General features: G+C 72.1%; 57 protein-coding genes (2 of these 57 only partly in view). 21 read left to right on the top strand and 36 right to left on the bottom strand.

Annotated elements, in window-relative coordinates; all coding sequences use genetic code 11:
- From JOD65_RS08675 to ligD (JOD65_RS08660), 4 genes are all read right to left on the bottom strand, one after another.
- Positions 1–665: the 5' portion of a response regulator transcription factor gene (locus JOD65_RS08675; protein ID WP_191196348.1), read on the bottom strand. Its footprint begins 28 nt before the window's first position; 665 of the gene's 693 nt are visible here — the first part of the coding sequence; it begins with the start codon at positions 663–665; the stop codon falls past the left edge of the window.
- An 80-nt stretch (positions 666–745) separates the two neighbouring features.
- The gene (gene ligD, locus JOD65_RS08670) at positions 746–1,648 is read right to left on the bottom strand and encodes a non-homologous end-joining DNA ligase (protein ID WP_191196347.1); all 903 of its coding nucleotides are present in this window, start codon (positions 1,646–1,648) and stop codon (positions 746–748) included.
- Positions 1,645–2,358: a L,D-transpeptidase family protein gene (locus JOD65_RS08665; protein WP_191196346.1), complete on the bottom strand. Its 714-nt coding sequence runs from the start codon at positions 2,356–2,358 to the stop codon at positions 1,645–1,647. Before JOD65_RS08665 ends, ligD (JOD65_RS08670) begins: the two co-directional genes overlap by 4 nt.
- The gene (ligD, locus tag JOD65_RS08660; protein ID WP_191196704.1) at positions 2,355–3,269 is read right to left on the bottom strand and encodes a non-homologous end-joining DNA ligase; all 915 of its coding nucleotides are present in this window, start codon (positions 3,267–3,269) and stop codon (positions 2,355–2,357) included. Before ligD (JOD65_RS08660) ends, JOD65_RS08665 begins: the two co-directional genes overlap by 4 nt.
- A gap of 83 nt (positions 3,270–3,352) precedes the next feature.
- On the opposite strand from ligD (JOD65_RS08660), the gene ku reads away from it, so the two are divergent.
- Complete coding sequence (ku, locus tag JOD65_RS08655; protein WP_191196345.1) at positions 3,353–4,297, top strand: non-homologous end joining protein Ku; 945 nt, start codon at positions 3,353–3,355, stop codon at positions 4,295–4,297.
- 241 nt (positions 4,298–4,538) lie between these two features.
- On the opposite strand, the gene JOD65_RS08650 is transcribed toward ku, so the two are convergent.
- From JOD65_RS08650 to JOD65_RS08640, 3 genes are read right to left on the bottom strand one after another with little or no spacing between them, the layout of a single operon-like run.
- A complete protein-coding gene (locus JOD65_RS08650) occupies positions 4,539–5,987 on the bottom strand; it encodes a carboxyl transferase domain-containing protein (protein WP_191196344.1) in 1,449 nt (482 codons plus the stop codon).
- On the bottom strand, positions 5,984–7,183 hold the full coding sequence (locus JOD65_RS08645; RefSeq protein ID WP_191196343.1) for a CaiB/BaiF CoA transferase family protein: 1,200 nt from the start codon (positions 7,181–7,183) through the stop codon (positions 5,984–5,986). Before JOD65_RS08645 ends, JOD65_RS08650 begins: the two co-directional genes overlap by 4 nt.
- A gap of 8 nt (positions 7,184–7,191) precedes the next feature.
- Complete coding sequence (locus JOD65_RS08640) at positions 7,192–8,511, bottom strand: SLC13 family permease (protein ID WP_191196342.1); 1,320 nt, start codon at positions 8,509–8,511, stop codon at positions 7,192–7,194.
- 121 nt (positions 8,512–8,632) lie between these two features.
- Here JOD65_RS08640 and JOD65_RS08635 point away from each other — a divergent pair, with 121 nt between their 5' ends.
- Both JOD65_RS08635 and JOD65_RS08630 read left to right on the top strand, forming a co-directional pair.
- Positions 8,633–9,340, top strand: a complete 708-nt coding sequence (locus JOD65_RS08635; RefSeq protein WP_191196341.1) for a FadR/GntR family transcriptional regulator — start codon at positions 8,633–8,635, stop codon at positions 9,338–9,340.
- Complete coding sequence (locus JOD65_RS08630) at positions 9,337–10,107, top strand: sulfite exporter TauE/SafE family protein (RefSeq protein WP_191196340.1); 771 nt, start codon at positions 9,337–9,339, stop codon at positions 10,105–10,107. Before JOD65_RS08635 ends, JOD65_RS08630 begins: the two co-directional genes overlap by 4 nt.
- On the opposite strand, the gene JOD65_RS08625 is transcribed toward JOD65_RS08630, so the two are convergent.
- Positions 10,093–10,755, bottom strand: coding sequence for a TetR/AcrR family transcriptional regulator (locus JOD65_RS08625; RefSeq protein ID WP_191196339.1), 663 nt, complete (start codon positions 10,753–10,755; stop codon positions 10,093–10,095). The two genes, JOD65_RS08630 and JOD65_RS08625, sit on opposite strands and share 15 nt — an antisense overlap.
- A 62-nt stretch (positions 10,756–10,817) precedes the next feature.
- On the opposite strand from JOD65_RS08625, the gene JOD65_RS08620 reads away from it, so the two are divergent.
- Positions 10,818–11,321, top strand: a complete 504-nt coding sequence (locus JOD65_RS08620) for a cupin domain-containing protein (protein ID WP_191196338.1) — start codon at positions 10,818–10,820, stop codon at positions 11,319–11,321.
- 16 nt (positions 11,322–11,337) lie between these two features.
- On the opposite strand, the gene JOD65_RS08615 is transcribed toward JOD65_RS08620, so the two are convergent.
- Complete coding sequence (locus JOD65_RS08615) at positions 11,338–16,227, bottom strand: NAD-glutamate dehydrogenase (RefSeq protein ID WP_191196337.1); 4,890 nt, start codon at positions 16,225–16,227, stop codon at positions 11,338–11,340.
- A 78-nt stretch (positions 16,228–16,305) separates the two neighbouring features.
- Between JOD65_RS08615 and JOD65_RS08610 the strand changes: the two genes are divergently transcribed.
- Positions 16,306–16,884, top strand: coding sequence for a DUF2505 domain-containing protein (locus JOD65_RS08610; RefSeq protein ID WP_204811044.1), 579 nt, complete (start codon positions 16,306–16,308; stop codon positions 16,882–16,884).
- Here JOD65_RS08610 and JOD65_RS08605 read toward each other — a convergent pair.
- The 4 genes from JOD65_RS08605 to JOD65_RS08590 are packed head-to-tail and all read right to left on the bottom strand — an operon-like array spanning position 16,881 to position 20,607.
- Positions 16,881–17,090, bottom strand: a complete 210-nt coding sequence (locus tag JOD65_RS08605) for a hypothetical protein (RefSeq protein ID WP_191196335.1) — start codon at positions 17,088–17,090, stop codon at positions 16,881–16,883. The genes JOD65_RS08610 and JOD65_RS08605 overlap by 4 nt on opposite strands.
- Positions 17,091–17,127: 37 nt before the next feature.
- The gene (pruA, locus tag JOD65_RS08600) at positions 17,128–18,756 is read right to left on the bottom strand and encodes an L-glutamate gamma-semialdehyde dehydrogenase (RefSeq protein ID WP_191196334.1); all 1,629 of its coding nucleotides are present in this window, start codon (positions 18,754–18,756) and stop codon (positions 17,128–17,130) included.
- 58 nt (positions 18,757–18,814) lie between these two features.
- Positions 18,815–19,159 (bottom strand): DUF6912 family protein, encoded by a 345-nt coding sequence (locus tag JOD65_RS08595; RefSeq protein ID WP_191196333.1) that lies wholly within the window; start codon positions 19,157–19,159, stop codon positions 18,815–18,817.
- Complete coding sequence (locus JOD65_RS08590) at positions 19,156–20,607, bottom strand: WS/DGAT/MGAT family O-acyltransferase (protein WP_191196332.1); 1,452 nt, start codon at positions 20,605–20,607, stop codon at positions 19,156–19,158. The genes JOD65_RS08595 and JOD65_RS08590 overlap by 4 nt, the downstream gene beginning before the upstream one ends.
- A gap of 109 nt (positions 20,608–20,716) precedes the next feature.
- Here JOD65_RS08590 and JOD65_RS08585 point away from each other — a divergent pair, with 109 nt between their 5' ends.
- Both JOD65_RS08585 and JOD65_RS08580 read left to right on the top strand, forming a co-directional pair.
- Positions 20,717–21,133, top strand: a complete 417-nt coding sequence (locus JOD65_RS08585; protein ID WP_191196331.1) for a hypothetical protein — start codon at positions 20,717–20,719, stop codon at positions 21,131–21,133.
- Positions 21,130–22,467: a hypothetical protein gene (locus tag JOD65_RS08580; RefSeq protein WP_191196330.1), complete on the top strand. Its 1,338-nt coding sequence runs from the start codon at positions 21,130–21,132 to the stop codon at positions 22,465–22,467. The genes JOD65_RS08585 and JOD65_RS08580 overlap by 4 nt, the downstream gene beginning before the upstream one ends.
- 1 nt (position 22,468) lies before the next feature.
- On the opposite strand, the gene JOD65_RS08575 is transcribed toward JOD65_RS08580, so the two are convergent.
- The 3 genes from JOD65_RS08575 to JOD65_RS08565 all read right to left on the bottom strand — a co-directional run bounded on the left by JOD65_RS08575 (position 22,469) and on the right by JOD65_RS08565 (position 25,436).
- Complete coding sequence (locus JOD65_RS08575) at positions 22,469–23,320, bottom strand: calcium-binding protein (RefSeq protein ID WP_191196329.1); 852 nt, start codon at positions 23,318–23,320, stop codon at positions 22,469–22,471.
- Between the two features lie 78 nt (positions 23,321–23,398).
- Entirely contained in the window at positions 23,399–24,694 is a 1,296-nt protein-coding gene (locus JOD65_RS08570; protein WP_204811042.1) for a CpaE/TadZ family protein, read from the bottom strand.
- Positions 24,695–24,707: 13 nt separating this feature from the next.
- The gene (locus tag JOD65_RS08565; RefSeq protein WP_191196327.1) at positions 24,708–25,436 is read right to left on the bottom strand and encodes a CpaB family protein; all 729 of its coding nucleotides are present in this window, start codon (positions 25,434–25,436) and stop codon (positions 24,708–24,710) included.
- A 99-nt stretch (positions 25,437–25,535) separates the two neighbouring features.
- On the opposite strand from JOD65_RS08565, the gene JOD65_RS08560 reads away from it, so the two are divergent.
- Complete coding sequence (locus JOD65_RS08560; protein ID WP_191196326.1) at positions 25,536–25,781, top strand: helix-turn-helix domain-containing protein; 246 nt, start codon at positions 25,536–25,538, stop codon at positions 25,779–25,781.
- A gap of 12 nt (positions 25,782–25,793) precedes the next feature.
- Here JOD65_RS08560 and JOD65_RS08555 read toward each other — a convergent pair whose 3' ends face one another.
- Genes JOD65_RS08555 through sigE form a run of 3 tightly spaced genes read right to left on the bottom strand, consistent with a single transcriptional unit; the run spans position 25,794 to position 28,467 of the window.
- Positions 25,794–27,353 (bottom strand): S1C family serine protease, encoded by a 1,560-nt coding sequence (locus JOD65_RS08555; protein ID WP_191196325.1) that lies wholly within the window; start codon positions 27,351–27,353, stop codon positions 25,794–25,796.
- Positions 27,350–27,868, bottom strand: coding sequence for an anti-sigma factor (locus JOD65_RS08550; RefSeq protein ID WP_191196324.1), 519 nt, complete (start codon positions 27,866–27,868; stop codon positions 27,350–27,352). The genes JOD65_RS08555 and JOD65_RS08550 overlap by 4 nt, the downstream gene beginning before the upstream one ends.
- The gene (sigE, locus tag JOD65_RS08545) at positions 27,868–28,467 is read right to left on the bottom strand and encodes an RNA polymerase sigma factor SigE (RefSeq protein WP_204811040.1); all 600 of its coding nucleotides are present in this window, start codon (positions 28,465–28,467) and stop codon (positions 27,868–27,870) included. The genes JOD65_RS08550 and sigE overlap by 1 nt, the downstream gene beginning before the upstream one ends.
- Positions 28,468–28,670: 203 nt before the next feature.
- Here sigE and JOD65_RS08540 point away from each other — a divergent pair, with 203 nt between their 5' ends.
- Positions 28,671–29,330 (top strand): O-methyltransferase, encoded by a 660-nt coding sequence (locus tag JOD65_RS08540; protein WP_191196322.1) that lies wholly within the window; start codon positions 28,671–28,673, stop codon positions 29,328–29,330.
- Positions 29,331–29,349: 19 nt separating this feature from the next.
- Here the strand turns inward: JOD65_RS08540 and JOD65_RS08535 are convergent, their stop codons facing one another.
- From JOD65_RS08535 to JOD65_RS08525, 3 genes are read right to left on the bottom strand one after another with little or no spacing between them, the layout of a single operon-like run.
- The gene (locus tag JOD65_RS08535) at positions 29,350–29,688 is read right to left on the bottom strand and encodes a hypothetical protein (RefSeq protein WP_191196321.1); all 339 of its coding nucleotides are present in this window, start codon (positions 29,686–29,688) and stop codon (positions 29,350–29,352) included.
- Positions 29,688–31,241 carry a leucyl aminopeptidase family protein gene (locus tag JOD65_RS08530; RefSeq protein ID WP_191196320.1) on the bottom strand — a complete coding sequence of 518 codons (1,554 nt, stop codon included), beginning with the start codon at positions 31,239–31,241 and terminating at the stop codon, positions 29,688–29,690. Before JOD65_RS08530 ends, JOD65_RS08535 begins: the two co-directional genes overlap by 1 nt.
- 2 nt (positions 31,242–31,243) lie before the next feature.
- A complete protein-coding gene (locus JOD65_RS08525; RefSeq protein ID WP_191196319.1) occupies positions 31,244–31,411 on the bottom strand; it encodes a DUF3117 domain-containing protein in 168 nt (55 codons plus the stop codon).
- 175 nt (positions 31,412–31,586) lie between these two features.
- Between JOD65_RS08525 and JOD65_RS08520 the strand changes: the two genes are divergently transcribed.
- Positions 31,587–32,432, top strand: coding sequence for an enoyl-CoA hydratase/isomerase family protein (locus tag JOD65_RS08520; RefSeq protein WP_204811038.1), 846 nt, complete (start codon positions 31,587–31,589; stop codon positions 32,430–32,432).
- 28 nt (positions 32,433–32,460) lie between these two features.
- Here the strand turns inward: JOD65_RS08520 and JOD65_RS08515 are convergent, their stop codons facing one another.
- The 6 genes from JOD65_RS08515 to ileS are packed head-to-tail and all read right to left on the bottom strand — an operon-like array spanning position 32,461 to position 39,057.
- Entirely contained in the window at positions 32,461–33,246 is a 786-nt protein-coding gene (locus JOD65_RS08515; protein WP_191196317.1) for a M14 family zinc carboxypeptidase, read from the bottom strand.
- The gene (locus JOD65_RS08510; RefSeq protein WP_191196316.1) at positions 33,246–33,668 is read right to left on the bottom strand and encodes a hypothetical protein; all 423 of its coding nucleotides are present in this window, start codon (positions 33,666–33,668) and stop codon (positions 33,246–33,248) included. The genes JOD65_RS08515 and JOD65_RS08510 overlap by 1 nt, the downstream gene beginning before the upstream one ends.
- Positions 33,669–33,684: 16 nt before the next feature.
- Positions 33,685–33,984, bottom strand: coding sequence for a DivIVA domain-containing protein (locus tag JOD65_RS08505; RefSeq protein ID WP_224747945.1), 300 nt, complete (start codon positions 33,982–33,984; stop codon positions 33,685–33,687).
- Complete coding sequence (locus JOD65_RS08500) at positions 33,981–34,763, bottom strand: LOG family protein (RefSeq protein WP_191196315.1); 783 nt, start codon at positions 34,761–34,763, stop codon at positions 33,981–33,983. Before JOD65_RS08500 ends, JOD65_RS08505 begins: the two co-directional genes overlap by 4 nt.
- Positions 34,760–35,818 (bottom strand): succinyl-diaminopimelate desuccinylase, encoded by a 1,059-nt coding sequence (gene dapE, locus JOD65_RS08495; protein WP_191196314.1) that lies wholly within the window; start codon positions 35,816–35,818, stop codon positions 34,760–34,762. The genes JOD65_RS08500 and dapE overlap by 4 nt, the downstream gene beginning before the upstream one ends.
- A gap of 35 nt (positions 35,819–35,853) precedes the next feature.
- The gene (ileS, locus tag JOD65_RS08490; RefSeq protein WP_191196313.1) at positions 35,854–39,057 is read right to left on the bottom strand and encodes an isoleucine--tRNA ligase; all 3,204 of its coding nucleotides are present in this window, start codon (positions 39,055–39,057) and stop codon (positions 35,854–35,856) included.
- A 396-nt stretch (positions 39,058–39,453) separates the two neighbouring features.
- Between ileS and JOD65_RS08485 the strand changes: the two genes are divergently transcribed.
- The 7 genes from JOD65_RS08485 to JOD65_RS08455 all read left to right on the top strand — a co-directional run bounded on the left by JOD65_RS08485 (position 39,454) and on the right by JOD65_RS08455 (position 44,319).
- On the top strand, positions 39,454–39,783 hold the full coding sequence (locus JOD65_RS08485) for a PadR family transcriptional regulator (protein ID WP_191196312.1): 330 nt from the start codon (positions 39,454–39,456) through the stop codon (positions 39,781–39,783).
- Between the two features lies 1 nt (position 39,784).
- On the top strand, positions 39,785–40,153 hold the full coding sequence (locus JOD65_RS08480; RefSeq protein ID WP_191196311.1) for a DUF1048 domain-containing protein: 369 nt from the start codon (positions 39,785–39,787) through the stop codon (positions 40,151–40,153).
- The gene (locus tag JOD65_RS08475) at positions 40,150–40,941 is read left to right on the top strand and encodes an ABC transporter ATP-binding protein (protein WP_191196310.1); all 792 of its coding nucleotides are present in this window, start codon (positions 40,150–40,152) and stop codon (positions 40,939–40,941) included. The genes JOD65_RS08480 and JOD65_RS08475 overlap by 4 nt, the downstream gene beginning before the upstream one ends.
- Positions 40,941–41,708, top strand: a complete 768-nt coding sequence (locus JOD65_RS08470) for an ABC transporter permease (RefSeq protein WP_191196309.1) — start codon at positions 40,941–40,943, stop codon at positions 41,706–41,708. The genes JOD65_RS08475 and JOD65_RS08470 overlap by 1 nt, the downstream gene beginning before the upstream one ends.
- Before the next feature lie 107 nt (positions 41,709–41,815).
- Positions 41,816–42,361 carry a DinB family protein gene (locus tag JOD65_RS08465; RefSeq protein ID WP_191196308.1) on the top strand — a complete coding sequence of 182 codons (546 nt, stop codon included), beginning with the start codon at positions 41,816–41,818 and terminating at the stop codon, positions 42,359–42,361.
- A gap of 43 nt (positions 42,362–42,404) precedes the next feature.
- Entirely contained in the window at positions 42,405–43,343 is a 939-nt protein-coding gene (dapD, locus tag JOD65_RS08460; protein ID WP_191196307.1) for a 2,3,4,5-tetrahydropyridine-2,6-dicarboxylate N-succinyltransferase, read from the top strand.
- 7 nt (positions 43,344–43,350) lie between these two features.
- A complete protein-coding gene (locus tag JOD65_RS08455) occupies positions 43,351–44,319 on the top strand; it encodes a VldE C-terminal domain-containing protein (protein ID WP_191196306.1) in 969 nt (322 codons plus the stop codon).
- Positions 44,320–44,420: 101 nt separating this feature from the next.
- Here the strand turns inward: JOD65_RS08455 and dapC are convergent, their stop codons facing one another.
- Both dapC and fdxA read right to left on the bottom strand, forming a co-directional pair.
- On the bottom strand, positions 44,421–45,581 hold the full coding sequence (gene dapC / locus JOD65_RS08450; RefSeq protein ID WP_307821034.1) for a succinyldiaminopimelate transaminase: 1,161 nt from the start codon (positions 45,579–45,581) through the stop codon (positions 44,421–44,423).
- Positions 45,578–45,904, bottom strand: a complete 327-nt coding sequence (fdxA, locus tag JOD65_RS08445) for a ferredoxin (protein ID WP_056604759.1) — start codon at positions 45,902–45,904, stop codon at positions 45,578–45,580. The genes dapC and fdxA overlap by 4 nt, the downstream gene beginning before the upstream one ends.
- A gap of 78 nt (positions 45,905–45,982) precedes the next feature.
- Between fdxA and JOD65_RS23965 the strand changes: the two genes are divergently transcribed.
- The 3 genes from JOD65_RS23965 (at position 45,983) to aspS (ending at position 49,250) form a co-directional block, all read left to right on the top strand.
- The gene (locus tag JOD65_RS23965; protein ID WP_191196305.1) at positions 45,983–46,909 is read left to right on the top strand and encodes a GNAT family N-acetyltransferase; all 927 of its coding nucleotides are present in this window, start codon (positions 45,983–45,985) and stop codon (positions 46,907–46,909) included.
- Between the two features lie 39 nt (positions 46,910–46,948).
- Positions 46,949–47,788 carry a TspO-related membrane protein gene (locus JOD65_RS08435; protein ID WP_191196304.1) on the top strand — a complete coding sequence of 280 codons (840 nt, stop codon included), beginning with the start codon at positions 46,949–46,951 and terminating at the stop codon, positions 47,786–47,788.
- 181 nt (positions 47,789–47,969) lie between these two features.
- Positions 47,970–49,250 (top strand): aspartate--tRNA(Asn) ligase, encoded by a 1,281-nt coding sequence (gene aspS / locus JOD65_RS08430; protein ID WP_191196303.1) that lies wholly within the window; start codon positions 47,970–47,972, stop codon positions 49,248–49,250.
- 2 nt (positions 49,251–49,252) lie between these two features.
- On the opposite strand, the gene JOD65_RS08425 is transcribed toward aspS, so the two are convergent.
- Genes JOD65_RS08425 through JOD65_RS08410 form a run of 4 tightly spaced genes read right to left on the bottom strand, consistent with a single transcriptional unit; the run spans position 49,253 to position 52,586 of the window.
- Positions 49,253–51,004 carry a VanW family protein gene (locus JOD65_RS08425; protein ID WP_191196302.1) on the bottom strand — a complete coding sequence of 584 codons (1,752 nt, stop codon included), beginning with the start codon at positions 51,002–51,004 and terminating at the stop codon, positions 49,253–49,255.
- Positions 51,005–51,013: 9 nt separating this feature from the next.
- Entirely contained in the window at positions 51,014–51,388 is a 375-nt protein-coding gene (locus JOD65_RS08420; RefSeq protein ID WP_191196301.1) for a hypothetical protein, read from the bottom strand.
- Entirely contained in the window at positions 51,385–52,287 is a 903-nt protein-coding gene (gene mshB, locus JOD65_RS08415) for an N-acetyl-1-D-myo-inositol-2-amino-2-deoxy-alpha-D-glucopyranoside deacetylase (protein WP_191196300.1), read from the bottom strand. The genes JOD65_RS08420 and mshB overlap by 4 nt, the downstream gene beginning before the upstream one ends.
- Positions 52,288–52,292: 5 nt before the next feature.
- Complete coding sequence (locus JOD65_RS08410; protein WP_224747944.1) at positions 52,293–52,586, bottom strand: hypothetical protein; 294 nt, start codon at positions 52,584–52,586, stop codon at positions 52,293–52,295.
- Between the two features lie 41 nt (positions 52,587–52,627).
- Between JOD65_RS08410 and JOD65_RS08405 the strand changes: the two genes are divergently transcribed.
- Positions 52,628–53,734: a hypothetical protein gene (locus tag JOD65_RS08405; RefSeq protein ID WP_191196298.1), complete on the top strand. Its 1,107-nt coding sequence runs from the start codon at positions 52,628–52,630 to the stop codon at positions 53,732–53,734.
- 60 nt (positions 53,735–53,794) lie between these two features.
- Here the strand turns inward: JOD65_RS08405 and JOD65_RS08400 are convergent, their stop codons facing one another.
- Together JOD65_RS08400 and JOD65_RS08395 are read right to left on the bottom strand one after the other, a co-directional pair.
- Positions 53,795–54,601 carry a thioesterase family protein gene (locus JOD65_RS08400; RefSeq protein WP_191196297.1) on the bottom strand — a complete coding sequence of 269 codons (807 nt, stop codon included), beginning with the start codon at positions 54,599–54,601 and terminating at the stop codon, positions 53,795–53,797.
- A 25-nt stretch (positions 54,602–54,626) separates the two neighbouring features.
- Positions 54,627–55,129 carry the 3' portion of a family 43 glycosylhydrolase gene (locus JOD65_RS08395; RefSeq protein ID WP_191196296.1) on the bottom strand. It continues 547 nt past the right edge of the window, so only the last 503 of its 1,050 coding nucleotides appear in the window; its start codon lies beyond the right edge, outside the window; its stop codon occupies positions 54,627–54,629.

Raw genomic sequence — 55,129 nt, 5'->3', positions numbered from 1 at the left:
ACGCCGCGGATGGCGACGACCTTCTCGCCCGCCGCGGCGGCCTCGAGCTTGCTGCGGAGGCGGCCGATGGTGACGTCGAGGGTCTTGGTCGAGCCGTACCAGTTCTGGTCCCAGACCTCGTTCATCAGCGTCTCGCGCGGCACGACCTTGTCGTGGCTGTTGGCGAGGACGGCCAGGACGTCGAACTCCTTGGCGGTCAGCGCGATCTCCCGGTCGCCGAGGTGCACGCGGCGCGAGGCGGCGTCGATCTTCAGGCCCGACGAGGTGGTGACCGTCGTGTCGTCCGGGGCCGGGGTGCTGCCGCTGCGCCGCAGGAGGGCGCGCACGCGGGCGAGGAGCTCGGCGAGGCCGAACGGCTTGGCGAGGTAGTCGTCGGCGCCGACGTCGAGGCCGACCACGCGGTCGAGCTCGCCGGCGCGGGCGGTCACCATGATGATGCCGCCGAGGTAACCCCCGGAGCGCATCTGGCGGCACACGTCGATGCCGTCCATGTCGGGCAGGCCGAGGTCGAGGATCACGACCGCCGGCCCCTCGCCCACGGCGAAGGCGACGGCGTCAGCGCCGACGGACACGCGGTTGACCTCGTAGCCCTCGCGCTCGAGCGTGCGCATGAGGGGGACGGCGATGTCTTCCTCGTCCTCAACCACCAGCACGTCATGGGCCATGGCGAGAGCATAGATGCAGGTCCCGAGCCTCATGGGGTGAATCCACGGGACATCTGCGCGGCACACCCGGTCGGAGGGTGTCAGGCCTCGAAGACGTCACCCAGCCGGGCCACCCGCTCCAGCACCTGGTCCATCGTGAGCTGCTCGAGCGCCAGGTCGTCCTCGGCGCCCTCCTCGACCTCCTCCCATGTCAGCGGGGCGGCGGCGGTCGGACGCTCGCGGCCGCGCAGGGAGTAGGGCGAGATCGTGGTCTTGGAGCCGGAGTTCTGCGACCAGTCGAGGAACACCTTGCCGGGCCGCCTGGCCTTGGTCATCACGCTCGTCACCAGGTCGGGGTGCTCCTTCATGAGCTCCTCGGCGACCTCCTTCGCGAGCGCCGTCGTGCCGTCGCTGTCCAGGCTGCCGCGCCCGTCCGGCAGCGGGGCGTACAGGTGCAGGCCCTTGCTCCCGCTCAGGACCGGGGTGCAGCCGAGGTCGCGCTCGGCCAGCGCGTCGCGCACCATCAGCGCCACCCGGGCGCACTCGTGCAGCCCGGCCGGCTCACCGGGGTCGAGGTCGATGACGAGGCGGTTGGGGTGGCGGGGCCGGCCCTTGGCGTCGACGGTCCACTGGTGCACGTGCAGCTCGAGCGCGGCGAGGTTGGCCAGCCAGGTCAGGGTGGCGAGGTCGTCGCAGATCGGGAAGCGGATCGTGCCGTCCCCCTTGCCGGAGCGCGAGCCCGTGGTCGACACCTCGTGCGTACGCACCCACGACGGCGTGCCGCCCGGCGCGTTCTTCTCGAAGAAGCTCGACCCCTCGACCCCGTGCGGCCAGCGGATCCGGGTGACCGCCCGGTCCTTCAGGTGCGGGAGGAGCACCGGCGAGACCTGCGCGTAGTAGTTGAGCACCTCGCCCTTGGTCGTGCCCGTGCGCGGGTAGAGCACCTTGTCGAGGTTGCTGATGGTCAGGGTGCGGCCGTCGACGTCGACCTGCAGCTCGCTCATCGGCCGACCGCGATCACCGGCACGCGGGCGGGGTCCAGGAGCCGCACCAGCGAGCGGATGAACCGCCGGGGAGCGCTCACGCACCCGGCGGTCGCGCCGCGCCCGTTGACGTGGAGGAAGATCCCCGAGCCGCGGTGGCGCACCTGCTCGACGTTGAAGTCGGTGACGATCGACCACTCGTACTGCCGGTGGTAGTCGGTCAGCCGCTCCGAGGAGTTGGGGTCCGACGCCGGCAGCCACCAGCGGAAGCCGCCGTCACGCTGGTTGCGCAGCTGGTTGTAGAAGTCGGAGGCGTTGTCCTGCACCCAGTGGTCCCCCTTGCGGATCCGGTGGTGTGGCAGCAACGCGCGCCGGTCGGCGGCGTGGGTGCCGAAGGTCGAGATCAGTCCGTAGGTGCCCAGCGGCGTCGTCCCCGATCCCTGGCGCCGGCGGTCGCCGTCGACGAAGCCGCCGTAGCCGGTGCGGCCGTCGGTCGTCGTCAGCTGCCGCTCCCACCCGTCGGCGGCCAGCCGCCACAGCGAGACCCGGGCGCGCACGCCACGCGTGTGGTCGACCGTGACGACCTGCGTGGTGCCCGCGCGGAGCTCGACGCGTACGCCGTCGAGGCGGACGACGTCGGCCCGCCGGGCCTCGGCTCCTGCGCCGGTCGGCGTGAGCAGCCCCGCCGCCCCGAGCGTCGCCACCACCATCGCCACCAGGAGCCGCCTCATGCGAGGTCCTCGGGCGAGAGGTCGTCGCGGACGCCTTGGAACGACGGCTGGCGCAGGCGCTCGTAGCCCAGGCCGTGGGTGTCGATGTCGACCACCACCCGCGGCTCGACCCAGAAGGTGCCGGCAGCGTCGATGCGGGGGACCTCGTCCGCGAACGGCGACGCCCCGGCCGCCAGCGGAGCCATCAGGGCGCCGAGCCGGGTGCTGGTCGCCCCGGCGATGCCGCTGCCCACGCGGCCGCGGTAGAGCAGTCCGTCGGGGGTCTGCTCGCCGACGAGCAGCGAGGCCAGCCGGTCCGTCGTACCCGTCTGCGGGCGCCAGCCGCCGACGACGAACGACCCGCGGTGTCGGTGGGCGAGCTTGCGCCAGTCCTCACTGCGGGCGTCGAAGCGGTAGCGCGAGCCGCGACGCTTGCTCACCACGCCCTCGAGCCCCTGCTGCAGGGTGGCGTCGAACAGCATGTCGCCGTCGTCGTACGCCGCCGGGACCTGCCACTTCGAGTCGCCCAGTGGAAGCCCCTCGAGCAGCGCGCGCCGCTCCTCCAGCGGGCGGGCGGTGAGGTCCTCGCCGTCGAGGCGGAGCAGGTCGAAGACCATGAGGGTCGCGGGCACGGACGTCACCAGGCGCGCGACCTCCCGGGCGTTGCGGACGTGCATCCGGTGCTGCAGCACGCGGAAGTCGGGGACGCCCCGCTCGTTGAGGGCGATCACCTCGCCGTCGACCATCAGGTCGCGGTCGCCGAGCGGCGGCGCAGCGAGGTCTGGCCAGGCGGGGGTGACGTCGTTGTCGTTGCGGCTGGTCATGCGTACGACGCCGTCACGAGCGTCGACGAGCACGCGCACCCCGTCCCACTTGACCTCGTGCAGCCACTGCGCGCCGGTCGGGACGCGGTCGGTCTTGCTGGCGAGCATCGGGCGCACGCGTGCAGTCTGGCATCCCCGCGTCCCCCATCTGGAGGGAGACGTGTGTCTGATGTGACGGCTATCGTCATCGCATGCGTGCGATCTGGAAGGGTGCCGTCTCCTTCGGCCTGGTCAGTGTCCCGGTCAAGCTCTATGCCGCCACCGAGAGCCACGACGTGTCGTTCCGTCAGGTGCACGCCAAGGACGGCGGCCGCATCAAGTACCAGCGCGTCTGCTCGCTCGACGGCGAGGAGGTGGCCTACGCCGACATCGCGAAGGGCTACGAGACGGAGGACGGCGAGATGGTCATCCTCACCGACGACGACATGTCGCAGCTGCCGTCGACGTCGTCGCGGGAGATCGCGGTGGAGAAGTTCGTGCCCCGCGAGCAGATCGACCCGCTGCTCTTCGAGAAGTCCTACTACCTCGAGCCCGAGGGCGCCGGCGCCAAGCCCTACGCGCTCCTGCGCCAGGCCCTGAAGGACGCCGACCGGATGGCCGTGGTGACCGTCGCGCTGCGCCAGCGCACGACGATCGCGGTGCTGCGCGTCCGCGAGACCGAGGCCGGCGAGGTCATCGTGCTCCAGACGATGATGTGGCCCGACGAGGTGCGCGTGCCCGACTTCAAGGTCGAGGTCGACGACGCCAAGCCGCAAGAGGTCAAGATGGCCCACATGCTCGTCGAGACGCTGGCCGGCGACTTCGACGCGAGCGAGTTCGAGGACGACTACGCCGGGGCCGTCGACGCGCTCGTGAAGTCCAAGATCGAGGGCGGCGAGATCAAGCGCACCGAGACCTCGACCAAGACCTCCGGCGAGGTCGTCGACCTGCTCGCCGCGCTCCAGAAGTCGGTGGCCGCCGCGAAGTCCGCCCGGGGCGAGGCCGACGCGGACGACGGCTCCGACGACGAGAAGCCGGCGAAGAAGACGACCGCCAAGAAGTCTGCTGCGAAGAAGGCCCCGGCCAAGAAGACGGCTGCCAAGAAGACCGCCACCAAGAAGACCGTTGCGAAGAAGCAGTCCAAGAAGGCCAGCTGAGCCCTCGTCCGTCGCTCGGTCGAGCGGTGGCTGACCCACCTTCTCGTCGTACGGAACGTGGCTGGGGCACCGCCGCGGCGGGTGTCGGCGTCCGACGCGCCCGTGAGCGGTGCGCCACCCACCTCTCCGTCGTACGGAATGTGGCTGGGACACCGCCCAGCGGTGAGTGAGACACGTTCCGGGCGCCCAGAACCTGCGTCACTCACCGCCCTTCGGGCGGCGACCTGAGCAAGCCCGCCCGTCAGGAGGCGTGGGCGACCGGCCTACGACCCGTGAGCTCGCGCAGCTGAGCGCCGACCTCGGCGGCGACGGCGACCGCGAGGTCGCGCCGCGACTCGTCGTCGACCTCGGGCACCACGTGCTGGACCACGCCGTCGGCGAGGAGGTCCGCGGCCCGCACCCGCTGGCGCGCGGCCATCTCGGCTGCGTGCGCGGTGTCGCCGTGCACGATCAGGCTCGCGCCCTCCGGCGGGAGCGGTGAGAGCCAGGCGTGCTCGGTCGCGATGACCGTCTGCGCCGGCAGGAACGCCAGCGCCCCTCCCCCGCATCCCTGGCCGAGGATCACCGAGACCGTCGGCACCGTCATGGTGGTGAGGGTCGCGATGCAGCGGGCGATCTCGCCGGCGATGGCGCGCTCCTCCGCCTCGGGCGACAGCTCGGCGCCGGGGGTGTCGATGACGCTGACCAGCGGCAGCCCGAGCTCCTGGGCGAGCCGCATCCCGCGCCGCGCCTCCCGCAGCGCGCCGGGTCCCATGGCGTGCCCGGGCACCTGCCGGGAGCGGTCCTGGCCGATGACCACGCACGGCTGGTCGTCGAGCCGGGTCAGCGCGACGAGGACGGTCGAGTCGCGCTCGCCCTCGTCGGTGCCGCGCAGCTGCAACGTGCCGGTGGCGCCGTGGGCGAGGAGGTCGCGCACGCCCACCCGGTCCGAACGACGGGTCCGCTCGACGGAGTCCCAGGCGGCGTGGTCGCCGATCGGGCGCGAGGCGCGCAGCGGCAACCGGCCCGCGCCGGGCCCGTCGACCAGCACCGCGAGGGCGCTGTCGACCATGGCGGGCAGGTCCTCGGCGGCCACGACCCCGTCGATGACACCGGCGGCGGCGAGGTTCTCCGCGACCTGGACGCCCGGCCGGAACGGCCGACCGTTGAGGCCGGCGTAGACCTTGGGGCCGAGGAAGCCCACCAGCGCGCCGGGCTCCGCGACGGTCACGTGTCCGAGCGAGCCCCACGACGCGTACACGCCGCCGGTCGTGGGGTGGCGCAGGTGGACGAGGTAGGGCAGGCCCGCGGCGCGGTGGTCCATCAGCGCGCGGGAGATCTCGACCATCCGCACGAAGGCGGGCGTGCCCTCCTGCATGCGGGTGCCGCCCGACGCCGTGCTGGCCAGCAGGGGTAGCCCCTCGGCGGTCGCCCGGCGCACGGCTGCGGTGATGCGGTCCGCGGCGGCCCGGCCGATCGAGCCGGCGAGGAAGCGGAACTCGTTGACGACGACCGCGACCGGCCGGCCGCGGACCTGGCCGCGCCCGGTCAGCACCGACTCGTCGGTGCCGGCCTTAGTCGCGGCGGCCTCGAGCTCGGCGCGGTAGCCCGCGTCGGCGTAGGACAGGTCGACTGGCTCGTCCCACGAGGCGAAGGTGCCCTCGTCGAGCACCAGGTCGAGCAGCTCGTGCGCGGTCCAGCGCCGGGTCATGACCCACCCCCGCCGACCCAGGCGCGGATCGCGTCGGCGTGCTGGTCGAGCAGCGGCGGCGCGACGTGGTCGCGGCGGGTGACCTCGGTGCCCTCGGCGTCGAAGAACCGCAGCGGCGGGCCGGGGAGCGTGAGGCCGCCGAGCGTCGGGTGCTCGACGTCGACCAGCAGGCCCTGGCTGGCGACCTGGTCCCACTCGTAGACCTCGTCGAGGGTGCGCACCTTGCCCGCCGGCACGCCCACCTCGGCGAGCCGGGCCAGCAGCGGCTCGGCGTCCCAGTCGGCGAACGCCTGCTCGACGACCTCGATGACCTGCTCGCGACGGCCGACCCGCTCGCCGTTGGTGGCCATGCCCTCGGCGTCCGGGTCGAGCCCGAAGCCGGCGCAGAACTTCTTCCACAGCCCCTCGCTGCCGAGGGCGATCTGCACCGCTCCGTCGCGGCAGTGGAAGAGCCCGTAGGGCGCGATCGACGGGTGGTGGTTGCCCTGAGCGCGCCCGACCTCGCCGGCCACGGTCCACCGGGTGCCCTGGAAGGCGTGCACGCCGACGACCGACGCCAGCAGCGACGTACGCACGACCGTGCCCGTGCCGGTGCGCTCCCGCTCGTGGAGCGCGGCGAGGACGCCGTAGGCGCCGTACATGCCGGACAGCAGGTCCGCGATGGGTACGCCGACCCGCTGCGGGTCGTCGGGTCCGGATCCCGTCAGCGACATCAGGCCGGCCTCGCCCTGCGCGATCTGGTCGTAGCCGGCGCGGCCACCCTCGGGACCGTCGTGGCCGAACCCGGTGATCGAGAGGACGACGAGGCGCGGGTTGCGGCGCATCAGCTCCTCGATGCCGAGGCCGAGCCGCTCGAGGACGCCGGTGCGGAAGTTCTCGACGAGCACGTCGGCGCGCTCGACCAGCCCGACCAGCACGTCCTTGTCGGCCTCGTCCTTGAGGTCGAGGGCGATCGACTCCTTGTTGCGGTTCGTGCACAGGAAGTACGTCGACTGGCGGGCGTCGGGCTCGCCGACGAACGGCGGGCCCCAGCCGCGGGTGTCGTCGCCGCTGCCCGGTGCCTCCACCTTGATCACGCGGGCGCCGAGGTCGCCCAGCATCTGGGTGGCGTGCGGGCCCGCGAGCGCGCGGGTCAGGTCGACGACGAGGAGGTCGGCGAGGGGTCCGGTGGCGGACCCGGTCGTGGATTCGGTCATGTCGGTGTTCACCATCCGGGGAGAACGAGGGCGGCCCAGACGAGCAGCGGCCCGGCCAGGGTGACGATCACGGCGTAGGTCAGGATCTGCTTGTAGTAGACCGGCTCCTCGATCGTGTCGGGCTTGTTGGCGAGCATCAGCGCACCGTTGGTGGAGAAGGGGCTGACGTCGACGATCGTCGAGGAGACCGCGAGGGCCGCGACGAACATCGCCGCGTTGATGCCGCCGTCGGCGATGAGCGGCACGGCGATCGGGATGATCACCGGCAGCAGCGCGGTCGAGGACGCGAACGCCGACACGATGCCGCCGACGTAGCAGAGGACGAGCGCGCCGATCGCCGCCGCACCGAGGCCGGCGGCCCAGTTGCCGACGAACTCGGGCGAGCCCGCGGTGGTGAGGATGGTCGCGTAGGTGCTGACGCCGGCGACCAGCAGCACGGTGGGCCAGGCGATCTGCTTGACGGCGTCCTTGTGCTCGTTGGGCGCGAGCATCGCGAGGATGACCGCGGCGGTGATGGCGACGAAGCCGATGTTCTTGTCGAAGACCAGGGCGACGAGGGCCACGCCGACGAAGGCGATGAGGGTGAGCACCTGGTCGCGGCGCACGCCCTGGGCCTGGGTGCCGGTGGGGGCGCTGGTGCCCATGCCGCGGGCGGGCACGGTCGCGCCGCCGCGGTGCAGGTCCTCGTCGAGCGTGTCCTCCTCGTCGGGATCGATCCGCATCGCCATCAGCTTGCGGCCACCGAGAGCCACGAAGAGGATCGCGGCCATCACGGTGTTGACGATCAGACTGGCCAGGAAGACGGTGATCTCGCTCGAGGGCAGGCCGGCGTCCTGCATCACCGAGTTGGTGATGACGCCGTAGATGCTGATCGGCGAGAAGCCGCCGGCCTGGGCGCCATGGACGACGAACATGCCCATCATCAGCGGGCTGATGCCGTAGCGGCCGGCGAAGCCGAGCGCGATGGGCCCGATGATGGCGCAGGCCGCGGGACTGACCGCGCCGATGCCGGTGAGGACGGCGGTGACGGCGAACATCACCCACGGGATGAGGGCCACGCGGCCGCCCACGGCGCGCACCGCCGTGCGCACGATGAGGTCGACCGTGCCGTTGTTCCGCGCGATCGCGAACAGGTAGGTGACACCGATCAGCGTGAGGATCAGGTCGCCGCTGACGCCGGCCAGGATCTCCTTCTCGTCGAGGTCGAGGGCGTACATGCCCACGAACCATGCGGCCACGTAGGCCAGTGCTCCCATGTTGATCGGCAGTACGGTGCCGACAACGAACAGCGCGACGAGCGCGATGATCGCAATCCATTCCGGACCCATAACGGTCACCTTCCGAGTGAAGTGCCAGCACGGCGGGGTCGCGGGGGGTGGCCCTCGTCACAATGCTGGCTCAGTGGCCTAGCCAATAGGACAATGAGCCGATCGTCAATAGGCTGGTGCCATGTCCGAGTCTTCCTCTTTCCCGCCGCGGCTGCTCCGCACTCGTCTCTACGAGCAGGTGGCCGGGCAGATCTCGTCGTGGATCGATGACAACGGATTGCAGGCCGGCGACAAGCTCCCGCCCGAGCGCGAGCTCGCCCAGCGCCTCGGCGTCAGCCGCGCCACCCTGAGCCAGGCGCTCGTGGCGCTCGAGGTGGTCGGCGTGGTCGAGGTACGCCACGGCGACGGCACCGTCGTGACCGCGCGCCACCAGAAGTCGAGTCGCATCGTCGAGGCGATCCGCAGCCACGCCGACCGGCTGCCCGAGGTCATCGAGACCCGCGACGCGCTCGAGACCAAGATCGCCTCGCTCGCCGCCGTACGACGCACCGACGACGACCTCGCCCGGATCGATGACGCGCTCGCCTTCATGGCCGCCGACATCGAGGCCGGCGGCCGTGGCGTGGAGGGCGACGAGCGCTTCCACGGCGCCGTCACCGCCGCCTCCCACTCCCTCCTCCTCGCCCGACTGATGGACGAGATCGGCGACCTGATCAAGGAGACCCGGCTCGAGTCGCTCGGCCAGCCCGGCCGACCGCAGGACTCCCTGGCCGGGCACCGCGCGATCGCCGAGGCGATCCGCGCCGGCGACCCGGCCGCGGCGGCAGAGGCGATGCACGCCCACGTCGCGATGGTCAGCGATGTCGCCATCATCCGCGAGGCGCAGTGACCTCACTCGAGGCGCTCCTGGTGCTCGCCACCGGGTTCGGCGCCGGCGTGCTCTCGTCCACGGTCGGGGTGGCGTCCCTGCTGAGCTTCCCCGTGCTGGTCGCCCTCGGCCTCCCGCCGGTCGTGGCCAACGTGTCCAACACCCTGGGCCTGATCCCGGGCGGCCTGGGCGGCGTCCTCGGCTACCGCGCCGAGGTCCGCGAGGCCGGCCCGATCGCCCGGACGATCATCCTCGTCTGCGCCCTCGGGGCCGTCGTCGGCGCGGCCCTGCTGCTCGGGCTGCCGCCGGGCGTCTTCGAGGCGATCGTCCCCTACCTCATCCTCTTCACCTGCCTGCTCGTCGGCGTGCAGCCCCGCATCGCGAGGTGGCTGCGGGAGCGCCACGAGTCGCGGCACGGCGTCGCGCTGGCCGAGCGTCGGCACATGTCCCCCGCGACGACGGCGTTCGCCACGATCACGGGGGTCTACGGCGGCTACTTTGGCGCGGGCGCGGGCGTGATGATGGTGGCCGTCCTCGGCATCGGCACCGACCTCGAGCTGCGCATCGTCAACGGCCTCAAGACCCTGTCGCTGATGGTCGGCAACGTCGTCGCCGGCCTGATCTTCATCGTGGTGGCCGACCCGCGGTGGGACGTCGTGGTGCTGCTCGCGGCCGGCTCGCTGGTGGGTGGCTACGTCGGCGCCCGCATCGGCCGCAAGCTCCCGGACGCGGTCTTCCGGTGGGCGGTCGTCGCCGCCGGCGTCGTCGCCGCGCTACTGCTGTTCTGACCCGTCCCGCACCAGGAGCGTCCTGGCCCACAGGTCGGCGAGCGTGGCGGCGTAGTCGTCGCTCGATCGCCCCCGCGACGTGTAGGCGGCGAACCACTCCGGGCTGTTCGTCGACCAGATGAGGTCGGCCACCTGCTGGTCGTCGAGGTCCGCACGCACCGACCCGGCCGCGCGGAGCTCGCCGGCCAGCACGAGCATGTTGGTGGCCCGCCGGTCGACCACGTGCTGCCAGCTGGCAGCGCACTCCGGGTCGGTCAGCCCCGCGTCGCGCAGGGCCAGCAGGAGGGGCGAGAGCGTCGGCATCAGCCGGGCCAGCGCGGCGGCGTAGGTCGTCAGCTTGGCGACGGCGGACCCGGCCTCGCGCACGGCCCGGACGTAGTCGCGCTCGTCGGCAGGCAGGGGGCGCGCCGAGGAGGCGAGGACCATGTCCACGACGGTCAGCAGGATCTGCGGCTTCCGGCCGACGGCCGCGTAGACGGTGTCCACGGACACCTCGGCCGTCCGGGCGATGTCGCCGACCGAGGTGGCCGCATAGCCGCGCTCGACGAACAGCTCGCGGGCGGCCGCCAGCACCCGGTCGCGGGTCTGCTCCGCCGCCGCGCGGCGGGCCGACCCGTCGTAGGTGCGGGTCTTGCGCTCCGTCGACACGAGGTCTACATTAGCGAACATTCATCCGAAGTCACTTCGGATCAAAGCCCGAGGAGGGGTCCATGGCCGAGGAGGCGAAGGTCGTGGTGCGCGGGCCGGGGGACGCCAGCCACGCGACGTGGGCGATGGGTTCGCTCTTCGAGCACCTGCTGCTGCCGGAGGAGTCGGGGGGACGGTTGGCGGTGGCGACCGTGAGCCAGCCGCCCGGGATCGCGACTCCTCTGCACCGGCACACCCGGGAGGCCGAGGCGTTCTTCCTGCTGGAGGGCGAGATGACCTACCGCGCCGGCGACGAGACGTACGACCTGACGCCGGGGTCCTTCATCTACCTGCCCCAGGGCATCCCCCACGCGTTCCGCACCCGCGGCGAAGGTCCCGTCCGCTACCTCGCGCTCACCGAGCCGGGGCACCTGCTCGCGCTGTACGACGAGGTGGGCGTGCCCGCCAGCGCCCTGCGCATCCCGGCCGAGGGCGAGGGTCGCGCGATGGCCGAGGAGATCGAGCGCTGGAACGCCGTCGGCCCGCGCTACGGCCTCGAGGTCGTGGGTCCCCCGATCCCGGCGTGACGGGGACCCATCCGGCTCAGGACAGCAGGCCGCGCACCACCCGGAGGCCGACCGACAGGCGGGCCAGCTCGGCGGTCTCCTCGCGGCAGATCTCCTCCAGCGTCGACGCCGCGCGGCCCACCAGCTCCTCGTCGGCGTCCTCCCAGGCGGCCACCCGAGCGGGCGCCGAGTCGGCGGCGTCGGTGGACCCGAGGACCTGGGCGGTCAGCTGCTGGTGGACGCCGTAGAGGTCGTCGCGCACCGCGGCCCGCGCCATCGTCTGCCACCGGTCGTCGCGGGGCAGGGCGAAGATCCGCTCCACGAGCGCCGGCAGGCCGAGCCGCTCCCCCAGCGCGAAGTGGACCCGGGCCACCTCGACCGGGTCGAGGTCGAGCCGGTCGGCGGTCTCGACGATGCCGAGCAGGGCGTAGGCGGACGCCAGGACCGCGACACGGGAGGCGAGGTCGCCGGGCACACCCTGGTCGGTGAGCCGCTTCTCGCGGCCGCGGTAGTCATCGAGCTCGTGCCCGCTCATGATGCCGGGCAGCTCGGCCATGACCCGCTGGACGGGGCCGCGGAAGAACTCGACCGTGGCGCCGGAGTCGAGCGGCGGTCGCCGGGTGGTGACCAGCCAGCGCGACGCGCGCTCCACCAGCGTGCGCATCTCGATCCGCATCCGGGTCTGGCGCTCGGCCGGCACCTGGTTGTCGAGCGCGGCGATCTCGTGGCGCAGGGGAAGGGAGCCGAAGATCTCGCGGGCGACGAAGTTGGCCCTCGTCAGGTCGGCGGGGGTGGCCCCGGTCTCGCCCTGCAGGCGGGGCCAGAAGGTCATGCCGGCGCCGTTGACGAGGTCGTTGACCACCTGCGTCACGATGATCTCGCGCCGCAGCGGGTGGTCCTCGATGGCCGCCTCGAGGTCGGGCTTCATGCGGCTCGGGAAGTAGGCGAGCAGGTCCTCGCGCAGGTAGGGGTCGTCGGGCAGGTCGGAGTCGACGAGCTCCTCGGCCAGCACGATCTTGGTCCAGGCGAGCAGCACCGACAGCTCGGGCGCTGACAGCGCCTGCTTGCGGTCGAGGCGGCGCCGGACCTGGCGGGTGCTGGGCAGTCCCTCCAGCTCGCGGTTGAGCACGCCGCGCTTCTCCAGCGCGCGCATCCAGTCCTCGTGCACGTGCAGCAGCGACGGCGCGTGGGCCTGGGCGTTGGCGAGCGCGAGGTTCTGCTCGTAGTTGTCGCGCAGGACGAGCAGGCCGACCTCCTCGGTCATCTCGGCGAGGAGCTCGTTGCGGGCGTCCTCGCCCATCGCCCCCGACCGCACGACGCGGTCGAGCAGGATCTTGATGTTGACCTCGTGGTCGGAGGTGTCGACGCCGGCGGAGTTGTCGATGAAGTCGGTGTTGATCCGACCGCCGTCGCCGCCGGCTCCGAACCGGGCGTACTCCACCCGCCCGAGCTGGGTGAAGCCGAGGTTGCCGCCCTCGCCCACGCACCGGGCGCGCAGGTCCTCGCCGTTGACGCGGATCGCGTCGTTGGCCTTGTCGCCGGCGTCGGCGTTGGTCTCCTCCGACGACTTCACGTAGGTGCCGATGCCGCCGTTCCACAGCAGGTCGACCGGCGCGACCAGGATCGCCTTCATCAGCTCGGCGGGCGTCAGCGAGGTGACGCCGTCGGCGAGCCCGAGGGCCTCGCGCACCTGGGCTGACACCGGGATCGACTTGGCCGAGCGCGGCCACACCCCGCCGCCCTCGGAGATGAGGGAGGCGTCATAGTCCTTCCAGCTCGACCTCGGCAGGTCGAAGAGGCGGCGCCGCTCGGCGTACGACGGCGCGGCGTCGGGCGAGGGGTCGATGAAGATGTCGCGGTGGTCGAAGGCGGCCACCAGCCGGGTGTGCTCGGAGCAGAGCAGGCCGTTGCCGAAGACGTCGCCGGACATGTCGCCGATGCCGACCGCGGTGAAGTCCTCGGCCTGGCAGTCGACGCCCATCTCGCGGAAGTGCCGCTGCACGGACACCCAGGCGCCCTTGGCGGTGATGCCCATCGCCTTGTGGTCGTAGCCGACCGAGCCACCCGAGGCGAACGCGTCGCCCAGCCAGAAGCCGTAGTCCTTGGCCACACCGTTGGCGATGTCGGAGAACGTCGCGGTGCCCTTGTCGGCGGCGACGACGAGGTAGGAGTCGTCACCGTCGTGCCGCACGACCTCGCGGGCCGGCACCGTGACGCCGTCGACGAGGTTGTCGGTGATGTCGAGCAGGCCGGAGATGAAGGTCTTGTAGCAGGCCACGCCCTCGGCCAGCCACGCGTCACGGTCGGAGGCGTCGGGGAGCTGCTTGCAGAAGAACGCGCCCTTCGCCCCGACCGGCACGATGACGGTGTTCTTCACCATCTGCGCCTTGACCAGTCCGAGCACCTCGGTGCGGAAGTCGTCGCGACGGTCCGACCAGCGCAGGCCGCCGCGGGCCACCGCGCCGAAGCGCAGGTGAGAGCCCTCGACGCGGGGGCTGTAGACGAAGATCTCGAAGCGCGGGCGCGGCTCGGGCAGGTCGGGGATGGCCGACGGCTCGAGCTTGAAGGAGATGTAGGGGTGCACCTCGCCGTCGGCTGAGCGCTGGAAGAAGTTGGTGCGCAGCGTCGCCCGGACCAGCGTGCGGTAGGACCGCAGGATGCGGTCGTGGTCGAGGCTGACGACGTCGTCGAGGGCCTTGGCGAGCCGCTCCTCGACGGCCTCCACCTTGGCCACCCGCGCCTCGGCGTCGTGCTCCAGCCCGCGGTCGCCGCGACCGGGGTCGAAGCGCGACTCGAAGAGCTCCACGAGCAGCCGGGTGATGTCGACGTTGCTGCGCAGCGCCTCTTCGATGTAGTCGAGGGCGAAGGGCGAGTTGCCCTGCTTGAGGTACTTGGCGTACGCCCGCAGCACGGTCGCCTGGCGCCACGTCAGCCCGGCGGCGAGGACGAGCTGGTTGAAGCCGTCGATCTCGTTGTAGCCGTCCCACACCGCGCGCAACGCCTCGGCGAACAGGGTGCGCTCGCGGGGAGCGAGCGTCCGGCCGTGACGCAGGCCGAACTCGTAGATGAAGGACGGCCGGGCGAGCCCGGTGAGCTCGTAGGGACGCTCGTCGACGACCTCGACGCCCATCGACGTGAGCATCGGCAGCATCGCGCTCAGCGACAGCGGCTCGCCGACCCGGAAGACCTTGAGCCGCGACTCGCCGCGGCGGTAGTGGCCGCCGCGCTCGTCCTGGTCGAACAGCGCGAGGTCGATGCCCACCTCGCCCGGGATGGCCTCGATCCGGCCGAGGTCGGCCGATCCGCGCTGCGCCTGGTAGTCCTCCTTGTACGCCTCGGGGAAGGCATTGGCCCAGGCCCTCGCCAGCCTCGAACCCTCGTCGACGCCGTGCTCGCTCACGACGGCGGCCACGAAGTCGTCGCGCCACGACCGCGACGCCTCCGTGAGCCGGCGCTCGAGGTCGGCGACGTCGATCTCGGGGATCTGGCCGCCCTTGGGCGGGTGGACCACGAAGTGCACGTGGGCGGTCGTGGACTCGTTGACCCGCGCGGTGAACTCGACGTGCTCGCCGCCGAGCTCCTCGGTGAGGATGGCGGCGAACCGCTCGCGCACCGCGGTGCTGTAGCGGTCGCGGGGCAGGTAGACGAGGACCGAGACGTAGCGGCCGTAGGTGTCGCGGCGCACGAACGCACGCAGCTGGCGGCGCTCACGGGCGCTCATCACGTCCTGCGCGACGGGCGCCAGCTCGTCGGGCGAGGTGTGGAACAGCTCGTCGCGCGGGTAGTTCTCCAGCGTGTCCATCAGCGCCTTGCCGGCGTGGCTGCGGGGGTCGAAGCCCGCGTGGCGCATGACCTCGGTGACCTTCTCGCGCAGGACCGGGATGCGGGTGACCGACTCGGTGTAGGCGGCGCTGGAGAACAGGCCGAGGAAGCGGCGCTCGCCGACGACCTCGCCGTCGGGGCCGAACGTCTTGACGCCGACGTAGTCGAGGTAGGCGGGGCGGTGCACGGTGGAACGGGAGTTGGCCTTCGCCAGCACGAGCAGCTTCTTCTCGCGGGCCTTGGCCTTCACCAGCGGGGGCAGCTTGGCGAAGGAGGCGGACAGGTCCTGGTCGTGGCGCAGGATGCCGAGGCCGGACCCGGGGAGGGCGCGCAGGCCGCACTCCTCGGGCGCTCCCTCCTCCGCCTCGAGCTGGTACTCGCGGTAGCCGAGGAAGGTGAAGTGGTCGTCGGCCAGCCAGGTGAGGAAGTCACGGCCCTGACGCAGCTCCTCGGCCGCGAGCGGCGGCGGGTCCTGGTCGAGCTCGTCGACCACGGCGAGGGCCTGGGTGTGCATCTTCTCCCAGTCCTCGACGGACTCGCGCACGTCGCGCAGCACCCGCTGGAGGCCCTCGGTGATCTCGGCCGCCTCGTCGTCGTCGGTGCGGTCGATCTCGACGTGCATCCACGACTCCGCACCCTCCTGGGCGGAGGGCTGGGTCTCGGCCTGGACGGCCGCCCGGGGGCCTCCCTGCGCCTCGTGGGCGTGCACGTGCTGGAGCTCGCCGGTGATGTCGCGCTCGACGGCGAACTGCGGGTGGATGATCGAGTGCACGTTGTGCCCGAGCCGGTTGAGCTCCATCGTCACCGAGTCGACGAGGAACGGCATGTCGTCGGTGACCACCTCGACGACCGATCGGCCCGACGCCGACCAGCCGGCGTCGGCGATCGTGGGGGTCACGACACGGACGGCGGCCGTGCCCTGCGGGCGGGAGGAGGCGAGATCGCGGTGGGAGGAGACGGCACCCAGCAGGTCCTCCGGGGACCGCTCGGCGACCTCGTCGGGAGCGACGTGGCGGTAGTAGGCGCGTACGAGGTCACCCCACTCCGGACGGGCTGCCGTCGCTGCGTCGAGCTGCTGGTCCTTGGTCTCCTCAGGCGTCGCCACGCTCCGACACTAGAACCCGCGGTGTGACCGTCACAACACGGGTCGGTACCCGGGGGTCACCTCGCCCGTCGGGGCGTGATGAGGGTGCCGGTCCTCGCCCCCGTCGACCCCGTCGGCCATGATGTCGGCACCGGTCGGGGCGTCCGCCCCGGCCGCTCGGACGAGCACCCCGGAGGAGCCTGGATGGGCAAGCGCGTGGTCAAGGAGCTCACCTACGACGCCTCGCTCGAGGAGGTGGCGGCGATGCTCACCGACCGGACCTTCCGCGAGCTCGTGCTCGAGCGGATGCGGGTCGTGCGCGGCAGCGTCACCGTCGAGGGCGGCGTCGTCACGATCGAGCAGGTGCAGTCGTCCTCCGGCCTGCCGTCGTTCGCGACCAGGCTCGTCGGCGACGAGATCCGGATCGTGCAGGTCGAGACGTGGCGCACGACCGAGCGCGCCGACGTCGAGATGGCCATCCCCGGCAAGCCGGGCGAGATGGCCGGCACCGCGACGCTGGTCGAGTCGGGCGGGCGCACCACCGAGCGCGTCGACCTCGAGGTGACCGTGCGGCTGCCGCTGGTCGGCGGCAAGATCGAGGGCCTCGTCGCCGACATGCTGGGCAAGGCGCTCGACACCGAGCACCGCACCGGCGTGGAGTGGCTCGCCTCCCGCTAGCCCGCGGGAGGGGTGCGCGACGGGGGTTCTGCCGACGCGGGGTCCTTCTCGGACACCGCTCCGTCGTCCTCGCCACGCCGGCGCCAGATCACCAGGCCGAGCACCACGAACGGCCCGAACGCCAGCAGCAGCGTGAGCGCCTGCTCGTAGGGGTGCAGCGCCCCCATGTGCCACAGGGAGCGGAGCGGGAGGACGGGGGCGAGCACGCCCCCATCCTCCCCCATCCGCTCGGGCGTCGGGACGTCAGCCCTGGTGCGGGTAGCGGTGGTCCTTCGGGGGCACGAAGGTCTCCTTGATCGACCGCGGCGAGGTCCAGCGCAGCAGGTTGACCGCGGCACCGGCCTTGTCGTTGGTGCCGGACGCGCGACCGCCGCCGAAGGGCTGCTGGCCGACGACGGCGCCGGTGGGCTTGTCGTTGATGTAGAAGTTGCCCGCGGCGAAGCGCAGCGTCTTGCGCGCCCACGCGATGGCCGCACGGTCCTGCGAGATGATCGCGCCGGTCAGGGCGTAGGGGGCGAACGACTCCATCTGCTCCACGACCTTCTCGAAGCGCGCGTCGTCGTACACGTGCACGGCGAGGATCGGGCCGAAGTACTCGTCGGCGAAGATCTGGTCGGTCGGGTCCGTGGACTCGATGATCGTCGGCCGGACGAAGTAGCCGACCGAGTCGTCGGTCTGGCCGCCGGCGAGCACGGTGAGGTGCTTCTGCCGCTTGGCACGCGCGATCGCGGCCTTGTGCTTGGCGAACGCGCGGTCGTCGATCACGGCACCCATGAAGTTGGTGAAGTCGGTGACGTCGCCCATCGCCAGCGCGTCGGTGTCGGCGATCAGCTGGTCCTTGATCTTCGCCCAGACCGACTTCGGCACGTAGGCACGCGAGGCGGCCGAGCACTTCTGGCCCTGGAACTCGAAGGCACCACGGATCATCGCCGTGCGCAGCACGTCGGGGTCGGCCGACGGGTGCGCGACGATGAAGTCCTTGCCGCCGGTCTCGCCCACGATGCGCGGGTAGGAGCGGTAGCCGGTGATGTTCTCCCCCACCGTGCGCCACAGGTGCTGGAACGTCGGCGTGGAGCCGGTGAAGTGGATGCCCGCGAGGTCGCGGTGACCGAGCGCCACCTTCGACACGTCGAGCCCGTCGCCGGGGAGCATGTTGATGACGCCGGGCGGCATGCCGGCCTCCTCCAGCAGCTCCATCGTCAGCGAAGCGGCGAGCTGCTGCGTCGGGGACGGCTTCCAGATCACCGTGTTGCCCATCAGCGCCGGAGCGGTGGGCAGGTTGCCCGCGATCGCGGTGAAGTTGAACGGCGTGATCGCGTAGACGAAGCCCTCGAGCGGACGGTGGTCGGTGCGGTTCCAGATGCCCGGGCTGTTCGCGATCGGCTGGTCGGTGAGGATCTGCTTGGCGTAGTGGACGTTGAAGCGCCAGAAGTCGATCAGCTCGCACGCGGCGTCGATCTCGGCCTGGAAGGCCGTCTTCGACTGGCCCAGCATCGTCGCGGCGTTCAGGGTCTGGCGCCACGGGCCGGCCAGCAGGTCGGCAGCCTTGAGGATGATCGCGCAGCGCTCGTCGAACGGCATCGCCCGCCAGGCCGGCGCCGCGTCGTTGGCGGCCTTCACCGCGGCCTCGGCGTCCTTGACCGTTGAGTTCTTCAAGGTGCCGAGCACGTGGGCGTGGTCGTGCGGCTGGACGACCTTCATCTCCGCGCCGCCGCCGTTGCGCCGCTTGCCGCCGATCACGGCACGGAACGACTGCTGCTTCTTCTCCAGCCGGGCCAGCTCGGCGACGAGGGTCTCCCGCTCCGCGCTGCCAGGGGCGTACGTCAGGTTCGGCTCGTTGGTGGGAGCCGGAGGAAAGGTGATCGCGTCCATGCGGCTGATGGTGTCAGACCCGCCTTCACGCCTCAAAGTGCTGGATCAACGGGCACGATCACTGGGAGGCGAGGAGGTCGCCGATCTCCTGGGTGGCCCACCAGGCCAGGTCGTCGTCGGCGTCCGCGTCGTCCTCGGTGTCGACGTGCACCGCGACCACGTCGCGCCAGCGGACCGGACCGTCGGCGGCGGAGGTCTCGGCCACGACGACCACCCGACGGCGCCGGCCGTCGGGCAGACCGGCCACCAGCTCGGCGGACGCGTCCGCGGCGGTCATCAGCGCGACGTACTCGCCCTCCTCGCCGTCGTCCGGGGCGAGGACCGGGTCGACGACGCGAGGGCCGTCGGCCGCCCAGTCCTCGGCCAGCCGCGGCAGCGACGACGGGAGGTAGCGGCGGGTCACGTCTTCTCCTTCGCGGCTGCGTGCTTGCGCCCGCGTGGGGCGCGCGGCCGGGTGTCGGAGGCCGAGTCCTTCAGCTCGTCGAGCGCCTCGAGCAGGCACTGGCCGAGGACGTCGGCGTCGGGCACGGCGTCGCGGTCGGTCGTGATGCCGTAGAACACCCCGCCGTCGTACGACGTGACGCCGATGGCGAGCGGGTGGTCGGGCAGCAGCGGGTGGACGGGGTAGGACTCGAGCATCCGGGCGCCGTCGGCGTAGAGCGGGAACTGCGGCCCCGGCACGTTGGTGACGGAGACGTGGAAGCCGCGTCGCAGCTCGGCCGTGGCCAGCCGGGCTCCCAGGGCGTGGAACGTCGTCGGGGCGAAGCCGGCGATGCCGGACAGCCGACGCGCCGAGACGTTGCGGCCGTTGTCGCGGTGCGCCCGCAGGTCGTAGCTGACCTGGTGCAGCCGCACGACCGGGCTGGGCTCGCCGATCGGCAGGTGCACGAGGTGCCCGGTGATCTGGCTGCCGAGCGACGTCGGCTCGAGCTCGTCGTCGATGACCGACATCGGCACGATCGCCTTGATGGTCCGCAGCCCGCCCAGCGACTCGGCGCGCGCCATCAGCCAGCCGCGGAGCCCGCCGGCGATGGTGGCCAGGATGACGTCGTTGACCGTGCCGCCGTGCACCTCTCGGATCGCACGGTAGTCGGAGAGCTCGGTGTGCACCGTGACGAACCGGCGCTGCTGCGAGAGCCGGCGGTGCACCGGCGTGGAGTGCACGGGGCCGCGTCCGGCGAGGGCATTGGCGACCTCGGCGACCCGGGCGCCCGAGGCCGACGCCGCGCGGCCGAGCGACTCGGCATTGGCGCGGGTGGTCATCCAGAGCGTGCGCGGGCTCTCGAGGCTGTCCGTGACCGCGGTGAGGGCAGCCGCGACAGGCCCGGCCGGGCGGCCCGGGCGCCAGTCGTCGTCGTGCCCGAGGGTCGACCGGTCCGGGGACGTGTCGAGCAGCACCTGGCCGATGTCGACGGTCTCGCGGCCGTCGACGAGGATCTGGTGGCTCTTGGTCAGCAGCGCGACGTGGCCGTGCTCGAGGCCCTCCACGAAGTAGCACTCCCACAGCGGACGGCTCCGGTCGAGCGGCCGCGACGCGATGCGCGCGACGAGCTCGCGCAGCTGCTCCATCGAACCCGGGCGCGGCAGCGCGGAGCGTCGTACGTGGTAGCCGAGGTCGAACCCTTCGTCGTCCACCCAGGCCGGGTTGGCCAGCCGCCCCGGCACCAGCTGCAGGCGCTGGCGGTAGCGCGGGACGAAGGCGATCCGGTCGGCGATCAGCTGCACGAGCCGGTCGTGGTCGAAGCCGGACTCCCCCGGGTCGAAGATCTCCACCGTCGCGTTGTGCATGGGCGTCGTGGGGGACTCTGCGGCCAGGATGGCCAGGTCCCGCGGCCGGAGCCGCTCGCTCATCTGATGCCCTCTCGTCGACGATCTTGTCCCGCATGGGATTCTGGCAGAGGCAGTGACCCGGCGGGTGCCGTGGTCGCTGCCTGCCCGTGCAGCTGCAAAGGAGATCCTCGTGTCCGGTCGCGTCGTCACGCGCCTCGCCCCCCTCGTCCTCGTCCTGGCCGCCTCGCTCAGCGCCTGCGGCGGAGACGGGGACACCGACCCGCCGGCCACCGACCAGAGCGCCAGCTCCTCCCCGTCCGACTCGGGGTCCAGCAGCACGGCCGACGGCGTCGCCGTCACCGTCACGCGCGAGGGCGACTCCTTCACCCCCAACGGGGAGCGCGTCGAGCTCGGGATCGACCAGACCCTGGTGCTGACGATCGAGGCCGACGAGGCCGGTGAGCTCCACGTGCACAGCACGCCCGAGCAGGAGATCGCCTACGAAGCGGGAACTTCTGAGCACGAGATCGTGATCGACCGTCCGGGCGTCGTCGAGGTGGAGAGCCACGAGCCCGACGTGATCCTGCTCCAGCTCGAAGTCCGTTGACCCCCCTCGCCGTCGGCGGCTCGATCTCGGCGCACGGCCTCGGCGGCGCCAAGGACCTGCCGATCCCGTCGGAGCTGGCGATCGCAGGTGCCGTCGCCGCGCTGGTCGTCTCCTTCACCGTGCTGGCGGTGGCGTGGCGCGAGCCGCGCTACGACGCGGCGACCAGTGGTCGACCGGCTCCGGAGTGGCTGGACCGCATCGTGTCGTCGCGCGCGCTGGCGATCGCCGCCCGCGTGCTCGGGATGGCGTTCTTCCTCTACGTCGCCGCGGCCGCGGTGTTCGGCGAGGACACGCTGATCAACCCGTTCCTCGGCACCTTCTACGTGATCCTGTGGGTCGGCCTCGTTCCGGCGTCGCTGCTGCTCGGGCCGGTGTTCCGCGCGATCAGCCCGGCACGCACGATCAGCATGCTGTTCGCGAAGATCTCCGGCGTCCCCGAGGGCGAGGGCCTGTACGTCTACCCCGCCCGCCTCGGCTACTGGCCGGCCGCGGCCGGGTTGTTCGCGTTCGTCTGGCTCGAGCTGGTCTACCCCTACTCCACCGACGTCGGGCCGGTCCGGTTCTGGTGCGCGGCCTACCTCGGCATCATGTTCATCGGCTCGGCCCTGTGGGGTACGACGTTCCTCGCCCGTGCCGACCCGTTCGAGGTCTACTCCTCGCTGGTCGCCAAGCTGTCGATCTGGGGCCGCCGCGACGGCGTGCTGGTCCTGCGCAGCCCGCTCGCCAACCTCGACACCGTGGTCCCGCGGCCCGGTCTGGTGATGGTGGTCGGCGTCCTGTTCGGCAGCACCGCGTTCGACTCCTTCCGGGAGTCGACCCCCTGGCTCAAGCTCGTGCAGTCGATGTCGACGTCACGGGTGTGGCCCGACACCCTGGCGCTCATCACCTTCTCGGCGGGCGTCGCGCTGGTGCTGACCGTCGCCACGATGGCGACGGGCGTCAGGAGCGACATCCCGCGCCGGACGCTGCCCAACCAGTTCGCGCACTCGGTGATCCCGATCATCGTGGGCTACATCGTGGCCCACTACCTGACCTACTTCGTCGAGTACGGCCAGCAGACGCTCATCCAGCTCAGCGACCCCTTCAGCCGGGGCGACAACTACCTCGGCACGGCCGACCTGCAGGTCAACTACTGGCTCTCGGCGCACCCGACGTTCCTCGCGGTGAGCAAGGTCGCTGCGGTCACGCTCGGCCACGTCGTCGGCGTGGTGGCCGCCCACGACCGTGCGATCAAGCTGCTGCCACGACGGCACCAGCTCACCGGTCAGCTGCCCCTGCTGGTGGCGATGGTCTTCTTCACCGTGGGCGGGCTGTACCTGCTGTTCGCCGCCTGACTCAGCGCTGGACCGGGCCGTAGGGCCAGCCGGCCGGCAGCACGTCGGTGACCTCGATGATCTCGCACGAGCCGCGGTAGTCGATGACGTCGGCGGGGTCGCGCCAGCCGATGTAGACCACCCGGTCGGCGTTGCCGCTGTCGCCCTGAGTGGGGTCGTCGCAGTGGATCTTGTCCTGCTGGCCGTCGGGGAGCACGTAGATCGTGTCGTTGCCCTGCTCGGCGAAGACCTTGTCGGCACCGGGGCCGAGGAAGACGGTGTCGTCACCCTCGTCGCCCTTGATCTTGACGTCGTTGCCCTCGCCGTCGATCAGCACGTCGTTGCCGGGACCGCCCTGGATCGCTCCGTCGTCCCCGGGCCCGGCGTCGATCCAGTCGTTGCCGTCGTTGCCGATGTGCTTGTCGATGCCGTCCCCGCCGAAGAGCTGGTCATCGCCCTCGCCGCCGCCGACGAGGTCGTTGCTGCCCTCGCCGTGCACGATGTCGTTGCCGGCGCCGGCGGTCAGCTTGTCGTTGCCCTCGCCGCCGTACATCACGTCGTCACCCTGGCCGCCGTCGATGGAGTCGTTGCCGAGCCCGCCCGAGCCCCAGTCGTTGCCGGGCTGGAGGGTGATCCAGTCGTCGCCGTCGTCGCCGCTGACGGTGTCGTGGCCGTTGCCGGCATAGACCTTGTCGTTGCCATCCCGGGCCGTCACCTTGTCCTGGCCGCCGATGGCCATGATCTTGTCGGCGCGGTTCTTGCCCATGATGGTGTCGTCGCCGGTCGTGCCCTGGAACAGCTTGGCCGACGCCGGCGAAGCGGCCAGGACGACGGCGAGACTGGAGATGGCAGCGATGCGAAGGTGACGTGACATTTAGGTTCTCCCTTGGAATCAGAACCCAAAGTACGTTGAATCTTGATGATTTTCAGAATTTTGACATCTTGAGTTGCCTCATCTGGAACCCGCGGATCGTCGCCCTCCTCCGTGTCCCGTCGAGGTGCGACCCCGTCGCAGGCGGGTCCGCACGGACGGACCGTCGGCGCCCCCGCGGGCGTGGGCCGGGAACACCGCGTCGGCGAGAGCGGCGAGGGCCTGCACCAGCGGCGAGGCGCCCAGCTCGGCGACCGGGCGACCGCTCACCAGCGCCTGGTCGAGCCCGGCGCGGTCGTCGGGCAGGAAGTGCAGGCCGGCGACCCGGCTGAATCCCTCGACCATGCCGGCGATCTCCTTCTCCGACCACCCGATCGAGGACCGCATCCGGTTGACCGCCACGCGCACCGGCGTGCCGGGAGCACGGTCGCGCAGCTCGACCAGCCCGCGGGCGAGCCGGGTGAGTCCCACGGGGTCGGCCGAGCCCACGACGACCACCTCGTCGGCCTGCTCGAGGGCGGCGAGGGTCAGGGCGTTGCGCCCGGGACGACCGCCGAAGTCGGAGCCGGTGTCGTCCTCCAGGCTGAACCCGGTGTCGGCCACGACCTGGCCGTGGGTGCGCGCCCGCTCGAGCAGCTGGTCGACCTGCGCCGCGCGCACCTCCCGCCACCGGTCGGCGCGCGGCAGGCCGGTGACCACGGCCAGGTGGTCCCCGACGCCTCGGCAGACCGAGGGGAAGCGGTCGTCGAGCTGGCCGGCGGCCGCGAGACGGGAGGCGGACAGCAGGCCGGACACCTCGTCGAGGATGCCGAGCTGCTGGGCGACGGCACCGCCGTAGGGGTCCAGGTCGGCGAGCACCACTGCCGCGTCGCGCCGGGCGAGCTCCCACGCCAGGTTGGTCGCGACCGTCGTACGCCCGGGGGCACCGGCCGGACCCCACACGGCCACGAGACGACCGGGCTCGACCGCGGGCACGTGGTCGACCTCGACGTCGTGGACCGGCACGTCGTCGCGCACGCGGGTGTCGGTGACGTCCTCGACGATGGTGACCACCCGTGGCAGCGACGCCAGCTCCCCCCTGCCGACCAGTGCGGTGATGCCCAGGCGTCCGGCGTGCTCGCGGGCGTCGAGGTCCTCGGGGAGCGCCGAGGTCACGGCGACCGGCCGCACGGCATGGCGGCGGAGGTGGGCGACGCTCGCCGGGTCGAGGCCCGGGGCGTCGAGGGAGACGACGGCGACGTCGGCCTGGCCGCTCGTGACGGCGGCGAGCAGGTCGTCGACGTCGACGCAGCGCTTGAGGACGACCACCCCCGGGTGTGCCTCGAGGTCGGTGAGGGCCGGTGACTCCCATGCCTCGCCGGCCGCGAGCAGCAGCACGCAGATCACGTCGTCACCCCCTGCCGACGACGCGGACCCGGTCGTCGCCGACGGCGGCCAGGACCTCGCCGAGCTGCTCCTCGTCGGCCTCGGGGACGGCGAGGACGAGCTGTCGGCTGGTCGCCGATGCGAAGGCGTCGGACACCACCGGGGCGTCGAGGACCGCGACGTCGCCGAGGACGAGCTCGGCGGCCGCACCGCCGCGACGCTGCGCGAGGGTCCGGTCGGCCACGACCCACACGTCGACCCGCGAACCGCGGACCAGGTCGGTGGGGACGTGCTCGGGGGCGACCGCGATCGACAACGACACGGTGTCGTCGGCCGCCTGCTCCCCCAGCGCGCCGGCCGGCACCAGCTCGCCCGCCGACAGCGGCCGGGTGAGGGTGAGCGCTGCGGGCAGCTCCTCGTCGACGCCGAGGTAGCGGTCGTGGTCGGCGGACTCGTCGAAGCGCACCCGGGTGGCCTCGAGGTCGTCGGCGGTGAGCGTCTGCCCCGCCACCAGGTCGGACGAGGCGGCCCACACCGAGGTCATGTCGTCGGCACCGGACAGGATGCGCGCGCCCGCCACCACCGACCCCGTCACCAGGGCCACCCCGATCCACAACCGCGGGTCTCGCCACCCGGGCGTCGTGGCCCGCGTGGCGGGCGGCACGTCGGTGGCGCGGGTGGTCGTCGAGGCGGCGGGCGACGGGGCGTGACGGGACGAGCCGCGAGAGAAGGTCCGAGAGGTGGTCCGAGGCACGATGCCATCATTGCCGCACCAGCCGGACTTCACACCTGTCTCTCCACAGGGACGGCCGGGCGGCGACGGGAGCCGGGCGCGCGGTGGCACGATGGCCCCATGGCCGACGACCCCCGCTTCCTGACGCTCGCCGACGTCGCGGAGGTGCTCAACACCTCCGGCGCGCAGGTCTACGCGCTGGTCCGTCGCGGCGAGCTGCCGGCGATCAAGATCGGTGGGCGGGGCCAGTGGCGCGTCGAGCGGGTGCAGCTCGAGGAGTTCATCCAGCGGATGTACGCCGACACGCGCACCTTCGTCGACCAGCACCCGTTCGTGGACGCGGAAGCCGAATCGTCCGACACCTAGGTCGTGGGGTGACTATCCGACCTTGCCGTCGAGCTCGACCTGCACGACCCGCTCCTCGCCGCCGCGGACCACCGACATCTCGACGGTCTCACCCGGCAGGTGGGTGCGGATGGCCACGATCAGGGCGATGCCGTCGTTGACCGGCTGGTCGTCGACCGCCGTGATCACGTCGTCCTTCTCCAGGCCGGCGCGCTCGGCCGGGGTGTCGGGCATGACCTCGGTGATCGTGGCTCCGTCGGCGTCGGGCTCGCCGCCCGTGCGCACCTGCGCTCCGATGACGGGGTACTCCGCCTTGCCGGTGCGGAGGATCTGGTCGACCGTCGTGCGCACCTGCTCGATCGGGATCGCGAAGCCGACACCGATGTTGCCCGCCTCGCCGGACGCTCCGCCGTTGGTGGCGATCGCGGAGTTCACCCCGACGACCTCGCCGGCCAGGTTGACCAGCGGCCCGCCGGAGTTGCCCGGGTTGATCGCGGCGTCGGTCTGCACGGCGTTGATGTAGGAGGAGTTGTCCTCGGACTGCCCCGACGTGGTCACCGGCCGGTTGAGGGCGCTGACGATGCCCGAGGTCACGGTCTGGCTCAGGCCGAGCGGGGCGCCGAAGGCGATCACGGGGTCACCGACGCGCAGGACCTGCGAGGCACCCAGCGCCGCGGGCTCGAGCTTGCCGCCGCCCTCGACGGCCAGCACGGCGAGGTCGTAGACCGAGCTGCGGCCCACCACGGTCGCCTCGAGCCGCTGGCCCTGGTGGTCGATGACCACGATCGGGCCGTCGTCCTCGGCGGCGGAGGCGACCACGTGGTCGTTGGTCACGACGTGGCCCTCGCGATCGAGCACGAAGCCGCTGCCGGTGGCGCCGCCCTCGCGTCCGTCGAGCTCGGCCACGATCTGGACGGTGCTGGGGAGCAGCGCCTGCGCCACCGCGGCGACCGAGCCGTTGTCGGCCTCCAGCGGTGCGGCGGTCTGCGTCCGCACGCCGTTGATCCCGTTGTCGTTGGTGCCCGGGCGGGCAGCCAGCTCGTCCTGGATCGCGCCGCCGGCGAGCCCGCCGAGCATGCCGACGACCAGGGCGAGGCAGGCGACCGCGGGCCAGACCCACAGCGGGATCTTGCGGGAGACCGTCGTCGGGCCGGCGTACATCGGGCGCGGTTGGGGACCCGGACCGAACCAGGGCTGGCCGGGCTGGCCGGGCTGCTGCGGGTAGGGGCCCTGGGTCGGGTACGGCACGGTCGGGGCTGCGGGCTCGTGGCCGGCGCCGGGTTGCTGTTCCTGGGACGGGGCCTGCGGCTCGCCGAACGGCGCACGGTGCGGCGGCGGGCCGTCGAGCATCCCGTCCTGGGGCGCAGCGGCGTCGTCGGCGCCGGGACCGTCAGGACCGGCGTGCGCGGGGACGGCGTCGTCGGCAGCGCCGTAGACACGGCCCTCCGGCTGCGCGGCGGGAGCGGGCTCGGGCTCGGTGGGGCGCCAGCCGGCCAGGGGCTGGGTGGGTTCCTCGTCCTGCGCTCCCGGGAGCGGCTGGTCGGTGACCTGCTCGTCCGGGGTCTGCTCGTCGGGCCTGTGCTCGTCGCTCACGGAGCAATCTTCTCCCGGATCGCCACAAGGCGCTCGGCCAGGGGCGTCCGGGAGGGTGAGACCGGTCCACGGGCGGCGCGGTCGTCACCGGTGACGGCCGGGCTCGCGGGACCGGTCGGCCGGCTCAGGTCGGTGACCGGCGGCCGGGGGTCGACGCGCGGGGCGCCGGCCACGCCGAGCGCGAGCACGCCGACGACGCAGGCGCTCGCTGCGCCGCCGCCGATGGCGACGAGGCCTCGGCGCGGGCGTTGGCGCGAGGTCGGGAACTGCGGGGCGACCAGGCCGTGGCCGGGCTGCATCGACGAGCAGCGGCCCACCAGCTCCGACTTGAAGTCGTGGGAGGGCTGGCCCGGACCGAAGGACAGCTGGGCGAGCTGGGTCTTGACCCACCCCTCCTGCTCGACGAGGTCGCGGCACGCGTGGCACGCGTGGACGTGGCTCCAGCAGCGCTCCTCCTCCTCCGGCGCGAGGCGACCGTCGAGGAGTGCGCTGACCCGTGATCCGAGGTGGCTCATCACGACACCGGCCCGCGGGGGTGAGGGGCGACGGGACCCGAGTAGCGCGAGCGCCCCGCAGCCGGCTCGCGGTGCGCGAGGGCCTTGCGGAGCATCGTGCGACCGCGGTGGATGCGCGAGCGCACGGTGCCGAGCTTGGCATCCATGATCTCGGCGATCTCCTCGTAGCTGAGGCCCTCGACGTCGCACAGCACGACCGCGGCGCGGAAGTCGGGCGGCAGCGTCGCCAGCGCCGTCTCGATGTCGTCGTCGAAGGTCCGGTCCGCCACGGCGAGCTCGGGCGCCGGGGCCGGGCTGGTCAGCCGGGCGGCGCGCTCGTCGGACAACGGGTCGAAGCGGATGCGCTGCTTGCGGCGCGCACCGTCGAGGAAGAGGTTGGTGGTGATGCGGTGCAGCCAGCCCTCGAAGGTGCCCGGCGTGTAGGTGTCGAGCGAACGGAAGACCCGCACGAAGACCTCCTGGGTGAGGTCCTCGGCGTCGGGCCGGTTGCCCGTCAGGCGGTAGGCCAGGCGGAACACCCGGTCGGAGTGCTGCTCCACGACCTCGTCCCACGTGGGCACGTCGACGACATCGCTTGCGGTGTCGACGTGATCACCCACGGGTGCTCCCTGGCTCGTCTTCCTCGACCGCAGCTGCAACGGTTCGATGTCCTTCCTGACGCTAGGTATCCCGCCTGAGAGTTCCCTGTGAACCACATGCGGACCGACCAAGAACTTCTGCCCGGGTCACCGCCTCCAACGACCGAGGCGGTCCGTGTGTTCCCGGCCACGTCCGGCGGTTGCCGCGCGATAGAGTCGCCCGCGTGCCGAACAACACCGCGCCGATCAAGCCCGCGAGCTGGACCTACGCCGAGACGTTCGTGGCCGAGGACGAGCTCCTGGCCGCCGCCCGCAGCCGCGCCGAGGAGGTGGGGGTGGCCCCCGTCGGACCCGGCGTCGGCGCCGCCCTGCGCTTCCTCGCCTCCGTGCTCGACGCGCGCGCGGTCGTCGAGATCGGCACCGGCACGGGCGTGTCCGGGCTCTGGCTGCTGCGCGGCATGCGTGCCGACGGCGTGCTCACGACCGTCGACATCGAGGCCGAGCACCAGCGCCTCGCCAAGGAGACGTTCACCGAGGCCGGGATCCCCGGCAACCGCGCCCGCACCATCGCGGGAGCCGGGCTCGACGTGCTGCCCCGCCTGACCGACGGCCACTACGACCTGGTCTTCTGCGACGGCGACAAGCGCGAGTACGCCGCCTACCTCAAGGAGGCGCTGCGACTGCTGCGCCCCGGCGGGGTCGTGGCGTTCGACAACGCGCTGTGGCACGACCGGGTCGCCGACCCCGCCCAGCGCGACGAGGAGACCGTCACCATCCGCGACCTCGGCCGGACGATCCTCGAGCACGAGGCGCTCGTGCCGGTGCTGCTGCCCGTCGGCGACGGCCTGCTCGCCGCGAAGAAGGAATGGGCCCCCGAGGCCTGACCTGCGCGTCCGGTCGAGGCTAGAGACGCGGGGCGGCCGTGAAGCCGTCCCAGCCCTCGGCGATCGCGACGACGTCGCACGCCTCGACGAGGATCGGCGGGCTCCCGATCATCCGGGTGCCGGGCGCGTCGTCGGCACCCTCGGTGAAGGTGCGCTGGAAGTCCTCCCGCGCCTCGCTCGTGGCGAAGACGTAGCAGCCCTCGAACCACTCCCCCGGCACCTGGCGCCAGGTCTTGAAGCGCAGCCCGGCCATCCCGGTGAACCGGGCGTGCGAGGTCTCGGCGACGTAGGACGCGAGCTGTTCCTCGACCCCCTCCGGCGCGTCGGCCAGCGACCAGCGGACGGTGAGTCCGAGCATCAGACGATCCCGGCCAGCGGGTCGTCGGAGCCGAGCCAGCTCAGCAGCAGGCGCGGACCCCAGCCGCTGGGGCCGGCGGTCCACTCGTGGCGGTCGGTCGGCGACTCCGCGGCGGAGGCGAAGTCGATGTGTGCCCACGGCACGTCGCCGGCGAAGTGCTGGAGGAAGAGCGCGGCCGTGATCGCGCCGGCGCCTCCTGCGGCGTTGTCGCCGTCGGCGATGCCGGAGGCGACCTTGTCCTCGTAGTCGGCGACGAGCGGCATCCGCCAGGTGTTCTCACCCGACGCGGCCGACGCGGCTCGCACCTGGTCGGCCAGGCCCTCGTGGTTGGCGAAGTAGCCGCCGGTCCACTGGCCGAGCGACACCTTCATCGCACCGGTGAGGGTGGCGATGTCGACGAGGGCGGCCGGCGCGAGCTCGCTGACGGCGTAGGCCATCGCGTCGGCCAGCACGAGGCGGCCCTCGGCGTCGGTGTTGTTGACCTCGGAGGTGCGACCCCCGAAGTGGGTGATCACGTCGCCGGGGCGCATCGCGGAGCCGCTGACGGCGTTCTCCGCGGCCGGCACCAGGCCGACGACGCGGATCGGGCAGTCGACGTCGCGGAGTGCAGCCATGGTGGCGATGACGGCGCCGCCGCCGCTCATGTCGCGCTTCATCGTCAGCATGCCCTCGCTGGGCTTGATGTCGAGGCCGCCGGTGTCGAAGGTGATGCCCTTGCCGACGAGGACCACTGTGGGCATGCGCTTGGTGGCCCCGCGCGGGGTGTAGTCCATGCGGATCAGCCGGGGCTCGTTGACGGAGGCGCCGCCGACGGCGCGGATGCCGCCGAAGCCCTCGGCCTCGAGCCGCGCGTCGTCCCAGACCTGCACCTCGAGGCCGGCGTGCTCGCCGACCTCGACGGCCTGCTCGGCCAGCCAGGCCGGGGTCTTCAGGTTCGCCGGGACGGTCGCTAGGGTGCGGGAGCGCCAGCCGGCGCCGCCGTGCGCGATCGCCCGGGCGAGCTCGTCGTCGGCGCCGTCGCCGTCCACGCCGGCGAGCACGATCCGGGAGACCGGTCGCTCCTTGGGCCCGTTGGAGCGCCAGTGGAAGGCGAACGAACCGAGCATCGCCCCGACGACGAAGGCGCCGAGGCCCTCGTCGGGCGCGATCGACGCGAGCGTCGTCACGACGTTGCCGCGGTCCTTGGTGGCGCGGGCCAGCGCAGCGCCGGCACGACGGAAGTCGGTCGTGGTCGCCTCGCCGACACCGACGAGCAGCACGAGGCCGGGCCCGTCGGTTGCCCCGTCGGGCGTGTCTGCGGTGGCGCGGCCGGCGACCGGGACCGTGGTCAGCTCGCCGGTGCGACCGGTGGCTCGCGACGCCTCGAGCGCGGCGAGCAGGTCGACGCCGAGGGCGTCACCGGCCTCGTCGGCACCCGGGCCGAGGAGTGGCCCGTCCTCATCGGGGAGGACGGGGAACGCCCAGACTTCCGCGCCGCCGATCTGGTGCGGCAGCGCGGGGCTCAGTGCGAACTCGGGCGGCGAGACCTGGGGCGGCAGTGCGGTGCTGGGCACGATCAGCCGACGACGTCCTTGAGGGCGTCACCGAGAGCCGAGGCCTCCTCGGCGTTGAGCTCCACCACCAGCCGTCCACCGCCCTCGAGCGGGACGCGCATGACGATGCCGCGTCCTTCCTTGGTGACCTCGAGCGGTCCGTCGCCCGTGCGGGGCTTCATGGCGGCCATCGGCGCACCTCTTCCTGTTCAGCCATCACTGGATGTGGCTCTTCACATGCGAATCGAGGCGGCTGAGTCGTTCGGCCACCTCGATCGGCGTCGTACGCGTCCATTATCCCCCATGACCCGCGTGATCGGCACCACAGGGCGGAAACACCCGATGTTGGTCAGGCAGACTGCGGCCATGACGACCTCCCAGCCCGACCGCCCCGCCGGATCCAGCGCGGCCGACAGCACCGGCACCGCGCCCGTCCTGCTCCACGTGCAGGACGGCGTCGCGACGATCACGCTCAACCGGCCCGACGCGATGAACGGCCTCGACGTGGCCACCAAGGACCTGCTGCGCGACACCGTCCACCGGGTGGCCGAGGCCCCGGAGGTGCGGTGCGTGGTGCTCACCGGCAGCGGCCGCGCCTTCTGCGTGGGGCAGGACCTCAAGGAGCACCTCGCCGGGCTGAAGGGCGAGGCGGACATCCCGTTGTCGGACACCGTCGAGCAGCACTACAACCCGATCGTGCTGGCCCTCGCGACGATGCCGAAGCCCGTCATCGCCGCGGTCAACGGCGTCGCGGCCGGCGCCGGGGCGAGCCTGGCCTTCGCCGCCGACTTCCGGATCGTCGTCGACTCGGCCGGTTTCAACACGTCCTTCGCCGGCGTCGCGCTCTCCTGCGACACCGGGTCGAGCTGGACCCTGCCGCGCCTCGTCGGCCGCGCCAAGGCGATGGAGCTGCTCTACTTCCCGCGCACCGTGTCGGCGCAGGAGGCCCTCGAGCTGGGGCTGGCCACGCAGGTGGTCACCGCCGAGGAGCTCCCGCAGGCCGTGGGCCAGCTCGCCGAGCGGTTGGCGTCGGGCCCGACGGTGGCGTTCGGCTCGATCCGCCAGGCGGTGGCGTACGCCGCCGCGCACCCGCTGGCGGAGTCACTGGCCTTCGAGGCCGACAAGATGGCGCTGACCGGCGGCACCGAGGACCACCTCGCCGCGGTCGACGCGTTCATGGCCAAGGAGAAGCCGGCCTTCCGCGGTCGCTGAGCCACGGTCGCTGAGGCGCGGCCGACCCTCAGCCGCGGCGCGTGCGGTGGGCGCCGATCGCGCCGAGCAGCTGCCGGGGCGCCTGGACGGCCATCCGGTGCCGCGAGGGTCGGCCGCCGTACTCGACGGTGAGCGCCGACCCGTGGAAGCGGTGGTTGAACCACATCGTCATGGTGCCGTGGCACAGCCCGCCGCAGTCGAGGGAGGTGCGGGGCAGCCGCAGCGCGCGCGCCAGGCGCCGCGCGAAGCCGGCGTCCTTGGTGTCGGTGTCGACGCCGTGCAACGGCTGGTGGAAGCTGATCACCCGGCGCGGGTCGACCTCCTCGAGGAAGGCCATGACCGCCCGCGTCTCCGGCTCGCTCGCCGGGCGGGGGCCGGACTCGTAGTTGCCGTCGAGGTCCTTCCACAGGTGCGGGAAGTTGCGGTTGAGGTCGACGCCGCGGGCGTTGCGGCGGGTGCCCCGGGCGAGACCGTCGGGGTTGTAGGTCGGGATGACCCACAGGTCGATGCCGCGCACCGGTCGCCCGTCGCGCAGGGTCTCGAGGATCCGGCGGGTGTGCGGCTCGTTGCCGTGCATCGTCGAGACCAGCACGATCGGTCGCTTGCCCGGCTCCCCGAGCCGCCACGCGCGGATCGGTCGTCCCTTGACGGACTGGCCGATCGTGCGGACCTCGATGACGGCCGGGCGGTCGCCGGACGCGGCCGCGTCGACCGCGGCGGCCGGTGCGGGCGCGGGCTGCGCGAGTCCCGCGGCCGTCAGGGCTGCCGTCGCCAGCACGGCGGCGTACGCCGACCGGGTGCGCAGCGCGGGCATCAGACGGCTGCGGTCAGGTAGGCGTAGGTGAAGACCAGGACGCCGACCACCATGCCGAGGTGCGCCAGCAGGGACAGCCCCGGTCCGTCGCTCCACGAGTCGCCGGAGGCCTCGGGGGCGTGGCGTCCCTTGGCGGGCAGCCAGCGCGCGAGGATGAGCAGCCCGCAGATGGCGGTGAGCCACCAGAAGGCGATCGCGAGGATGCCGACGATCGGTCCTCCGAGCAGGGAGTCCTCGGGCGCCACCAGCACGCCCAGCCACAGGACGAGGGCGACGATGCCGGCCACGAAGTGCGTGAGGGGCACGCGGCTGCTGATGGAGAAGCGGCCCGCCGCTCCGGCGCCGCTCAGGCGGAGCCGGGTCAGCATGATCACCACGGCAGCGAGGGCCGTGAGGATCCAGACGACGATCGGGAACGACATGACGCGGCAGTCTGCCCTAGACGCCCGGCGGCTCGCCAGACGAGGCGTCGGGCGCGGGCTCGTCGGGGTGCCGCTCCTCCAGCTCGGACGCCAGCCGGGCGAGGACCTCGTCGACGTCGGACATCCGATAGCCGCGGAACGCGAGCGGGAACCGCACCGTGCGCAGGTCGTGCGCCGCGATCGGTCGGTCGTCGGGCAGCGCGAGGTCGGGTCGGTCGTCGTACGCCGGGGCCATCGAGCCGCCGCGGCCGGAGGCCACCATCGCCACGCCGCCCATCGCGAGGACGACGAGGACGGCGAAGAACCACATCATCATTCGGGCCGCTCCGGCTCGGGGGTGGGCCAGCGGTCCTCGCGGGCGGCCACCATCAGCGACACCGCCTCGTCGACGTCGTCGGTCAGCACCATCATGTCCAGGTCGGCGGCGTTGATCTTGCCCTCGGCCAGCACGGTCTGCCGCAGCCAGTCGAAGAGGCCGGCCCAGTAGCTCGTGCCGATGAGCACGATGGGGAACGACGTCACCTTGCGCGTCTGCACCAGCGTCAGCGCCTCGAAGAGCTCGTCGAGGGTGCCGAGGCCGCCGGGCAGGACCACGAAGCCCTGCGAGTACTTGACGAACATCGTCTTGCGGGCGAAGAAGTAGCGGAAGTTGATGCCCTTGTCGACCCACTGGTTGAGGCCCGACTCGAAGGGCAGCTCGATGCCGAGGCCGAGGCTCGCGCCGCCGGCCTCGCAGGCGCCCTTGTTGGCCGCCTCCATCGCTCCGGGACCGCCCCCGGTGATGACGGCGAAGCCGGCCTCGACGAGCTTGCGGCCGACCTCCTCGCCGATCCCGTAGAAGGGGTGGTCGACGGGCGTGCGGGCGGAGCCGAAGACCGCGATGGCGGGACCGGTCTCGGCCAGTGCGCCGAAGCCCTCGACGAACTCCGCCTGGATCCGCAGGACGCGCCACGGGTCGGTGTGGACCCAGTCGGTCCGGCCGCGGGAGTCGAGCAGGCGCTGGTCGGTGGTGCTGCCCTCGTGCACCTGGCCGCGACGCTCGATGACGGGACCCGTCACGCGGTCGGCGTGCCGGTCGTTGCGTCGGGTGTTCATGCCAGCCACTCCTTGAGGATGCGCTCACAGCGCTCGATGTGCTCGGTGGGGACGTGCTCGTCCTGCTTGTGGGCGAACATCGGGTCGCCGGGACCGAAGTTCACCGCCGGGACGCCGAGCCTGGTGAACTGGGCGACGTCGGTCCAGCCGAACTTGGGGGCGACCTCGCCGCCGACCGCCTCGACGAACGCCTTGGCCGCCGGCCGGTCCAGGCCCGGCATCGCGCCGGCGGCCGTGTCGGTCACCGTGACGTCGTAGCCCTCGAAGAAGTCGCGCACGAACGCCTCGGCGTCTGCCTCGCTGCGGTCGGGGGCGAAGCGGAAGTTGACCTCGACGACGCACTCGTCGGGGATCACGTTGCCGGCGACACCGCCACGGATGCCGGTCGCGTTGAGGCCCTCGTGGAAGGCGAGGCCGTCGATCTCCGGCTGCCGCGCGACGTAGTCGTTGAGCCGGCCGAGCACGGGGCCGGCGAGGTGGATGGCGTTGACGCCCTTCCAGCTGCGGGCGCTGTGCGAGCGCTCGCCGGTGGTGCGTACGTCGACGCGCATCGTGCCCTGGCAGCCCGCCTCGATCGAGGCGTTGCTCGGCTCCATGAGGATGGCGAAATCGGCCTGCAGCAGGTCGGGGTCGCTCTCGGTCAGCTTGCGCAGGCCGTTGTGGACCGAGTCGACCTCCTCGGCCTCGTAGAAGATGAAGGTGAGGTCGCGGTTGGGCGAGGTGACGTCCGCGGCGAGCTTGAGCATCACCGCATCGCCGCCCTTCATGTCGCAGGTGCCGAGCCCGTGCAGGACGCCGTCCTCGAGGCGGGAGGGCAGGTTGTCGTTGAGCGGGACGGTGTCGAGGTGTCCCGCGATCACCACTCGCTCCCCCAGGCCGAGCTCGGTGCGCGCGACGACCGTGTGGCCGCGCCGGGTCACGGTGAGGTGCGGCAGTGACGCCAGGGCCGCCTCGACGGCGTCGGCGATCTCCTGCTCCTCGTGGCTGACGGAGAAGACGTCAACGAGCTGCTGGGTGAGGGTGACGACGTCGGCGGACAGGTCGAGGTGGGCCATGCCCCGATTCAACCAGCCGCCGCGCCGTTCCTGCGTCAGGCCCGGGCGACCTGCACGGCCACCTCAGCGGCGTCGACGTACGACACCGCGGTGGCCAGTGTCTCGTCCGCGATCAAGGCCTCGTGGGTCCGGGCCGCGGCCAGGGTGGTGTCGGGGGCGCTGATCGTCAGGCTGATCCGGTCGCTCACCTGCAGGCCGGCGTCCTTGCGGGCCTGCTGGACCGCGCGGACCAGGTCGCGGGCGGCGCCCTCGGCCTCGAGCTCGGGCGTGACGGCGGTGTCGAGGACGACGAAGCCGCCGCGCGGCAGCATGCCGAGCGCGGAGTCCTCGTCCGACGACCCGGCCACCGTCTCGAGGGCGTACTCCCCCTCGACGAGCGCGAGCCCACCGGCGGTCACGGTCCCGTCGTCGGCGACCGACCAGTCGCCGGACTTCGAGCCCTTGATCGCGAGCTGGACGTCCTTGCCCAGGCGCGGACCGGCCGCGCGGGCGTTGACCGTGAGCCGCTGCGAGACGCCGTACGACGCCGCCTCGGGCGCGTCGACCGAAAGGACCTGGACGGCCTTGAGGTTCAGCTCGTCGGCGACCAGCTGCTCGAAGCCGTCGAGGTCGGCGTCGGTGACGACGGTCAGGCGCGCCAGCGGGAGGCGGTTGCGGAGGTTGGCGGCCTTGCGCAGCGCCGATCCGGCCGAGCAGACGTCGCGGACGGTGTCCATCGACGCGACCAGCGACTCGTCGGCGGGCAGGTCGTCGGCGGACGGCCAGTCGGTGAGGTGGACCGACCGCTCGCCGGTGAGGCCCCGCCAGACCTCCTCGGTGGTCAGCGGCATCAGCGGCGCGGTGGCGCGGCAGACGACCTCGAGCACCGTGTGGAGCGTGTCGAACGCGTCGGCGTCCTCGTCCCAGAAGCGCTCGCGGGAGCGTCGGATGTACCAGTTGGTCAGCACGTCGAGGAAGCTGCGCGTCGAGTCGCACGCCGCCGCCACCTCGTAGTTGTCGAGCTGGTCGGTCATCGCGGCGACGTAGTCGCGCAGCTTGGCCAGGATGTAGCGGTCCATCGGGTGCGCGCTGTCGGTGCGCCAGGTGGCGTCGTAGCCCTCGCCGCCCTTGGCCGCGTTGGCGTACAGGCTGAAGAAGGACCAGCTGTTCCACAGCGGGATCAGCACCTGCCGCACCGAGTCGCGGATGCCCTGCTCGGTGACGACGAGGTTGCCGCCGCGCAGGATCGGGCTCGACATGAGGAACCAGCGCATCGCGTCGGCGCCGTCACGGTCGAAGACCTCGCGCACGTCGGGGTAGTTGCGCAACGACTTCGACATCTTCTGGCCGTCGTTGCCGAGCACGATGCCGTGGCTCAGGCACGTCGAGAACGCCGGGCGGTCGAAGATCGCGCCCGCCAGGACGTGCATCGTGTAGAACCAGCCGCGGGTCTGGCCGATGTACTCGACGATGAAGTCGCCGGGGAAGTGGTTGTCGAACCAGTCCTTGTTCTCGAACGGGTAGTGCACCTGCGCGAACGACATCGAGCCGGAGTCGAACCACACGTCGAGGACGTCGGTGACGCGGCGCATGGTGGACTTCCCGGTCGGGTCGTCGGGGTTGGGCCGCGTCAGCTCGTCGACGAACGGGCGGTGCAGGTCGGGGTTGCCGTCCTTGTCGCGCGGAAGCGTGCCGAAGTCGCGCTCGATCTCCTCGAAGGAGCCGTAGACGTCGACGCGCGGGTGGTGCTCGTCGTCGGACTTCCACACCGGCACCGGGCTGCCCCAGAAGCGGTTGCGGGTGATCGACCAGTCGCGGGCGTTCTCCAGCCACTTGCCGAACTGGCCGTCCTTGATGTGCTCGGGCACCCAGCGGATGTCCTGGTTGAGCGCCATCAGGCGCTCCTTGACCTTGGTCACCTCGACGAACCACGACGAGACGCCCTTGTAGATCAGCGGCTGCCGGCAGCGCCAGCAGTGCGGGTAGGAGTGGTCGTACGTCTCTCGGCGCACCAGGACGGTGCCGGGGGTGACCGAGCCCAGCTCACCCTCGCCGCGGGTCGCGGCCTTCAGGTGGTCGATGATCTGGAGGTTCGAGTCGAAGACCTGCATGCCCTCGTAGTCGGTGACCGGGAACGTGAAGCGCCCGTCCTTGCCGACCGGCATGACCGCCTCGATGCCCTCGCGGTCGGTGACGACCTTGTCGTCCTCACCGAAGGCGCCGGCGGTGTGCACCAGCCCGGTGCCGTCCGTGGTCGTGACGAACTCGGCGGGAACGAGGCGGAAGGCGCGCTCGTGGCCGGCGTAGTAGCTGAACGGCGGGGCGTACTCGAGGCCGACGAGGTCGCTGCCCTTGCCACGCCAGGTCACGGAGGGCTCGTCGCCCAGCTCCCGGGCGTACGACGCCAGGCGGGCCTCGGCGAGGAGGTAGCGCTCGGCGCTGCCGGTCGGTCCGTCCGACTCGACGACGACGTAGTCGATGTCCTCGCCGACCATCACCGCGAGGTTGGACGGCAGGGTCCACGGGGTCGTCGTCCAGACGAGCACCTTGACGCCCGTGAACGGGCCGTCGGTCGTGACGTCGTACCCCACGGTCACGGCCGGGTCCTGCCGCATCTGGTAGACGTCGTCGTCCATCCGCAGCTCGTGGTTGGAGAGCGGGGTCTCGTCCTGCCAGCAGTAGGGCAGCACGCGGAAGCCCTCGTAGACCAGGCCCTTCTCGTGCAGCTGCTTGAAGGCCCAGATGACCGACTCCATGAACTCCGGGTTCATGGTGCGGTAGTCGTTGTCGAAGTCGACCCAGCGCGCCTGGCGGGTGACGTAGTCGCGCCACTCACCGGTGTACTTCAGGACGGACTGGCGGCAGGCCTCGTTGAACTTCTCGATGCCCAGCTCGACGATCTCGTCGGTGGTCTTGATGCCGTTGAGGCGCATCGCCTCGAGCTCGGCGGGCAGGCCGTGGGTGTCCCAGCCGAAGCGGCGCTCGACCTTGTGGCCGCGCATCGTCTGGTAGCGCGGGATGAGGTCCTTGACGTAGCCGGTGAGCAGGTGGCCGTAGTGCGGCAGGCCGTTGGCGAACGGCGGACCGTCGTAGAAGACGAACTCGTTGGCACCGTCGGCACCGGCCTCGCGCTGCTCGACGCTTGCCCGGAAGGTGTCGTCGGACTCCCAGTACGCCAGCACCGCTTCCTCGATGTCAGGGAAGCGCGGGCTGCTGGCGACGGTCGTCGCGTCGGTGTGGCTGACCTTGGGGTAGGTCATGGGTGCTCTCCTGCGGGGCGTCGTACTCGGTCTCCTGGACACGAGGACGACGCCTGCCGCGGTACCACCTCGCTTGCCGCCAACCTTCTGACGACCGCTTCGTTCCGGCTGTGTCGGGCCGCACCCGTCGGGTTCTAGTGAGGTGGCGACCGGCTCGCCGCACCCGTTCTTCCCGAGGCTCGCCGCTGATGACGGCTCAGACGCCTGCCCCGATCGTACGGCTCTGGCTCGGGCCCCCGCCAATCGCATATCCGGGGCCAGACGACCGCCATCGGTACTCAGTGATGCCAAGTACCGGTAGTCTGTGTCATTGTGTAGTGGTATTCAGTATCACTGAATACCAGTGACACCGACTACCGACGGCACTGGACGACCACCACAGAGAGGAGGCGACGCATGGGCAGCAAGCAGCTCACCGAGATGCTCAAGGGCACCCTCGAAGGAATCGTGCTCGCGATCCTGGCGACCCGGCCGGCCTACGGCTACGAGATCACCGCCCGGCTCCGCGACCAGGGCTTCACCGAGATCGTCGAAGGCACGGTCTACGCCGTCCTCGTGCGCGTCGAGCAGCGCGGGCTCGTCGACGTCGAGAAGGTCCCGTCGGAGAAGGGGCCGCCACGAAAGGTCTACACGCTCAACGCCGAGGGCCGCACGGTCCTCGCCGAGTTCTGGCGGAACTGGGACTTCCTCGCCGCACGCATCGACACACTTCACAAGGAGAGCTGACATGGCCACCAAGTGGCTCGAGGCGATCACCGGATCGCTGGAGCAGAAGAAGCAGTACAAGCAGGCGAAGGCGCGGCTGGAGTCGTTGCCGGAGCCCTACGCAACGGCTGCCGAGGCCGTCAACCGCTACCTGATGTACTTCGGCGGGGTCGTCGACGGGGACGTCATCGTGCGGATGTTCGTCGACCTCGCCGACCTCTGGGAGCGCGCCGCGATCGACGGGACGCCGGTGCGGGAGATCGTCGGCGAGGACCCGGTCGAGTTCGCCGAGACCTACGCCGAGTCCTACGGCGGCAAGCGCTGGATCGACAAGGAGCGCGCCCGCCTGGTCCAGGCCTTCGACGCCCTCGAGAAGAGGGACCGGCCATGAGCATCGAGACCCTCGCCCCGGTGATCCGGGTGCGGGGCGTCGAGAAGACCTACGGCGACCTGGCCGTGCTCCGCGGGGTCGACCTCGACGTCGCCCCCGGCAGCATCTTCGCGCTGCTCGGTTCCAACGGTGCGGGCAAGACGACGCTCGTCAAGATCCTCGCCACCCTGCTCCGGGCCGACGCCGGCTCGGCAGAGGTCAACGGCCACGACGTCGGCACCGACGCCGGCGACGTACGGGAGTCGATCAGCCTCACCGGACAGTTCGCCGCCGTGGACGAGGTGCTCACCGGGCGCGAGAACCTCGTCCTGGTCGCACGGCTGCGGCACGTGCCGGAGCCGGGCGCGGTGGCCGATCGGCTGCTCGGGCGCTTCGACCTCGTCGACGCCGGCGGCCGCAAGGCCGGCACCTACTCCGGTGGGATGCGCCGCCGGCTCGACATCGCGATGAGCCTGATCGGCGACCCGCCGGTCGTGTTCCTCGACGAGCCCACCACCGGGCTCGACCCGCAGGCGCGCATCGAGGTGTGGCGGACCGTGCGCCAGCTCGCCGAGTCCGGCACCACCGTCCTCCTCACCACGCAGTACCTCGATGAGGCCGAGCACCTCGCCGACCGCATCGCGATCCTCCACGGTGGTCGCATCGTCCAGAACGGCACCCTCGACGAGCTCAAGAAGCTGCTGCCCCCGGCACAGGTCGAGTACGTCGAGAAGCAACCGACCCTCGAAGAGGTCTTCCTCGCCCTCGTCGGCGAGCAGGTGCCCACCGCGGCAGGAAAGGAGTCCTGATGTCTGCCACCCACGCCGTCGCCGACACCGCCGTCCTCACCGGCAGGTCCCTGCGACACATCCTCCGCAGCCCCGACACGATCATCACCACGGCCGTCACCCCGATCGCGATGATGCTGCTGTTCGTCTACGTCCTGGGCGGAGCGATCGACACCGGCTCGGACGAGCCCTACGTGACCTACCTGCTGCCGGGCATCCTGCTGATGACCATCGCCTCAGGCGTCGCCTACACGTCGTACCGCCTCTTCCTCGACCTCCAGGGCGGCATCGTCGAGCGCTTCCAGTCGATGCCGATCGGCCGGTCCGCGGTGCTGTGGGGCCACGTGCTGACCTCGCTGGTGGCCAACGCGGTCTCGCTGGCCATCGTGGTGGTCGTCGCGCTGGTCATGGGCTTCCGGTCCGGCGCGGGCGTCCTCGCATGGCTGGGCGCCGCCGGGATCCTGCTGCTCTTCACCGTGGCCCTCACCTGGCTGGCAGTCGTCGCCGGCCTCTCGGCGAAGACCGTGGACGGCGCGAGCGCGTTCAGCTACCCGCTGATCTTCCTGCCCTTCATCAGCTCGGCGTTCGTGCCGACCGACTCGATGCCTGCCCCTGTCGCGTGGTTCGCCGAGAACCAACCGGTCACGTCGATCGTCAACGCGATCCGGGCACTGCTCGACGGGCAGCCGGCCGGCGAGGACCTGTGGGTCGCGCTCGCCTGGTGCCTCGGCCTGCTCGTCGTGGCGTACGCCTGGGCGGTCGCCACGTACCGCAGGCGCCTGCGCTGACCACCCGACGGGCGGACCCGTGCCGGGAGGCAGGGTCCGCCCTGCGCGTGCGCGGTCCCGCCCAGAACTCGTTTGGTCCGTGCGACGGCATGCGATTGGCTGCTGCCATGGCGAACCCCGGATACGACGGCATGTGGCTCCCGACCGACCAGGACCCGCGGATGCAGGCGGGCCCGACGCGCGGCGAGCGCGAGTGCCTCGTCGGCTACCTCGAGCACTACCGGCAGACGCTCGCGCTCAAGTGCGACGACCTGACCGCCGAGCAGCTGGGGACCAGGGCGGTGCCGCCGTCGAACATCTCCCTGCTCGGCCTCGTGCGGCACATGGCGCGCGTCGAGCAGAGCTGGTTCCGCCGGGTGATCGAGGCGCGGATGGACATCCCGCGGTTGTTCCAGGACGAGGCCGAGGACGCCGGCTTCACCTTCCCCGACGCCGACGACGACCTCGTCCGCGCCAGCCACGCGCTGTGGCAGTCGGAGATCGCCTACGCCCGCGAGGTGCTCGAGCGCACCGACCTCGACGCCGTGGTCGACGTGCACGGCGAGCCCAGCGAGGTGCGGGACATCGTGGTGCACATGATCGAGGAATACGCCCGCCACTGCGGGCACGCCGACCTCGTCCGCGAGTGCATCGACGGGCGCGCCGGCCAGTAGGCCGCCACCCGGGCGGGTGGGGCGACCTCCGTAGGCTGTGCGGGTGACTGCTGCCTCTGGCTACGGCCTGCTGACCCTGCACGGCGACACGGTGCTCGACGCCTGGTTCCCCTCCCCCGTCCTCGGCGCGACCGAGGGCGACCCGTCGGAGGAGCTCGCCCACCTCGACGGCGGCGAGGACGACTTCCGCGGCGTCACCCGCGTGGTGCGTCTCGTGGAGATCGCCGACCTGGACGCGGCGCCCGCGAGCACCGAGGACGTGTGGCTGCGACTGCACCTGCTGTCCCACCGCCTCGTGAAGCCGCACGGCGTGAACCTCGACGGCATCTTCGGCCTTCTCGCCAACGTGGTGTGGACCTCCGCCGGCCCGTGCGCGGTCGAGGGCTTCGAGCAGGTGCGCGCCAAGCTGCGCACCGTCGTGCCCGGGCACGTCGTGCAGGTCTTCGGCGTCGACAAGTTCCCGCGGATGACCGACTACGTCCTGCCGGCAGGCGTCCGCATCGCCGACGCCGACCGGGTCCGCCTCGGCGCCCACCTGGCCGAGGGCACCACGGTGATGCACGAGGGGTTCGTGAACTTCAACGCCGGCACGCTCGGCGCGTCGATGGTCGAGGGCCGCATCTCGGCGGGCGTCGTCGTGGGCGACGGCTCCGACGTCGGTGGCGGCTCCTCGATCATGGGCACCCTGTCCGGCGGCGGCAAGGAGACCATCTCGGTCGGCGAGCGCTGCCTGATCGGCGCCAACGCCGGCATCGGCATCTCGCTCGGCGACGACTGCGTCGTGGAGGCCGGCTGCTACGTCACCGCGGGCACCAAGGTGACCGTCACCGACCTCGACGGCAAGCCTGCGGTCGTGAAGGCGGCCACGCTCTCGGGCGTCGACAACATCCTCTTCCGCCGCAACTCGGTCAGCGGCGCCATCGAGGCGGTGCCGTGGAAGGGCGACGGGATCGCCCTCAACGCGGCGCTGCACGCCAACTAGGGCATCCGTGCCGTCCCTCCGCACGGCCGCCATCGGCGCGGTGGTCGCGCTCGGGGCAGTCGCGACCGCTGTGGTGCTCGTGGACCGCGGGGCCGTGCCGCCCCTCCTCGACACCAGTGGCTGCACCGCCGAGGTCGATGGCCACACCGTCGAGGTCGACCTCGAGCAGGCCGAGAACGCTGCCCTCATCACGGCCGTCGCCGTCCAACGCGGCATGCCCGCCCGGGCGGCCAGCATCGCGCTCGCGACGGCGTACCAGGAGTCCAAGCTCTACAACATCGACTACGGCGACCGGGACTCCGTCGGCCTGTTCCAGCAGCGGCCCTCCCAGGGCTGGGGCAGCGTCGCGCAGCTGACCGACCCCGTCTACGCGACCAACGCCTTCTACGACGCGCTCCAGAAGGTCGACGGCTACGACAGCATGGAGATCACCGTCGCCGCGCAGGAGGTGCAGCGCTCGGGCTACCCCGACGCCTACGCCGACCACGAGAAGGACGGTCGCGCGCTCGCCTCCGCGCTGACCGGCAACTCACGCGCCGCCCTGTGGTGCGACGTCCCGGGTGACGCCGACGAGGCCTCCGACGATCTCGACGAGACCGGCCTCGTCGCGCGCGCCACCGTCGTACGCCGTGACCTGGAGGCGCGCTTCGGCGCCCTGTCCCTCGGCGGGTTCGAGCCCCAGGGCGTCTCGAGCGGCCACATGGAGGGCTCGGCCCACTACGAGGGCCGCGCGATCGACGTGTTCTTCCGACCCATCACCGACGAGAACAAGAAGCGCGGCTGGGCGATGGCGTCCTACCTCGTCGCCAATGCCGACCGGCTCGACGTCAAGACGCTGATCTTCGACGATCGCATCTGGCACGCCGGCTCGCGCTCGGACGACGGCTGGACGGACTACCGCGTGCCGTCGTCGTCGCGCGGCGACCGGGCGATCCTGGAGCACCGCGACCACGTGCACGTCGACGTCTTCGACTGACGGCGCTGCCGCTGTCGAAGTCCCCGCTCGTGCGGGGACTTCGTCACGTGGAGGCCGTTGCAACCCCCTCCACGTGACGGACTTCGCCTACAAGTCGGCCATCAGCCGGCCAGGCGACGGGCGGCTGCGGCGACCCGCTCGTCGGTCGCGGTGAAGGCGACGCGTACGTGCTGGCGCCCAGTCGGGCCGTAGAACTCACCCGGCGCCACGAGGATCCCCTGCTCGGCGAGCGCGGCCACGGTCTGCCAGCAGTCCTCTCCCCGGGTCGCCCAGAGGTAGAGGGAGGCCTCGGAGTGGTCGATGCGGAACCCGGCGGCCTCGAACGCGTCCTTCAGCAGCAGCCGGCGGGCGGCGTACGTCGCTCGCTGCCCGTCGACGTGGGCGTCGTCGTCGAGGGCGGCGATCATCGCGCGCTGCTGCGGGCCGGGCATCTGGAGGCCGAGGTTCTTGCGGACCGCGAGCAGCTCCCCGACCAGCGCGGGGTCGCCGGCCAGGAAGGCGCAGCGGTAGCCGGCGAGGTTGGACCGCTTGGAGAGCGAGTGGACGGCGAGGATGCCGTCGAGCGAGCCCCCGTTGACCTGCGGGTCGAGGATCGACAACGGCAGCTCGGCGGGGTCGTCCGACCACGCGCACTCGATGTAGCACTCGTCGGAGACGAGCACCGTGCCGCGCTCGCGGCACCAGTCGACCACCTTGCGCAGGTGGGCCAGCGGCAGCACCCGACCCGTCGGGTTGGCCGGGCTGTTGAGCCACAGCAGGCGTGGCGTGCGGGGACCGAACGCGGTGAGCGAGTCGGTGGCCAGGCTGTCGGCACCGGCCAGAGCCGCACCGACCTCGTAGGTCGGGTAGGCCAGGGCCGGGTAGCCGATCAGGTCACCCGGACCGATGCCCAGGTGGAGCGCCATCGACCCGATGAGCTCCTTGGAACCGGTCACCGGCAGCACGCCGTCGAGGCCGAGACCCGTCACGCCGTGGCGGCGGGCCAGCCAGTCGATCGCTGCCTGGCGCGTCGCCTCGAGCCCGATCGTCGTGGGGTAGCCCGGCGAGTCGGACGCCGCCCGCAGCGCGTCCTGGACGACGTCGGGCGTGGCGTCGACGGGGGTGCCGACGGAGAGGTCACAGACCCCGTCGAAGTGGGCGCGCGCCGTCGCGGCGTAGGTCGTCAGCTTGTCCCAGGGGAAGTCCGGGAGGCGCTGGGAGACCTTCCGGTGGTCTCGTGACGGCCGCTGGGCGACCTCCTCGACCAACGGAAGGTCGGTCACTCGTCGTGCTCCTGCGGGGGCAGCGCGGCGACGAGCTCGTGGTCCTTGTCGATCACACCCATCTTGGCGGCGCCACCGGGCGAGCCGAGGTCGTCGAAGAAGTGGACGTTGGCGTCGTAGTAGCCCTTCCACTCCTCCGGGGTGTCGTCCTCGTAGAAGATCGCCTCGACCGGGCAGACCGGCTCGCAGGCGCCGCAGTCGACGCACTCGTCGGGGTGGATGTAGAGCATCCGCTTGCCCTCGTAGATGCAGTCGACGGGGCACTCGTCGACGCACGCGCGGTCCTTGAGGTCGACGCACGGCTGGGCGATGACGTAGGTCACCAGGTCCTCCTGAAAGGCGGCTGTGATCGGGGGTGGTCGGATCGGGTCTTGCAGTCGCTCCACTCTAGTATCCGGCGGGTGCCGGACACGTCAGAACCCCATGCCAGCGAGACGACCGGGCGCCACGCGCTCGGCCCCCACGTGGTGGGCCAGCGCGTCGTCGTACGCCACCTGCTGCCCGACGGCCGGGCGACCGACGTCCTCGGCACCTGTACGTCGTGGGGCGCGGACTCGCTCACCATCGACCGGGACGGCCCGCCGGGCCAGGCCGGACCCGTCGTGATCGCCCTCGCCGACGTGGTGACCGGCAAGCCCGTGCCGCCCCGGGCGTCGGTGCGGTCGCGGGTGTCGCCGCAGGAGGTGGAGGAGCACGTGGCGGCGCTGTGGGACTCGGTCACCACCGAACCGCTGGGTCACTGGCTGCTGCGGGCCTCTCCCCCGCACGGCGGCCGGCTGCGGCGTCGCGGCAACTCGGCGCTGGCGATGCACGAGCCGGGCATCGGCTGGGTCGACGCGGCCTTCGGCGTACGCCGTTTCTACGAGGCGCTCGAGCAGACCCCGCTCGTGCAGGTGCAGCGAGGCTCCGACGTCGAGCAGACCCTGGCCCCTCTGGGCTTCACGCCGATGGGCGACGGCGACGCGCACGCCCAGCTCGCATCCGTGGCCCGCGCCCTGCGCTCGGTGCGGGCGGCTGCCCCCGACGTCCCCGCCACCCTCGACGAGCAGCCCGGCTCGGCCACGGTCTCGCTGGCCTCCGGCGCCGCGACCGGGCGCGGGGTGCTGTCCGGCGACTGGCTGCTCGTCGAGTCGGTCGTGGTCGACGCCGCCGAGCGGCGCCGCGGCCTGGCCACCGCCGTCCTGGCAGAGCTCCTCGACTGGGGCGCGTCGCTGGGCGCGACCACCGCGCTGCTGCACGTGGAGACCGACAACCAGGGCGCGATCGCGCTCTACGAGCGGCACGGCTTCGTCACCCACCACACCAACCGCTACCTCGTCGGCTCGTAGCGCCCCTTCCTGTCACCCGACGTCCTGTTGGATGGCGGGGTGAGCACCGCGCAGCGCAGCACCGCACCCGCAGCGACCGGAGCCGACCGCGGCCGCCAGGTCGGCGTCACGGTCGCCGAGGTGTTCTGCATCGTCGGCACTCTCGTCGGCGTCGGCGTGATCGGCACCCGCGTCGCGGAGAGCTCGGGCGGCGCGCTCTCCGCCGACGCCACCCTGCTCGCCCCGCTCGGTCCGGCCTTCTCGATCTGGTCGGTGGTGTACGCCGGACTGGCCGCCTACACGCTCTGGCAGTGGCTGCCCTCGTCGAGCACCGACCCGCGCGCCCGCAGCACCGGGTGGCTCGCTGCCGCCTCCATGGTGCTGAACGCCGGCTGGCTGCTGGTCACCCAGCAGGGCTGGCTGTGGGCGAGCGTCGTGGTGATCCTCGCCCTCGTCGTCGTCCTCGGCGTGCTCGTCCAGCGCCTGGCCGACCTCGGCCCCGCTCCCTCCCTGGTGCAACGCGTCGTGGTCGACGGCACCTTCGGTCTCTACCTGGGCTGGGTCGCGGTGGCGACGTGCGCCAACATCACCGCCACCCTCGTCGCGGAAGGTGTCGAGACCTCGGGCCTGGTGGGCGAGCTGGTCGCAGCCCTGGTCATCGCCGTCGTCGTGGTGGTCGCGGCGGTCGTCGTGGCCCGCACCGGACCGCGGTGGAGCGTCGCCGCGGCCGCGGCCTGGGGCCTGGCCTGGATCGCCGTCGGCCGGCTCACCGACGAGCCGGCGTCCACCCTCGTGGGTGTCGTCGCGGCGATCGCAGCCGTGGCCGTGCTCGGGCTGACCGCCCGGGCCGCTCGACGTGGTGAGGAAAACCGGTCGCAGCAGGCCGCAGACCCGACCTAGGGTCGTCCCGACGACCGCGGGGCCTGACGAACCCCCTGCACACCGGCAGAGCAGCGGCCGTCCGCGCGTCCGGCGTCACCGACGAGAGGCCGGCACCCTCCGGGGCCGCCGGCGAAGGTGTGGTGGCACCGCGACCCAGCCCTCCGCCCACACCTCCCGGGCCTCACGCCCTGGAGGAACCATGACCACCCCACCGAGAACGCTCTGCTCCCACCTGCCGGCCGCCACGCCCGGCACCGCCGTCACGCTCGAGGGGTGGGTGCACCGCAGGCGCGAGCTGGCGCGCATCACCTTCGTGGTCCTGCGCGACCGCAGCGGGTTGGCCCAGGTCGTCCTGCCCGCCGGCACGCCTGTGCCGCCGGAGGAGACGACCGTCCGGGTCACCGGCACGGCGACCGCGAACGAGCAGGCACCCGGCGGCACGGAGGTCACCGACGCCGTCCTCGAGCCGCTCACCGAGCCGGCCGCGACCTCCCCGGCCGAGCTCTGGCGCCCCTCGCTGGACGTCTCCCTCCCCACGCTGCTCGAGCACGCCCCGGTCCTGTGGCGCCACCCGGCCCAGCGTGCCCGCTGGCAGCTCGCCGCCGCGTCGCTGCGCGGCTTCCGCTCCACGCTCGACGGACTCGGGTTCACCGAGGTCACCACGCCCAAGGTGGTGGGTACGGCGACCGAGTCGGGGGCGAACGTGTTCCCGGTCGACTGGTTCGGGCGGCCGGCGTACCTCGCCCAGAGCCCGCAGTTCTACAAGCAGCAGCTGGTCGGCGTCTTCGAGCGGGTCTACGAGGTCGGACCGGTGTTCCGCGCCGAGCCGCACGACACCGTCCGCCACCTCGCCGAGTACCGCTCGCTCGACGTCGAGCTCGGCTTCATCCGCGACCACCGCGAGGTGCTGGCGGTGCTGCGGGACGTGCTCGCCGGCATGGTCGAGGCGGCCGCGTCCGAGGAGGCGGCGGTCGCCAGCACGGGCGCGTCGCTGCCGGTGGTCCCCGACGAGATCCCGGTCATCCACTTCGCCGACGCGCTCGCGCTCGTCGGGGCACCGGCCGACGAGCCGGACCTGGCGCCCGAGCACGAGCGCGCACTCGGCGCCTGGGCGCTCGCGGAGCACGGCAGCGACTTCCTCGCGGTCGAGGGCTACCCGATGGCCAAGCGGCCGTTCTACACGCACCCGCAGCCGGGCGACCAGCGCTGGTCGAACTCCTTCGACCTGCTCTTCCGCGGGCTGGAGCTGGTCACGGGAGGACAGCGGCTGCACCGGGCGTCGGACTACGAGTGCGCGATCCGCGAACGCGGCGAGGACCCGGTGTCGTACGACGCCTACCTGCAGGCGTTCCGGCACGGGATGCCGCCGCACGGCGGGTTCGCCATCGGTCTCGAGCGGTGGGTCGCCCGGCTCGTCCGGGTGGCCAACATCCGGGAGGTCACGCTCTTCCCGCGCGACCTGAACCGGCTGGTGCCGTAGGCCTACTCGTCGACCGCGTCGGGGTTGGTGCAGATCACCGTGTCGCTGGGGGTGTAGGTCGTGCTGAAGACCTCGTCGTCACGCGCCTCGGTGTTCTCACCGACCGGCTGGAAGTAGCGCACCACGTCGATGTCGAAGCCGCCGAAGCCCTCGTTCTCGTGGCAGGTCAGCGAGTCGATGCGCCGGGTCTTGTGCGGCGTGAGGTTGTGCCGCTCGCCGGTGGTGGTGGTGATGTCCCAGTACTTCGTGGAGTACATGGTGACGGTCACGGCACCGGAGGACGACGGCGTCGAGTTGGTGAACGAGGTGTCGATCAGCACGCCGTAGGGGGTGTCGTTGCGGAACTGCAGGTCGACGGCGCCCCACGCGACGGTCGCCTCGCGCCCGATCGGGTAGCGGTCGATGTAGAACGAGTGCGGCTTGTGCTCGACGTCCTCGAGCCCGGCGAAGAACATGCCGTTGAACAAGGTGGTAGCCATCTGCGAGACGCCGCCGCCGAGGTCCTGCACGAGGATGCCGTCGTTGATGACGTAGCCCTTGGTGAAGCCGTTGGCCTCGGTGCGCTCGCCGACGGTGTCGTTGAGGGAGAAGGTCTCGCCGGGCTTGAGCAGCGTGCCGTCGATGAGCGCCGCGGCACGACCGATGTTGACGTTGCGGTACTCCGCGTAGGGGAAGTAGGTCGTGAAGGTCGAGACCCGCTCGCGGACCTGCAGCGCGCGGGCCTCCTTGGTGGTGAAGTCGGGCTTGGCCACCGTGGCGGTGAGGGCCAGGGTCCGCTCGCCCTGCGGCTTGGCGACGGCGCCGAGGAAGCCGGCCTCGAGCTCGGCGGGGTCGAAGGTGACACCAGGCTTGGCCGGGACGACCTGCGGTCGGCCGTCCACCAGCGTGACGGTGGCGTCGACCGGTGCGCCCTGCGTGATCCGGGCGCCGACGACCTCGTTGAGCTTCGCGGGGTCGAGGGTCGGCACGAGCTCGCCGTTGGTCGGGACCAGGGTGAGGGCGGCCGTGTAGTCGGCCGGGAACACCTTGACGTTCGAGCCCTCGAACGTCAGCGTCACCGGCGCTGCGACCGCCCGGGACGCGAAGCCGTCGAGGGCCTCCTGGACGTCGGAGGCGTCGATGTCGGGCTGCACCTCGGCCATCGCGAGGGCGACGTCGTCAGGGTCCTCGTCGAGGAACGCACCCCGCAGCGCGGTGAGCGTGTCGCTGGGGTCGAGCGCCCGGCCTGCGCGGGCCTTGGTGGTCTCGATCCGCTCGCCGGCGAAGGCGATCGCCCCGTCGCGAGCCGTGGCGCCGTACTGCTCGTCGAGACCGGTCAGGAACGCGTTGTAGGTGGGCTCGTCGACCTCGACCTCGGCGTCGAAGGCCTCACCACCGGTGAAGTAGTTCCAGAGCCGGACCGGGTCCCAGCTCTCCTCGCCCCCGGCCTCGGCCACCGAGGACTGGTAGTCGACCGAGAGGCCGGCCTGGGCGGGGTCGACGGCCACCTGCTCGCCGTCGACGGTCGTCGCGATGTCGCGCGCGACCCGGTCGGCGAGCCCGGCGCGGAGCCGCTCGGCGGCCTCGTCCTGGGGGTGCCCGCCGATGCGGACACCGGCGACGGTCGTGTTGCGCGGGACCTTGTCGCCGGCGACGTAGTGCGCGGCGACGTAGAGCCCGCCGAACAGCACCACGAGCCCGAGGAGCAGCCACAGCACGACCTTGGCGCCCGCCTTCTCGCGGGGCTGCGCGTCACTGGTCTGGTTCTTCGGCACGCGGCGAGTCTAGGAGGGCAGACCCCGAACTCCCGGATCGTCGGCACTCCCCGGCTGCGCACCCCCGGGCGTACGACGTCCCGCGCCGGCCGTCGCCAGGGCGACCACCAGGAGCACCGCGGAGCCGGCCAGGAACGACCACCCGGCCGCGTCCCCGCTGATCAGGAAGCCGCCGCCCGGACGCTCCAGCGCGCCGCGCAGGACCGGCACGCACCAGCCCACCGCGAACGCCAGACGCACGCCTCCGGCCGGCAGCCAGGCGAGCGTGGCCAGTGCGGCGGCGAGGGCCAGGACGAGGCCCCACCAGCGCTGGTGGACCAGCGTGCCCGCGGCGCCGGACACGAACCCGACGACGAGGGCCGCCAGCCCGTACGCCGCCCTCACAGGCCCGCGAACAGGTCCTCCTCGAACCCGTCCGCGCCCGTCGTGCCGGCGGTGCCCCGCGCCAGGCGGTAGTACTCCTCCGCCCACCACGAGTGGCCGCTCTCGGCACCGGAGAAGAAGTGGCCGTCCTGCTCGACCTGGGTCGCGTGCTTGGCGAGTGCGTCCATCTTCCGCTGGACAGTGGCCCTGCCGTCGACGCGCGCGCTGATCAGCTCGTCGGGCGTCACGAACGGCGGCAGCTTGCCGTCGGGCTCCATGCCCTTGAAGGTCTCGGTGTCGCCGGACTCCCGGAGCTCGCGCAGGCTCTCGCGCATCCGCGACTCGCTCATCGCGGTCCAGTAGATCTTGGCGATGTCGTGCGGCTCGCCGAGCTCGAGCCGGTAGGACGGCACGGCCGCCAGCTGGGCGGCGTACATCGCGACGCGGTGGGCCTGGATGTGGTCGGGGTGGCCGTAGCCGCCGAACTGGTCGTAGGTGACGAGCACCTGCGGCCGCACCTCGCGGATGACCTTCACCAGCTCGTCGGCCGCCTCGGTGAGGTCGGCGTTCCAGAAGGCGTTGTCGGGGATCTCCTCGGCGGGGATCGCGTGTCCCTCCTCGTGCCACGCCATGCCCGAGTCGTGGAAGCGGCCGAAGCCGCCGAGGAAGCGGTGGTCGGTGACGCCGATGACCGTCATCGCCTCGTCCAGCTCGCCGCGGCGGTGCTCCCCGAGCCCGCCCTTCTCCTCGTAGGCGAGGTAGGAGAGCTCGGGCACGAGCACCTCGCCCATCTCGCCGGCGGTGCAGGTCACGAGGGTGACGCCGACACCCTCGTCGACGTAGCGCGCCATGGTGGCGCCGTTGTTGATGCACTCGTCGTCGGGGTGGGCGTGGACGAGCAGCATGCGGTGGTCGGTCATGAACCTCAGCCTAGGTCTGGGCGCTTGATCCGCTTCGGCGCCATCGGGAGGTGCAACGGCGGGAGCGGTGGCCCCTGTTCCCGTGGGCCGTCATCGTCCTCGTCGAGCCAGCCGTCGTGGGTGTCCACGAGCACCTCGAGCATGAAGGCCGGGGCGTCGGAGACGACCGCCCACGGGTGGTCCTCGTCGTCGTCCTCCCCCGCCAGACGCTCGCGCGCGACCTCGGCCTCGAAGCCGTCGGCGCGGAGGCGCGCCACGACGGCCCGTGCATCGTCCTCGTCGAAGAAGATCGCCCTCACGGGGGTCATTCTCCACCGCGACCGCTGGCTAGTGTCGGAGGATGACCACCGCCTCGGAGTCGCCGAACGTCCAGGGCGTCCACCTGCGACGCACCGACGAGAACGTCCGCGAGATCGCGGCCCTCGCCTCGGTGATCGGCGAGCCCACCGGCCTCGACGGGCTGCTCGACGACCTCAAGTACGACGTGCGGCGGGCGCGGGTCGTGCCCCGGCTCCTCGGCCGGGCGGTGCGCGAGGCGTACCGCTGGGACGACTACGACGAGCGTGACGAGCAGTGGTACCCCCAGGGCATCTCCACGAGCGCGGACTCCTCCGACACCGAGGACATCGGGGGTCGCCGGGTCGTGGTGACGACCTGGTACTCCACGGGCAAGGACGGCGTGAAGCGCGGCTCGCGGGTGACCTTCGTCGACCTGGACTCGGGGAAGTACCGCCACGTGCTGCTGGTCTCACCCGTCTTCGACAAGGCCGGCCACCTCACCCTGCGGCCGATGAGCATCCACGCCGGGGGCATCGTGTGGGCCGGCCCCTACCTGCACATCGCCGCCACGAGCCGCGGCTTCGTCACCGCGCGGGTCGACGACATCATGCGGGTGGCCGGCGACGACGACCACCCCGACCGGTTCGGCATCGAGGGCACGTCGCTCTACTCCTACGGGCACCGCTACGTCCTGCCGGTCCGCTTCACCTACCAGGCCTTCGCCGACGAGGGCCACGAGAAGCTGCGCTACTCCTTCATGTCGCTCGACCGCCGCTCGGAGCCGCCGGCGCTGCTCGCGGGCGAGTACGCCCTCGACCCCGACGCGACGACCCGGCTCGCCCGCTACGAGCTCGACCCCGCCACGTGGCAGCTCGCCACCGGCGACGACGGCTTCTCGCGGCCGCTCGCGATCGACGAGGGCGGGGTGCGCCAGATGCAGGGCGCCGTCCTGGCCGCCGGTCGCTACCACGTGACGGTGTCCCACGGTCCGTGGATGCCGGGCAGCATCTTCGCCGGCCGTCCCGGCTCGATGCGCGAGCGACGCTGGGCGCTCCCGATGGGGCCGGAGGACCTGACCTACTGGCCCTCGACCGACCGGATCTGGTCGGTCACCGAGCACCCCCGCCGCCGCTGGATCCTGTCGATGGACCGGCGCTGGTTCGACTGAGCCCGGATCCACCGATCGACGCCGCGCAGCAGGCGAGAGATCGGTGGATCCGGGCTGAGGTCAGGCGCGCGGCTGCATCGCGAGCTGCCGGCTCTGGGCGACGAGGCGGCCGGCGGAGTCCCAGACCTCGCAGTCCTCCTCGAACATCCCGCCGGCGACGTTGCGGGTGCGGTGCGAGACCTTCAACCACCCCGGCGCGGGGACGGCCCGGACGTGGACGGTGAGCTCGAGGGTCGGGGCCCAGCCGGGGCGGCCGAGGTCGAAGGTGACCGGCGGCAGGGCGTCGCACACCATGAGCAGACCGACGGGGTCGACGTCGTGGCCGTCGGCCATCCGGAACCACGCCTGGATGTGGCCGTTGCCGCTCGGGGCGCCCATCGCCCACCCCACGCAGGCCGGGTCGAAGCGCATGTCGAAGCGTCCCAGCAGCGGCGCCATCCGGCGCACGTCCTCGGGGGCGAGGGACGCCGGGACACACTCCTCGATCGGCGGCAGGCTGGGCTCCTCGGCGGTGGTGCCCACGTCGGACGGCATCGCCCGCAGGTCGCCGTACGTCGCCAGGGCGGTGATCCGGGTGGCGCCCTCCTGGCCGAGCTCGGCCGCCACGGTCGCGACCGAGCCGCCCTCGCGCAGCACGCGCGTGGAGACCTGCGCGGGCCCGGGCCGCGAGGCGGAGAGGTAGTAGGCGCTGACCGCCAGCGGGTGCGGCTTGGCCGGCACGGCCTCGGCGATCGCCCTGCCGAGGACGCCGAGGAGGTAGCCGCCGTTGACGCCACCGCCGACCACCCAGCCGGGGTCGAGGTCGGCGCCGAAGAGGCCGTCTCCGGCCGCGGTCAGGGAGGTGTGGGTGTCCCACTCGGAAGCCATCCCCCGAGCCTAGGTCGGGCCCCGGTCAGCGGGCGCGGAGCCAGCGGGTGACCTGCGGCACACCGTCGAGCCAGCCCAGCTCTGCGGCGTACAGCGCCCGCCGCCCTCGCTGACCGGGCTTGTGGTCCCACTTGCCGGTGCCCGCGCAGGGGAGCACGGTGTCGCGGCAGGTCCAGCCGTGCAGGTACGCCGTCAGCTCGCCGTCCTTCCGCTCCACCAGGTCGGCACCACCCGGGCCGCACAGACCGGTGGTCGTGGTGTCGAGGAAGACCCCGCCGACAGCTGCCGTCCAGTCGAGCAGGGCGGTCGAGCGGCGCCACGTCGTCCGGTAGCCGCAGCGGGTCCAGTCGCCCTCGGAGGCCAGCAGCACGTAGCCCTCGGGCCGCAGGGTCAGCACCGGGTTCTCCAGGACGCCCTCGGCCCGGAGCAGCTCCACGCTGGTCGCGCCGGTCTGCACCGACTGGCCGTCGCGGGTCAGGGCCACGACGCGCACGGTGGACGGGATCCGGTCGGTCTTGTAGAGGAGGT

The sequence above is a fragment of the Nocardioides cavernae genome, assembly GCF_016907475.1.
In the GTDB taxonomy this organism is placed as follows: domain Bacteria; phylum Actinomycetota; class Actinomycetes; order Propionibacteriales; family Nocardioidaceae; genus Nocardioides; species Nocardioides cavernae.
The sequence above is the reverse complement of the archived record's forward strand: the minus strand, read 5'-3'. Positions and strand labels throughout refer to the sequence as shown.

Coding starts and splice junctions, on each gene's coding strand:
- JOD65_RS08560 (WP_191196326.1), top strand. CDS start 25,536: ATGGCCGACGACCCCCGCTTCCTGACGCTCGCCGACGTCGCGGAGGTG.
- JOD65_RS08515 (WP_191196317.1), bottom strand. CDS start 33,246: ATGCCCGCGCTGCGCACCCGGTCGGCGTACGCCGCCGTGCTGGCGACG.
- JOD65_RS08650 (WP_191196344.1), bottom strand. CDS start 5,987: ATGACCCGGCGCTGGACCGCGCACGAGCTGCTCGACCTGGTGCTCGAC.
- mshB (WP_191196300.1), bottom strand. CDS start 52,287: ATGACCGACCACCGCATGCTGCTCGTCCACGCCCACCCCGACGACGAG.
- JOD65_RS08645 (WP_191196343.1), bottom strand. CDS start 7,183: ATGACCGAATCCACGACCGGGTCCGCCACCGGACCCCTCGCCGACCTC.
- JOD65_RS08620 (WP_191196338.1), top strand. CDS start 10,818: ATGGCCGAGGAGGCGAAGGTCGTGGTGCGCGGGCCGGGGGACGCCAGC.
- ileS (WP_191196313.1), bottom strand. CDS start 39,057: ATGACCTACCCCAAGGTCAGCCACACCGACGCGACGACCGTCGCCAGC.
- aspS (WP_191196303.1), top strand. CDS start 47,970: ATGACCACCCCACCGAGAACGCTCTGCTCCCACCTGCCGGCCGCCACG.
- JOD65_RS08575 (WP_191196329.1), bottom strand. CDS start 23,320: ATGTCACGTCACCTTCGCATCGCTGCCATCTCCAGTCTCGCCGTCGTC.
- JOD65_RS08665 (WP_191196346.1), bottom strand. CDS start 2,358: ATGAGGCGGCTCCTGGTGGCGATGGTGGTGGCGACGCTCGGGGCGGCG.
- ligD (WP_191196704.1), bottom strand. CDS start 3,269: ATGCTCGCCAGCAAGACCGACCGCGTCCCGACCGGCGCGCAGTGGCTG.
- ku (WP_191196345.1), top strand. CDS start 3,353: ATGCGTGCGATCTGGAAGGGTGCCGTCTCCTTCGGCCTGGTCAGTGTC.
- JOD65_RS08535 (WP_191196321.1), bottom strand. CDS start 29,688: ATGCTCGGACTCACCGTCCGCTGGTCGCTGGCCGACGCGCCGGAGGGG.
- JOD65_RS08475 (WP_191196310.1), top strand. CDS start 40,150: ATGAGCATCGAGACCCTCGCCCCGGTGATCCGGGTGCGGGGCGTCGAG.
- ligD (WP_191196347.1), bottom strand. CDS start 1,648: ATGAGCGAGCTGCAGGTCGACGTCGACGGCCGCACCCTGACCATCAGC.
- JOD65_RS08405 (WP_191196298.1), top strand. CDS start 52,628: ATGACCACCGCCTCGGAGTCGCCGAACGTCCAGGGCGTCCACCTGCGA.
- JOD65_RS08470 (WP_191196309.1), top strand. CDS start 40,941: ATGTCTGCCACCCACGCCGTCGCCGACACCGCCGTCCTCACCGGCAGG.
- JOD65_RS08635 (WP_191196341.1), top strand. CDS start 8,633: ATGTCCGAGTCTTCCTCTTTCCCGCCGCGGCTGCTCCGCACTCGTCTC.
- JOD65_RS08520 (WP_204811038.1), top strand. CDS start 31,587: ATGACGACCTCCCAGCCCGACCGCCCCGCCGGATCCAGCGCGGCCGAC.
- JOD65_RS08610 (WP_204811044.1), top strand. CDS start 16,306: ATGAGGGTGCCGGTCCTCGCCCCCGTCGACCCCGTCGGCCATGATGTC.
- JOD65_RS08480 (WP_191196311.1), top strand. CDS start 39,785: ATGGCCACCAAGTGGCTCGAGGCGATCACCGGATCGCTGGAGCAGAAG.
- pruA (WP_191196334.1), bottom strand. CDS start 18,756: ATGGACGCGATCACCTTTCCTCCGGCTCCCACCAACGAGCCGAACCTG.
- JOD65_RS08640 (WP_191196342.1), bottom strand. CDS start 8,511: ATGGGTCCGGAATGGATTGCGATCATCGCGCTCGTCGCGCTGTTCGTT.
- JOD65_RS08505 (WP_224747945.1), bottom strand. CDS start 33,984: ATGATGATGTGGTTCTTCGCCGTCCTCGTCGTCCTCGCGATGGGCGGC.
- JOD65_RS08400 (WP_191196297.1), bottom strand. CDS start 54,601: ATGGCTTCCGAGTGGGACACCCACACCTCCCTGACCGCGGCCGGAGAC.
- JOD65_RS08525 (WP_191196319.1), bottom strand. CDS start 31,411: ATGGCCGCCATGAAGCCCCGCACGGGCGACGGACCGCTCGAGGTCACC.
- JOD65_RS08590 (WP_191196332.1), bottom strand. CDS start 20,607: ATGAGCGAGCGGCTCCGGCCGCGGGACCTGGCCATCCTGGCCGCAGAG.
- JOD65_RS08500 (WP_191196315.1), bottom strand. CDS start 34,763: ATGAACACCCGACGCAACGACCGGCACGCCGACCGCGTGACGGGTCCC.
- JOD65_RS08550 (WP_191196324.1), bottom strand. CDS start 27,868: ATGAGCCACCTCGGATCACGGGTCAGCGCACTCCTCGACGGTCGCCTC.
- JOD65_RS08465 (WP_191196308.1), top strand. CDS start 41,816: ATGGCGAACCCCGGATACGACGGCATGTGGCTCCCGACCGACCAGGAC.
- JOD65_RS08485 (WP_191196312.1), top strand. CDS start 39,454: ATGGGCAGCAAGCAGCTCACCGAGATGCTCAAGGGCACCCTCGAAGGA.
- JOD65_RS08510 (WP_191196316.1), bottom strand. CDS start 33,668: ATGTCGTTCCCGATCGTCGTCTGGATCCTCACGGCCCTCGCTGCCGTG.
- dapE (WP_191196314.1), bottom strand. CDS start 35,818: ATGGCCCACCTCGACCTGTCCGCCGACGTCGTCACCCTCACCCAGCAG.